Genomic DNA, 56000 nt, shown 5'->3' with positions numbered 1-56000 from the left:
GGTCGAGGCCTTCTCCTGGCGCGACAGCCCGGTCCACTCGAAGCCGATGCCGGGCGGCAGCTTGGCCACCGCCGCCTCGACGATCGCCAACGCCTCACCGCTCGATGCCGCGCCCGGCATCGCCATGCCCAGGATTTCCATGGAGGGCAAGCCGTTGTAGCGCTCCAGCCGCGGCGAACCCGATGCCCAGCTGGCCTTGGCGAACGAGGTGAAGGGCACCATCGTGCCGGCGCTGTTGCGCACATACCAGCGGTCGATGTCCTCGGGCAGCATGCGAAACGGCGCGTCGGCCTGCAGCATCACCTTCTTCACGCGCCCCTTGTCGATGAAATCGTTGACATAGCTGCTGCCCCAGGCGGCCGAGAACGTGTTGTTGATGTCGGCCATCGACAGCCCCAGCGCCCCGGCCTTGTGCGGATCGATCTCCAGGCGGAACTCCGGCGTGTCCTCCAGCCCGTTGGGGCGCACCGCCACCAGGCGCGGGTCCTTGGACAGATCGCCCAGCAGCTGGTTGCGCGCCTGCATCAGCGCGGCATGGCCCAGGTTGGCGCGGTCCTGCAGCATCAGGTCGAACCCGGTGGCGTTGCCCAGTTCGGACACGGCAGGCGGCGCGAAGGCGAACACCTGCGCATCGCGGATCGTCGCGAAGAACGCGCCGGCCTTTTGCGAAACGCCCGACACGCTCAGCGCCTCGCCCTTGCGCTCGTCCCAGGGCTTGAGCTTGACGAAGGCGAACCCCGTGTTCTGGCCGCTGCCGGCGAAGCTGAAGCCGGACACCGAGAACACGCCCGCCACCGCATCCTTCTGGTCCTCCAGGAAATGCTTCTCCACCTGGTGGATGACCTCTTCGGTGCGCGCGTTGGCGGCACCGGGCGGCAGTTGCACCAGCACGAACATCGTGCCCTGGTCCTCGTCGGGCAGGAAGCCCACGGGCAGCTTCATGAAGCCGAACACCACCGCCGCCAGCAACACCGCATACAGCGCCATGTAGCGCCAGCCCTTGCCCAGCATGTGCCGCACGATGCCCTGGTAGCCGCGGTTGCCGCGATCGAAGGCGCGGTTGAATGCGCCGAAGAAGCCGGTCGTCGCCATGGCGTGGCCCTTGGGCACCGGCTTGAGCAGCGTGGCGCACAGGGCGGGCGTCAGCACCATCGCCACCAGCACCGAGAGCGTCATCGCCGAGACGATGGTGATGGAAAACTGGCGGTAGATGACCCCGGTCGAACCGCTGAAGAACGCCATGGGCACGAACACCGCGGCCAGCACCAGGGCCACGCCGACGAGCGCTCCGGTGATCTGGCCCATCGACTTGCGCGTGGCCTCTTTGGGCGACAGTCCCTCCTCGGTCATCACCCGCTCGACGTTCTCCACCACCACGATGGCATCGTCCACCAGCAGCCCGATGGCCAGCACCATCGCGAACATGGTCAGCGTGTTGATCGTGAAGCCGAACGCCGCGAGCACGCCGAAGGTGCCCAGCAGCACCACGGGCACCGCAATGGTGGGGATCAGCGTGGCGCGGAAGTTCTGCAGGAACAGGTACATCACCAGGAACACCAGCACCACGGCCTCGACCAGGGTCCGCACCACCTCCTCAATGGAGATGCGCACGAACGGCGTGGTGTCGTAGGGCTTTTGCACCTTCATGCCGGGAGGAAAGAACTTCTGCAGTTCGTCCACCCGCGCGTCAATCGCGCGGACCGTGTCGAGGGCATTGGCGCCGGTGGCCAGCTTGATCGCCAGGCCCGCGGCCGGCTTGCCGTTGTAGCGGCCGACGGTGCTGTAGTTTTCGCTGCCCAGCTCGATGCGCGCCACATCGCGCAGCCGCACCTGCGAGCCGTTGGTCAGGGTGCGCAGCAGGATCTCCTCGAACTCCGGCGCCGTCTTCATGCGCGTCTGCGCGGTGATGGTGGCGTTGATCTGCTGGTTGCCGGCCGCAGGCAGCGCGCCCAGCTGGCCGGCCGAGACCTGCGCGTTCTGCGCCTGGATGGCCGTCTTCACATCGAGCGGCGTGAGGCCGAAGTTGGCCAGCTTGTCCGGATCGAGCCAGACCCGCATGGCGTACTGCGAACCGAACAGGGTCGTGTCGCCCACGCCTTCCACGCGGCTGATCGCGTCCTGCACGTTGGCGGCCACGTAGTCCGACAGGTCGGAGCCGTTCATGCTGCCGTCTTCGGAGGTGAAGGCCAGCACGTTCAGGAAGTTGGTGGCCGACTTGGTGACCGTGACGCCCTGCTGCTGCACCTCTTGCGGCAGCAGCGGTGTGGCCAGCGACAGCTTGTTCTGCACCTGCACCTGGGCGGTATCGGGGTCGGTGCCATTGTCGAACGTGAGCGTGATCGTGACCTGGCCGGACGACTCGCTGGTCGAGGCCATGTAGCTGAGCCGGTCCAGCCCCTTCATCTTCTGCTCGATGACCTGGGTGACGCTGTCCTCCAGCGTTTTGGCGGAGGCTCCGGGGTAGTTGGCCGTGATCGCCACGGCGGGCGGCGCGATGCTGGGGTACTGCGCAATCGGCAGGGTGAAGATCGAGAGGGCACCGGCCAGCATCACGATGATGGCCAGGACCCACGCGAAGATGGGGCGGTCGATGAAAAAGCGTGCCATGGGGTTCTTTCGCGCGCGTCAGTTCGCGGGGTTGGCGGCACCCTCGGGGGCGGTGGCCTGCGCCACGGGCGCGGCCGGGGCCTTGGGTGTCCAGGGCTGCGCCTTCACCAGGGCGCCGGGCGCGGCCCGCTGCTGTCCGTCCACCACGAGCCGGTCGCCGGCCTGCAGCCCGGTGCGCACCAGCCACTGGTCACCCACCGTGCGCTCGGTCTCCAGGGCCCGCCGCTGCAACTTGTTGTCGGCGCCGACCACATAGGCCATCGGCTTGCCGGTGCTGTCGCGCGTGACGGCCTGCTGCGGCACGAGCAGGCCCTGCTCCTTCACCCCTTCCTGCAGCACGGCGCGCACGTACATGCCGGGCAGCAGATCGGCCCGCGGGTTGGGGAACACGGCGCGCAGCGTGATCGCGCCGGTGCTCTGGTCCACGGTGACGTCCGAGAACTCCAGCCTGCCTTCCAGCGGGTAGGCGCTGCCGTCTTCCAGCATCAGCCGCACCTTGGCGGCATTGGCACCCGCCTTTTGCAGATCGCCGCGGGCCAGGGCCTGCTTGAGGCGCAGCAGCGCGGCGCTGGGCTGCGTCACGTCCACGTAGATCGGGTCCAGTTGCTGGATGGTCGCCAGCGCCGTGGCCTGACTGGCGGTGACCAGCGCGCCCGGCGTGACGCTGGACTTGCCGATGCGGCCCGAGATGGGCGCATCGACCCGCGCATAGGCCAGGTTGATGCGGCTCGTTTCCACGTTCGCCCGGGCCGATGCCACGTCGGCCTCGCCCTGGCCCAGCGATGCGGCCGCGTCGTCGTAATCCTGCTGGCTCACGGCCTGGATGGCCACCAGTTCCTTGTAGCGGTCGGCCTTGAGCCGGGTGGTCTTGAGGCTGGCCTGGGCCTTGGCCAGGGCGGCCACGTTGCTGTCGTAGGTGGCCTGGTAGGTGGCGGGGTCGATCTGGTAGAGCGCCTCGCCGGCCTTCACATCGCTGCCCTCGCGGAACTTGCGTGCCTTCACGATGCCGCCCACCTGGGGCCGCACGTCGGCAACCTGGTAGGGCACGGTGCGGCCGGGCAATTCGGTGCTCAACGCCACGGCCTGCGGCTGCACGGTCATCACGCCCACGATGGGCGTGCCTTGCGGTGGCGGCGGGCCGCCCGGGGGCTTGCCGCAGGCGGCGAGCAGACAGGCCATGGCAGCTGCGGCCGACAGCGTGAGCAAGGGGCGGTGAACGGGTCGCATGGGCAATCTCCAAAGAACAATGCGCCGATGATATACAAACCGTACTGTACGGTAAAGTAAATTTGACTTCGATTCTTCGCCCATCAATACTCGGACGCATGAATACAGAAAACGGAAGTCGGTAGATGCGCGTCAAGACGGAAGCCAAGCGGGGCGCGATCGTGGAAATTGCCTCCCAGGTTTTTTCGGAGTCGGGGTTCGAGGGGGCGTCGATGGCGGAGATCGCCGCCCGGGTCGGGGGCTCCAAATCCACGCTGTACGGGTATTTCAGTTCCAAGGAAGAGCTGTTCCTGGAAGTCGCCATCGGCGCGGCCAAGCAGCACATCGAATTGTTCTTTCTCGCGCTCGAGCAGGACGAGAGCGAGCTGGAAACCGCGCTGAAGACCTTCGCCGAAAAGATGCTGGCCGTGATCTGCAGCGAGCCGGCCATCCAGGCCAAGCGCGCCTTCGTCGCCGAATCGGGCCGCAGCGACATCGGCAAGCGTTTCTTCGAACTGGGCCCCCACAAGGGCATTCAGGCCCTGGGTTCGTTCCTGGAAGCCCAGATGCGCAAAGGCCTGCTGCGGCAAGCCGATCCGCTGACCGCGGCGCGCCACTTCATGGCCCTGATGGAGTCGGAGACGGCCACGCCGCGCCTCTTCGGCCTGGAGGACAACCTGTCCAAGGTGAAGATGCGCCAGGCCATCGGCCGGGCCATCGACGTGTTCTTGCGCGGCTACGCGGTGGACCCGGCCGACAGCGCCTGAAGCGCCCGGCACCACCGATCGCGGAAGCGTCCCGGCGCCCGCCGCCCCCCACCGGGCCCGGCTGGCATAAGCACATGCGCAGATGCCATAAGGCCGCGGGGCCGGTTTGCCCGACAATGTGCGGGTTTGCCCGCATGGCAGGGGGCAGCCCAGGTCGCGCAATGCGCCCATCCGCCACCGGCCCTGCCCCTGAAGGCTTCTTTCGTCTCACACCCAATCTGCACCATTTCCATGAGCGCATTCAACGAAGAACGAGTCCTTTCCGTCCACCACTGGACCGACCGCCTGTTTTCCTTCACCACCACGCGCGACCCGGCGCTGCGGTTCTCCAACGGCCACTTCACCATGATCGGCCTCAAGGTGAACGACAAGCCGCTGCTGCGGGCCTACAGCATCGCCAGCGCCAACTACGAGGAGCACCTGGAGTTCCTGTCGATCAAGGTGCCGGACGGCCCGCTGACCTCGCGCCTGCAGAACATCCAGGTGGGCGACTCCATCGTGGTGGGCAGAAAGCCCACGGGCACGCTGCTCATCGACTATCTGCTGCCCGCCAAGCGCCTGTATTTGATCTCCACGGGCACGGGCCTCGCGCCCTTCCTGTCGGTGATCCGCGACCCGGACACCTATGAGAAGTTCGAGGAAGTGGTGCTGGTGCACGGCGTGCGCCAGGTCAAGGAGCTGGCCTACCACGACTTCATCACCGAAACGCTGCCGCAGCACGAGTTCCTGGGCGAGACGGTGTCCAAGCAGCTCAAGTACTACCCCACGGTGACCCGCGAGCCGTTCCGCAACCAGGGCCGCATCAACGACCTGATCGAAAGCGGCAAGCTCTTCACCGACCTGGGCGTGCCCCCGCTGGACCCGCTGGTGGACCGCGTCATGCTGTGCGGCAGCCCCGAGATGCTGGCATCGCTCAAGGCCATCCTGGAGCACCGCGACTTCGAGGAAGGCAACACCACGAAGCCCGGCGACTTCGTGATCGAACGCGCGTTCGTCGAGAAATGAAGTGACGCGCCGGGCGCGGGCGGGCCCGGGATGGCAGAGGCCGACCCTACCCGCGAGGCACCGGCCTCACGCAGTGCCGGCCCGTGGACAAAACCACCCCTTCAATTGCTATTAAATCAATAGCACAATGCCCTAGTACTGATTGTGCCGGAGGCACAAAACACGAGATACCGCCCCGGTGGCCGGCGGCCCCGGAACTGCCGCCCCCAATGGCAACGGGCGGCCAAGGCCGCCCGTGGGACAGTGAATGAGGGCAAGGGGCCTGCGCAGGCCCCGCCGATCAGTAGCCGTTGTTGGCCACGCGCATCGACTGCGCGCCCTGCGTGTAACCGGCCTGGCCCTGCGGCCGGTTGTCCACGCGGAAGCTGCGGCCCTCCACGCGCACCGGCGTGCCCTCGGCCACCGGCTGCGAGCGCGTGAAGGTGCGCACCGAGCCGTCATCCATGCGCACGCGCATCTGGTAGGCCGTGGTGGTGCGGGTGCGCTGCTCCACCGTGTGGCCCAGGTAGCCGCCGCCCACCGCGCCCAGCACGGTGGCCGCCGCGCGGCCCGAGCCCTTGCCCACCTGGTTGCCCACGACGGCCCCCAGCACCCCACCCGCCACGGCACCCACGCCGGACGCGGGAGCGGCCTGCTGCACCGTCTGCACCGACTCGATGCGGCCGCAGGTGCTGCACACCGGCGCCTGGGCCGGCATGGCCACCGGCCGGCCGGCGTCCGCGGAGGCGTCGTACCCACCGCCCGACCCGCTGCCGTACTGCGGCGAGGCCGGGGCCCGGTTCACGATGTTCTGGGCCAGGGGCTGCGGCTGCCGTGCGGGCTGGGCGCCCGCCCGTTCATTGATGACTTCGGCCTCGGGCGTGCGCGTGGCACCGGGGGCCAGTTGCGCGACCTGCGCGGCGGATTCGGCGGGGGCGCTGCCGCCGCGCTGCTGCATGACCAGGGTGGCGCCCAATGCCAGCACGCTCACGCCCAGCGCACCCACGGCCGCCCACAGCCATTTGACGGATGCGCCCCCGGCGGGGGCTGCGGAGGCGCCGAGCGCCGGCGCGAGGGAGGGATTGTTTCGGACGATGAGACCCATGGTGTTCTCCTTTTTCAGGTGTTTCGAAGGCAGGGTACACGCGGGTCCGCTTCACACAGCAGGGCGTTCTGTAAACGAAGTAAGTAGCTGTTTGCCTAAAGGGTCTGTGCGAATGCGCCTACCACCAGGCGCGCCGACAGGATGTGGCGGGAATGTCGGCCACACACCACACTGGCGCCACGCATGCCACCCGGCGTGCGTGAAGGGAGGAGGCACGCAGATGGCTGCACAGATCCGCATCGGGGTGTCCGGCTGGCGCTATGCGCCCTGGCGGGGCGCGTTCTATCCAGAAGATCTGGTCCAGGCGAAGGAACTGGCTTTCGCATCGCACCAGTTTCCCGCGATCGAGTTGAACGGCTCGTTCTACGCGCTGCAGCGCCCGTCCAGCTACGCCCGGTGGGCGGCGGACACGCCCGAGGGCTTCGTGTTCACCGTCAAGGCGCCGCGCTACATCACCCACATCCTGCGGCTGCGCGAGGCGCGGGCGGCGGTGGCCAACTTCATGGCGTCGGGGTTGTTCGCGCTGGGCGCCAAGCTCGGCCCCATCCTGTGGCAATTGCCACCGAGCCTGCCATTCGATGCGGCGCTGCTGGAGGACTTTCTCGCCCTGCTGCCGCACGATACCGACGCTGCCGCCACGCTCGCGCAGGCGCGGGAGGACCGCATGCACGGCCGCGAGCTGCTTCAGCCGTCCCGCCCCTGGCGCCTGCGCCATGCCCTGGAAGTGCGGCACGCCAGCTACCGCACGCCGGAGTGCATCGACCTGCTGCGGCGCCACCGCGTGGCCCTGGTGGTGGCCGATACCGGCGGGCGATGGCCCGAACTGGGCGATGTGACGGCGGACTTCCTCTATCTGCGTCTGCATGGCGCGCAGCAGCTCTATGCCAGCGGCTACAGCGATGCGCAGATCGCGCAGTGGGGCGAACGCATCCGCGCCTGGGCCCACGGCCAGGCACCGAAGGGGCTGGAGACGGCCGCGCCACCGGACACCGCACCGCGTCGGACCGAACGCGACGTGTTCTGCTTCTTCGACAACACCATGAAGATCCACGCGCCCGAGAACGCCCTGCGGCTCGCACGCTATCTGCAACTGGGCACGCACCTGCAGGCCGCCCCGCCCCGGGCCTGACACGGCGGCCCTGGTTTGCGAGTGCCCCTCGGCCGCCTCAGCGATGCCGGGCCGGCGGCCCTTCCAGGTTTTCCTCCCGCACCTCCTGGAAGGCCCGCGCGCAACTGGCCGAAAACAGCAGCACGGCCGACGAAAAGTAGATCCACATCAGCACCACCACCAGCGAGCCGGCAGCGCCATACGCCGATACCACCGCCGCGGTGGCCAGGTACAGCGCCAGCAGCTGCTTGCCCACGGTGAAGAGGATGGCGCCCACCACCGCCCCGAACACCAGGCAGATGAGCGGCGGTTTCTGGCCGCCGCCGATGCGCATCAGCCCCACGAACAGCAGCACGGCAATGCCGAAGGCGACCAATTCGTTCGCCAGCTGCAGCAGAGGGCCCGTGGCCATGGGCAGCCGCGCGCTGGCCCAGGTGGCCACCACGTGGATCACGGTGGACACCACCAGCGAGATCAGCAGCAGGAAACCGATGGCCAGCACATAGGCCAGCCCCCGCACCCGCAGCGAAGCCATGCGCCACCACGCCTTCTGCTCCGGCACCGGGACCGAATCGCGTGCCCACAGCCGCTCCAGCGCCGACTGCAGCTCCACGAACACGCCCGTGGCGCCGGACAGCAGCAGCACGAAGCCAACGATGGAAGCGATCCGCCCTTCCGACGGCGCCCGCGCGCTGGACAGCGCCAGCTGCACCACTTCGGCCACGCGGTCGCCCATGACGCCGCGCACCTGGCTGACCATGGTGCTTTCCAGGTAGGACTTGTCGATCCACCAGCCCAGCACGCCCACCAGCAGGAGCAACACCGGCGCCAGGCTCAGCAGGCCGTAGAACGACATCGCCGCGCTCATGCGCAGGCCGTCCGCATCCAGCCAGAGATTGGCTGCCCGCACCAGCGGCATGATCGGGCTGGCGAGCGCTTTCGCGCGCTCGATCCATGGCGTGAGGAACGATGGGGACATGGCGCCCATTGCACACCAAGGCCGCGCGGCCAGGTGTCGGAACAGTTCGCCAGTGCGCCTGCAACCTCAGCCAGGGTGGCCCATGGCAGGGTCGGACACCGAGTCCTTGCCGGTCTCGATGCGGCCGGCGAAGCGGCGCTGGAACGTGGGCGCCGCACTGCAGCGCACCACGAAGTCATACCAGTTGCCGCTGTCGCCCAGGGGCCAGGCGAGCTCCTCCACGCCGCCGGGCGCCACGCTGCGCGTCCAGGGACCGTCGCCACGATAGGCCCGTGCCTCGGCGGAGAACGTCATTGCGCTGCTGCTGCGGTTGTAGAGCTTGACCCGCACCTGCGGCGGCTCGCACAGCTCGTAGCAGACCTGCACCTCGGGGCCACCGGTGGCACCCTGCTGCTGCAGGTCGCCGATGAACTCGCGGTGGTAGCCGTTGGGACCGAGCACCCACAGGTCGTACCGCCCGCCATCGGCCGCGGCGTTCCAGACGCCGCTCAGGGCCTTGCCGGCCTCCACGACGTAGCGCCGCGGAATCCGGTCGAGGTGGTTCTTGTCGTACACGTGGAACACCGCCGCCGCGGTGCCCGTTTTACCGGTGTGGGCGAACAGCAAAGTGACCGTGCCGGCACCGGCGCTGGCCTGGGCCGTGGTGTGCTGCTCATAGGGCAGCGCCCGCGAGGGCCGCACGCCTTCGGCCTGCACCGGCAGGGCGGCATCGGCCGTGGCCGTGGGCTGGGGCAGCTTGGCAGCCAGGGCCTGCGCTGCCACCCGCGCGTCCACCGCGACCTTGTTGGTGCGGCCCGTGAGGGTCGGCAAGGTTTCGTTGTTGGGGTTGACGAAGTTGAAGCAGCTCGTCAGGTCGCCGCAGACCGCGCGGCGGTAGGGACTGACCTGCGGCTCGGCCACGCCGAAGCGCTTTTCCAGGAACAGCAGGGTGGAGGTGTGGTCGAACACCTGCGAATTGACCCAGCCGCCCCGGCTCCAGGGCGACACCACCCACATCGGCACGCGCGGGCCCGGGCCGTAGGGCTTGCCGTCGGCCGCCGGCTGGCTCGGCGTGGCGGGCTGGAAGTCGTGGTACTCCACCGCCACGTCGGCAGCGGGCAGCGTGCAGGCACCAGCCAGGCTGCCATCGGGATTGCGCGACGGTGCGGCGGGCGAAGGCAGGTGGTCGAAGAAGCCGTCGTTCTCGTCGTAGTTGATCAGCAGCACGGTCTTGCTCCAGACCTCGGGGTTGGCCGTGAGCGCGTCCAGCACCTCCTGCACGTACCAGCCGCCCTGCGCGGGACTCGATGGCCCGGGGTGCTCGCTGTAGACCGAAGGCGGAATGATCCACGACACCGCAGGCAGCGTGCCCTGGCGGATGTCCTCGCGGAACGTCTCCAGAAAGCCCTGCGGCATGGTGTTGCCGAAGCCCTTGGCCAATGGGCTCAGCGGATCATCGATCCTGGCGTTGTAGAACGGTCCGGCCAGATCGACCGGCTGCGTGATGTCGGTCTTGGCGACGTAGATCGGCTTGCGGTCCGCGGGCATCTTCTCGATCTCGGCGCGCCAGTGGCGAAAGCCCATCATCTCGTTGCAGCCGAAGTTGTCGATCAGGCTTTGGTAGACCTTCCATTTCACGCCCGCTTTTTCCAGGCGGTCGGCGTAGGTGGTCCAGGTCCAGCCATCGGTGGAGGCACCGATGTCGTTGCCGCCGTTGAACTGGTTGTTCAGGCCCGCGACACGGACCTTGGAGCCGTCGATGGGGCTGACACCGTTCGGGCCGTTGGTGCCGGTCCAGTAGAAAAGCCGGTTGGCGATGGTGCCGGTGTGCATGCCGCAGTGGTAGTGGTCGCACAGCGTGAAGGCGTCGGCCAGCGCGCGCTGGAACGGCACCTCCGCCGTTTCGTAATAGCCCATCGACAGAGGCAGCTTCGCGTCGGGCCATTGGGACATGCGCCCGTGGTCCCAGGCCGCCTGCGAGTCCACCCAGGTGTGGGGCGTGCTGCCGGCGCGCTGCGCGTTGCCCTTGGCTTCGTCCAGGCGATAGGGCACATAGGTGCTGGGCGGCGACGTCTTGGTGTAGGTCTGGTAGAAAACGTTGCGGCCGTTGGGCGTCGGGATCGGGAAGCGGTCACCGAAGCCGCGCACGCCCTTGAAGGTGCCGAAGTACCCATCGAACGAGCGGTTCTCCATCATCAGCAGGACGACGTGCTGCACGTCCTGGATGGTGCCGGTGGCGTTGTGGGCTTCGATGGCCAGGGCACGCCGGATGGCTGGAGGGAAGGCGGTCAGCGTGGCCGAAGCCGCGCCCACGCCGAGCGCGGTCGTGAGGAAATTGCGTTTGGAGGAATCGACGGTCATTTGGAGGAGTCTTTCTTGTCCGTGGGCGGGGTTCCGGGGGGCTGCCCCGTTCAGGGCTTGGGCGCGCAGTGCGTGTCCGGACTGGCGCACGTGGCCGCCACGGCGGGAACGGTGGCATCCGAGCCACCGCTGCCGCCGCAGCCCGCCAGCATCAGGGCAAGAAAGAGCGCGCTGGCGCCCGGCAACGGGCGGCCGATCAGAGGCAGCGGCGAGCGCTGCAGAGAGATGGTCATGGCGTGGGAAGAAGAGAAGGAATGAAGTCCTTCATTCTTCCCACCGACTGTGGCGCCAGAGTGACGTCAGCGTGACGCGGCGGGGGCACCGCCGTGACGCTGCCGCCCGTCAGAGGTTGGGTGCGAGCAGGCGCTGCAGGATGCCTTCGTCCATGCCACGCCGCGTGGCCAGGTCGTGCACCTGGTCTTCGCCGATCTTGCCGACGTTGAAGTACTGGCTCTCGGGATGGCCGATGTAGAAGCCGCTCACGCTGGCGGCGGGCGTCATGGCCAGGCTTTCGGTGAGGCCCATGCCGATCTCGCCGCACTGCAGCACGCGGAACAGTTCGCTCTTGGCGCTGTGGTCCGGGCAGGCCGGGTAGCCGGGCGCGGGGCGGATGCCCTGGTACTTCTCGGCGATCATGTCGTCGTTGCTCAACTGCTCGCCGGCCGCATAGCCCCACAGGTCGGTGCGCACGCGGTGGTGCAGGCATTCGGCAAAGGCTTCGGCCAGGCGGTCGGCCAGGCTCTTGAGCATGATGGCCGAATAGTCGTCCAGCGCATCGACGAAGGCCTGCTCCTTCTTCTCCACGCCCAGGCCCGCCGTGACGGCAAAGAGGCCCGCGTAGTCGGCCACACCGCTTTCCTTGGGCGCCACGAAGTCGGCCAGGCATCGGCTGGGGCGCGGCACGCCGTCGATCACGTGCTTTTCGGTCTGCTGGCGCAGGCCGTACCAGGTCATGGCGACCTCGGTGCGCGATTCGTCGGTGTAGAACTCGATGTCGTCGCCCACGCTGTTGGCCGGGTACAGCGCCAGCACGCCGCTGGCACTCAGCCAGCGGCCCTCCACCAGCCGGCGCAGCATGGCCTTGCCGTCGGCGAAGACGCGCGTGGCCTGCTCGCCCACCACCTCGTCGGTCAGGATGGCAGGGTACGGGCCGGCCAGGTCCCAGGTCTGGAAGAACGGGCCCCAGTCGATGTACCTGGCCAGCTCGTTGAGGTCGAAGTTCTTGAACATGCGCCGCCCCAGCAGGCGCGGCGTGGCCGGGCGATAGGCCGACCAGTCGATGGGCGTGCGGTTGGCGCGGGCCTTCGCCAGCGGCCACAGGGGCGTCTGCTTCTTGTTGGCGTGCTGGGTGCGCACCTTGTCGTAGTCGGCGTTCAGCTCATCGACATAGCTTTGCACGCCGTCGCCCAGCAGGCTCTGCGCCACGCTCACGCTGCGGGACGCATCGGGCACGTAGACCACGGGGCCTTCGTAATGCGGCGCGATCTTGACGGCGGTGTGCACGCGGCTGGTGGTGGCCCCGCCGATGAGCAGTGGGATCTTCTTGATGCGAAAGTGCTCGTCCTTTTGCATCTCGCCGGCCACGTATTGCATCTCTTCCAGGCTGGGCGTGATCAGGCCCGACAGGCCCACGATGTCCGCGCCCTCGACCTTGGCGCGCGCCAGGATCTCGTGGCACGGCACCATCACGCCCATGTTCACCACCTCGAAGTTGTTGCACTGCAGGACCACGGTGACGATGTTCTTGCCGATGTCGTGCACGTCGCCCTTCACGGTGGCGATGATGATCTTGCCCTTGCTGCGCACGTCGCGGCCGGCCAGCTCGTCCTGGCGCTTCTCTTCCTCGATGTAGGGGATCAGGTGGGCCACGGCGGACTTCATCACGCGGGCGCTCTTGACCACCTGCGGCAGGAACATCTTGCCCGCACCGAACAGGTCGCCCACCACGTTCATGCCGTCCATGAGCGGGCCTTCGATCACGTGCAGCGGCCGCCCGCCCTTGGCGACGATGGCCTGGTAGGCCTCTTCGGTGTCTTCGACGATGAAGTCGGTGATGCCGTGCACCAGCGCGTGCGACAGGCGTTCGCCCACGGTCTTCGGGTGCTCGGGGGTGCCGCGCCATTCGAGCCGCTTGCTTTCGTCCTTGGCACCGCTGCGGGCCGTCTCGGCCACCTCGACCAGGCGTTCGCCGGCATCGGGGCGGCGGTTGAGCACCACGTCTTCCACGCGATCGCGCAAGGTGGGTTCCAGGTCGTCGTACACGCCGACCATGCCCGCGTTGACGATGCCCATGTCCATGCCGGCCTGGATGGCGTGGTACAGGAACACGGTGTGGATGGCCTCGCGCACCGGGTCGTTGCCGCGGAAGCTGAAGCTCACGTTCGACACGCCGCCCGAGACCTTGGCGCCCGGCAGGTTCTGCTTGATCCAGCGCACGGCCTCGATGAAATCGACCGCGTAGTTGTTGTGCTCTTCGATGCCGGTGGCCACCGCGAAGATGTTGGGGTCGAAGATGATGTCCTCGGGCGGAAAGCCCACCTCATCGACCAGCACGCGGTAGGCCCGCTCGCAGATCTCGATCTTGCGCTCGTAGGTGTCGGCCTGACCCACCTCGTCGAAGGCCATCACCACGGCGGCGGCACCGTAACGCTTCACGAGGCGCGCCTCGTGCTTGAACTTCTCCACGCCCTCTTTCATGGAGATGGAGTTGACGATGCCCTTGCCCTGGATGCAACGCAGGCCGGCCTCGATCACATCCCACTTGGAGGAGTCCACCATGATCGGCACGCGCGCGATGTCGGGCTCGGAGGCGATCAGCTGCAGGAAGCGCACCATGGCCGCCTTGCTGTCGAGCATGGCCTCGTCCATGTTGATGTCGATGACCTGTGCGCCGTTCTCCACCTGCTGGCGTGCAACGGCCAGGGCCTCTTCGTACTGGCCGTTCAGGATCATGCGGGCGAAGGCCTTGGAGCCGGTGACGTTGGTGCGCTCGCCGATGTTGACGAACAGCGTGCCCTCGCCGATGGAAACCGGTTCGAGGCCCGAGAGCTTCATGGGAGGCGGGATAAGGGGGGCGGACATCAGGCTCACCTGCGCAATCGGTAGTTGGGAACAGGCGAGCGTCGTTGGACAGTGGGGCCATCGCCGCCCGAGCCTGACGCCTGGTTGAGCCGGTTGATCGGCAGGCGCTGCAACGCTCCTCGGGGGCGGCCGGATTTTACGCGCCCTGCGCCCGGGCCATCACCGCGCCCCGCCTCCTGAGCGGGTTCTCCGGACAGCGGCATGGAAAGTGCTTGGCCGCTTCCCAGGAAGGAGCCCTCCCATGCAATCGCCCTTCGATGGTGCAACGCCCAGCCTATGGGCCAGTGAGATTCTGCAACGACGCCGCCTGGTGTGCGGCTCCATTCTGGCCCTGGGCCTGTCGGGCCCGCTGGCGGCCGCCGAACATCGCGATCAGCTGGAACGCATCCGATCCGCCCGGGTCCTTCGCGTGGCGGTCCCGCAGGACTTCCCACCGTTCGGCTTTCCGCAGGGCAACGAGCTGGCGGGCTTCGACATTTCCATCGCCAAGATGCTTTCGATGCACCTGGGCGTGTCGCCGCAGATGGTACCGGTGCCCAGCGGGGACCGGCTGGCGGCACTGCTGGAAGATCGCGTCGACATCATCATCTCCAGCCTGGGCAAGACGCCCGAGCGCGAGAAAAGCATCGACTTCTCCAGTGTCTACGCCCCGACCTACCTCGGTGTCTTCAGCCAGCAGAAATTGAGCCGCGACGAATTGCTGAAACTTCCAGCCCCGGTCGTCGGAGCGGCGGAAAACAGCCTGGAGGAATCCCTGGTCCGGGCATTCCTGCCGACCGCAAAAATCCAGGGATTCAAAGGCAGCGCCGCGTTGCTGGACGCCTATGCCGCAGGCCATTTCGAATTCTTCGCGGGTGGCAACGTGCTGGTGGAATCCATCAAGGATGTCGGTCTGCGCACCCGTGTGCACCAGGTGGCGCTCCTCAAAGAGAGCCCATGCTATATCGGCCTTCGGCAAAACGAGGCACGGCTGAAGGACGAGATCAACCGCTTTCTGGCAAACATCCGTTCGTCAGGCGCCCTCATGGTCAACGCCATGAAATGGTTCCGCCAGAGCTTCTCGGCCGACATGTTCAAGTAAGCAGCACCGGAAAAAGCGCCCACCGCCACCCTCCGATTCAGCGCACCGGCAAGAACTGCAGGAAAGAACCGCCCACCAGCCCCTGCACATAGGTGATGGCGGCGCGACGGTACTTTTCGGTGGCCACCGCCGACAGCAGGTCGAGCCGGCCGATGATCTTGCCGAACTCGCGCTCGAAGCTCAGATTGCGCCCCTGCGGACCGATCTCGTCGGCCAGCAGCAGCGGCTGGCCCGCCGCGGTGCGGCGCTGAGACAGCATCCACACGGCGATCTCCACGTTGCGCGCCGCGTTGTACAGGTGCTGGGCATCCAGGCTGTCGAGCAGGAAGAACTCGATCTTTCCGTCGTGCGCGGTGATCAGCATGTCGGCCGTGGCGTAGATGAACGCCGCCACGCGGTCGCCCGCGAATTCGGGCGCCAGGGCCGCGGCCATCGCCGCGATGTCGCGCCGCCCCTGCAAGGGCGCCCAGACCCCGCCCTTCTCGATGGTGGTGCGGACCTGCTCCATGGCCTGCTCTCGGCCCACGGCGCTGGTCTTGCGCCATTCGGCAGGGTTGCGGCGGTAAAGCTTGTCCATCAGCCGGTAGAGACTGTCCAGGTTCTCGCGCATGGCCAGGGTCGCCATGCGGTTCACGTCGGACTGCCCCAACTCGCTGCCATTCGCAGACGCGCCTTTGACCTCGCCATGGGGCGCAGGCGGGCTGCTGCAGCCGGACAGGGTCGCCATCGCGCAACAGGACAGGAGGAGCGGAACGAAAGTCGATCGCATGGCGCCGCATTATCGACAAGGCTGGAAAGCACCCAGGGGGTTCCTGAAACTGCCGAGGCGTTCCTTGCTTATCTGCACCGACCTCGCGGTATCGCCTGGGCAGGGGCACCGACTGTTGGCAGTTGCCGCCCACGGGGCTGGATGTCCACGGTCACTGCGGTTTTGGATAGTCATCGGACAATGAGGCGCAAATAGAGCCAAACGAGGCCGCATTCCGCCAAGGCAGGATATTTTCACGCCGAGTTGTCGTACAACTTGTGCAAAATTCACCTTTTTGGGGCACCACCCCGTCTGGAAAGAAGCCATGTCGCCCCCCATCTCCCCCTTAGCGCAACGCAGGAACGTCTTCCTGCTGGCGTTGTTTTGCTGCCTGCTCTGGGGCAGTTCGTACCCGGCGATCAAGAATGGCTACGCCCTGTTCGGCATCGACAGCAGCGACACCCCGTCCAAACTCGTGTTCGCCGGCTGGCGCTTCGCCCTGGCGGGCCTGGCGCTGCTGGCGTGGGTGGCCGCCAGCGGCCGGCAGATCGGCGGCTGGCCGGCCCGGGCCTGGGGCCAATTGGCGCTGCTGGGCCTGTTGCAGACCACGCTGCAGTACATCTTCTTCTACATCGGCGTGGCGAACACGACGGGGGTGAAGGCCTCGATCATGAACGCCACCGGCACCTTCTTCAGCGTGCTGCTGGCGCATTTCCTGTACCACAACGACCGCATCAGCCATGCAAAGGCCTGGGGCTGCATCGTGGGCTTCGCCGGGGTCATGGCGGTCAACCTCGGCGCCGGGCTGGCCGGGACGCTGAGCGACTTCGAGTTCGCCCTGCTGGGCGAGGGTTTCGTGGTGATCGCCGCCCTGGTGCTGGCGCTGGGCGGCGTCTACGGCAAGCGCATTTCCCAGGGGATGGATCCCATCGTGATGACCGCCTACCAGTTGACCATCGGCGGCCTGGTGCTGCTGGCGCTCGGCTATGCCACGGGCGGCGCGCTGGGCGAGGTGACCTGGGCCTCGTCATCGCTGCTGGCCTATCTGGTGGTGCTGTCGTCCCTGGCGATCTCGATCTGGAGCCTGCTGCTCAAGCACAACCGGGTGAGCCTCATCACGGCGTTCAACTTCATGGTGCCCGTGTTCGGCACCTTGCTGTCGGCCTGGTTCCTGGAAGAAAGCCTGCTCGAATGGCGCAACGCGGTGGCCCTGGTGCTGGTGTGCGGCGGCATCTGGCTGGTCACCCGGGCATCGGCACAGCGCGCGTGAGCCTGCAGCAGCGCGTCGAGCGGGCACCCCTTTCATGCCCATGATCGGGCGCGTGGGCACCTGCCCCGAACGGCGCTGAGGGGCATCTGTGCCGACTGCCTTCAGAAAGCGCGAAAATCACCGGCTGATCTGTCACCCCTTCCCAAGGAACGCAAGCGAATGAGCACGACGCAACCGACCATCATCTACACGCTGACCGACGAAGCACCCGCCCTGGCGACCGCCGCCTTTCTGCCGATCGTGCGGACCTTCGCGGCCCCAGCGGGCATCCACGTGGAGACCAGCGACATCTCGGTCGCCGGCCGCATCCTGGGCCAGTTTCCCGAGCGCCTGACCGAGGCACAGCGCGTGCCCGACAACCTGGCCGCCCTGGGCAAGCTGACGCTCTCGCCCGACGCCAACATCATCAAGCTGCCCAACATCAGCGCATCGGTCTCACAGCTGGTGGCCGCCATCAAGGAGCTGCAGGGCAAAGGCTATGCGATTCCCGACTACCCCGAAAATCCGACGACCGACGAAGAAAAGGACATTCGCGCCCGTTACAACAAGTGCATCGGCAGCGCGGTGAACCCGGTCCTGCGCGAAGGCAACTCCGACCGCCGCGCACCCAAGGCCGTCAAGGAATACGCCCGCAAGAACCCGCACAGCATGGCCGAATGGAGCCAGGCATCGCGCTCGCACGTCTCGCACATGCACCATGGCGACTTCTACCATGGCGAAAAGTCGATCACGCTCGACAAAGCGCGCGACGTGAAGATGGAACTGGTCGGCAAGAGCGGCAAGACCACGGTGCTCAAGCCCAAGGTGTCGCTGAAGGACGGCGAAATCATCGACAGCATGTTCATGAGCAAGACGGCCCTGCTCGAGTTCTATGAAAAAGAGATCGAAGACGCGCACAAGACCGGCGTGATGTTCTCGCTGCACGTCAAGGCGACGATGATGAAGGTGTCGCACCCGATCGTCTTCGGCCACGCCGTGCGCATCTTCTACAAGGAAGCCTTCGCCAAGCATGCGCAGCTGTTCGAAGAGCTGGGCGTGAACGTGAACAACGGCATGGTCGATCTGTACAACAAGATCGCCACGCTGCCGCAGAGCAAGCAGGACGAGATCAAGCGCGACCTGCACGCCTGCCACGAAAACCGCCCCGAGCTGGCGATGGTCGATTCGGCCAAGGGCATTACCAACTTCCACTCGCCCAACGACGTGATCGTCGATGCCTCGATGCCCGCCATGATCCGCAACGGCGGCAAGATGTGGGGCGCCGACGGCCGACTGAAGGACACCAAGGCGGTGATCCCCGAGAGCACCTTCGCCCGCATCTACCAGGAGATCATCAACTTCTGCAAATGGCATGGCGCCTTCGACCCCAAGACCATGGGCACCGTGCCCAACGTGGGCCTGATGGCCCAGCAGGCCGAAGAGTACGGTTCGCACGACAAGACGTTCGAAGTGCCTGAAGCCGGCGTGGCCAACATCGTCGATCTGGCCACGGGCGAAGTGCTGCTGAGCCAGAACGTGGAAGAAGGCGACATCTGGCGCATGTGCCAGGTGAAGGACGCGCCGATCCGCGACTGGGTGAAGCTGGCCGTGACCCGCGCCCGCAACTCCGGCATGCCCGCCGTGTTCTGGCTGGACCCGTACCGCCCGCACGAGAACGAAGTCATCAAGAAGGTGAAGACCTACCTGAAGGACCACGACACGACCGGCCTGGACATCCAGATCATGAGCCAGGTTCGCGCCATGCGCTACACGCTGGAGCGCGTGATCCGCGGCCTGGACACGATCAGCGTCACCGGCAACATCCTGCGCGACTACCTGACCGACCTGTTCCCCATCATGGAACTGGGCACCAGCGCCAAGATGCTGTCCGTCGTGCCCCTGATGGCCGGCGGCGGCATGTACGAGACGGGTGCCGGCGGCTCGGCACCGAAGCACGTGCAGCAACTGGTGGAAGAAAACCACCTGCGCTGGGATTCGCTGGGCGAGTTCCTGGCCCTGGCCGTCAGCCTGGAAGACCTGGGCCTGAAGACCGGCAACCAGCAAGCCACCCTGCTGGCCAAGACGCTGGACACCGCCACCGGCAAGCTGCTGGACAACAACAAGAACCCCAGCCCCAAGACCGGCCAGTTGGACAACCGCGGCAGCCAGTTCTACCTGTCCCTGTACTGGGCCCAGGAACTGGCCGCGCAGACCGAGGACACGGCCCTGGCCGCCAAGTTCGCCGGGCTGGCCAAGACGCTGGCCGACAACGAGCAGAAGATCGTCGGTGAACTGGCGGACGTGCAGGGCAAGCCGGCAGACATCGGCGGGTACTACCTGCCCGACCCGAAGAAGACCGAGGCCGTGATGCGCCCCAGCGCCACGCTGAATGCGGCGCTGGCTGCCGTGACCGCCTGATCCAGCGCGAAAACGCCGGCCCTTGCGCACGGGCCGGCCACCTGCCCCTGAAGCGCCTGCCCACTGCGATGCGGGCAGGCGCTTTTTTTATCCTGGCCGCCGGATCGGACCGCCTCTACCGGGGGACGAACAGCAGCTGTCCCTCGGGCGTCGGACGATAGCTGAAGCGCCCGTCGAGCACGACCTTGCCACCGATGCGCGCCACCCAGGTGTAGTCGCCCACGCGGGTGCCCGCGTTGCCGAAATCGCTGGGATAGTGCACGGTGCCAGCCCGCTCGCCGCCCCCTTGGGGCTCGGCGGTCGCGGTGGTCGTCTTCCCGTCCGGCATGGTCACGGTGAACTCCACACGCGGTTGGCGGGTCGCCATCTTGTCGCTCACGCTCAGCCCGATGGCCGGGCGCGCGGTGTACAGCACGCTCTGGGCGAAAGCCGGGGCCGCTGCGGCCATGACCGCCATGCATGCAGCGCTGCGAAAAGAAAATGCCATCTGTGCTCCTTTGTCTTGCGGGGGATCAATCACCACACCGCACCGCCCGAAGTGGCGCAACGGAGGCCGGTTCCCAGGGCGCGCGGCCGATCTGCGTGCCACCACCCCAACCGTACTCGAAGGGTTCGCCCTGCGGCGACGTGCCGAACGCGCTGATGCGCCCTTTGCCCACGTCGAAACCCCAGGCCTGTTCCAGACGCGCGATCTCCAGCGGCGTCCCCGGCGGCAGCGTGCGGACCCGCTGCAGGCCGTGAAAGCGGTCGTTCGCCGTATCGCGCGGATGCGGTGAGAGCACGAACGTCGGCGCATCACGCACCTGGTAGAGGCCGGATTCCTGCAGCAGCACCACACGGGCCGGCGCACGCAGCGGCAGGCATCCGCTGGAAGCCAGATCATGGCGGCCTTCACAGCCGACCAGTGCCGCGAGAAGCGGCAGCCACGCCAGTCCAGCCCGGCGGCCGCAAACCGCCAGGCGCCAGGGCTCAACCCACCTTGCAACACGATTTGCCATGGGCGAAATGTGTCGCAACAGGCACCGCCCAGGGGTAAGACAACATCGCAGCCGTGCTTCTAGGGGGCGCCATGGCCCCGTTGCTCAGGCCATGCGTTGCCGCAGGGCGGTGCCCCACGGCCCGCCGAAATCCCGATCGCCTAGTGGCTGATCATACAGGGCCGCTTGGACGGAAACGCCTTTGCTCCGTTCGCCGCCGTCACCGTGGCGCTGCGCTTGCCAGAGCCGCAGCAGCCGCACCCCGCCGGATGGCGCATCCGGCCGTAACTGCCTTCGTCACCGTTGTGGGAGGAGCGCGGCGCATGCTGCGCCCGCTCGTTGGTGTCGAACGCACGGCGCTGCTCCGGGCTCACGCAGGCCAGCCGGGGAGCGCTGGCGAAGACGCGGGGGGATGCAGCGCTGCACCGGGGGCAGGCAGCGGGCTCGTTGCGCAGCGCCAGGCTGCGCAAGGCATCGAAACCGCCACACGTGGCGCACTGGTAGTCGTAGGTGGGCATGGCGCGGTGTCCTGTCGTGGCGGGGGATCAGACGAGGTCGGGCGACAGCGGCATGTCGATGCTGCCGTCCAGCATCTTCACCGGGCCGCTGGCGTTCGGGTTGATGTCGAACTCGAAGATCTGCGTCGGCAGCCACAGCGTGGCGCAGGCGTTGGGCACATCGACCACGCCGCTGATGTGGCCCTGCACCGGGGCCGTTCCCAGGATCGAATACGCCTGCGCGCCGCTGTATCCGAACTTCTTCAGGTACTCGATCGCGTTCAGGCAGGCCTGGCGGTAGGCCACGTTCACGTCCAGGTAGTACTGCTTGCCCGCCTCGTCGACCGAGATGCCTTCGAAGATCAAATAATCGTTGTAGGTCGGCACGATGGGGCTGGGTTTGAAGATGGGGTTCTTGATGCCGTACTTGGCCATGCCGCCCTTGATCAGGGTGACCTTCATGTGCACCCAGCCGGCCATTTCGATCGCGCCGCAGAACGTGATTTCGCCGTCGCCCTGGCTGAAATGCAGGTCGCCCACCGAGAGGCCCGCGCCGTCGACATAGACCGGGAAGAACACCTTCGATCCGCGCGACAGGTCCTTGATGTCGCAGTTGCCGCCGTGCTCGCGCGGCGGCACGGTGCGTGCGCCTTCGGCCGCGGCCTTGGCCTTGGCTTCGCCGGTCAGGCGGCCCATGTGGGCGGTGCCGGCCGAGGGGGGGTTGGCCAGGCCAGCGGTGGGATCGGTGTCGATGAGCTTTTGCTCGCGCTCGTTCCAGAGGTCGAGCATTTTCTTGTCGGGCAGGCAGCCGATCAGGCCGGGGTGGATCAGGCCGGCGAAGTTGACGCCCGGAATGTGGCGCGAACTGGTGAACATGCCCTTGAAGTCCCAGATCGATTTCTGTGCCTCGGGGAAATGCTCGGTCAGGAAGCCACCGCCGTTCTTCTTGGAGAAGAAGCCGTTGAAACCCCAAAGGCTGTCCTGCTTGGCGCCGATGTCGAGCAGGTCCACCACCAGCAGGTCGCCCGGCTCCGCGCCCTTGACGCCCACCGGGCCCGAGAGGTAGTGCACCGTGGTCAGGTCGATGTCGCGCACGTCGTCGGCGCTGTCGTTGTTCTTGATGAAGCCGCCGGTCCAGTCGAAGGTTTCCAGAATGAAATCGTCGCCCGGATTCACCCAGCAGGCCATTGGAATGTCGGGATGCCAGCGGTTGTGGATGTTCTCGTTCTGGGTCGGCGATTGGCTCAGATCGACGTGGATGAGGGTTTCAGCCATGGCGTGCTCCTGGAAAGTGAAGGGAAGAGAAGGCGAGAGGGAAGGAACGGAAATCCGTCGCGGGCAGTGACCGTTCACACGGACAGGTAGGCCTTGATGCGCTGCTGGTCGGTGTCCACGCGGGCGGTTTCATGCACCAGTCGGCCGCCTTCGATCACGAACAGGCGGTCGGCCACATCCATGGCGAACGAAAGCACCTGCTCGCTCACCACGATGGTGATCTGGCGCAGCTTGCGGATCTCGTTGAGGGCGCGGGCGATGTCCTTGATGATCGAAGGCTGGATGCCCTCGGTGGGCTCGTCCAGCAGCAGCACCTTGGGATCGGTCACCAGCGCACGGGCGATGGCCAGCTGCTGCTGCTGCCCGCCCGAAAGATTGCCGCCCTTGCGCCGGCGCATGTCCCACAGCACGGGGAACAGCGCATAGATCTCTTCGGGGATCTGGCGGGTCTTCGAGTTCTCCAGGCCGGTCTGGATGTTCTCCTCCACCGTCAGCGTGGGAAAGATCATGCGGCCCTGCGGCACGTAGGCGATGCCTTTGTCCACGCGCCGAAAGCTCTCGTCCCGCGTCACCTCCTGGCCGGCCACGGTGATGCAGCCGCTCTTGACCGGCATCACGCCCATCAGGCTCTTGAACAGCGTGGTCTTGCCCATGCCGTTGCGGCCCATGATGGCCACGGTTTCGTTGGCACGGCCCTCGAACGAGATGCCGTGCAGCGCTTCGCTCTGCCCATAGGCGACGTGCAGGTCTGTGACTTTCAGCATGGGGGGCTCCAGAAAACTCAGGGCGTGGGCAAAGGACAGCGGCGCGTCTCAGTGGCCGAGGTACACGTCGATCACCTTGGGGTCGTTCTGGACCTTGTCCATCGACCCTTCGGCCAGGATCTTTCCCTGGTGCATCACGGTGACTTTGTGCGCGATGCGCTTGACGAACTCCATGTCGTGCTCGATCACGATCACCGCGCGGTTCCTGCAGATGCGCTGCAGCAACTCGGCCGTGAGTTCACGCTCGCGCGCGCTCATGCCGGCGATGGGCTCGTCCAGCATCAGCAGCTCGGGCTCCTGCATCAGCAGCATGCCGATCTCCAGCCATTGCTTCTGGCCGTGCGAGAGCAGGCCGGCCTCGGTGGCGAGCAGCCCGCCCAGGCCGATGTCGTCGGCCACGTCCTGCACCCGCTCCTTCACCGCGCTGGTGCAGCGAAAGGCCAGCGCGCCGAACACGGTGCGCCCGGTGGGATAGGACACCTCCAGGTTCTGGAAGACCGACAGGTTCTCGTAGATGGACGGCGTCTGGAACTTGCGGCCGATGCCCAGCCGCACGCGCTTGTGCTCGGCCATGCGCGTCAGCTCCTCGTTCTTGAACTTGATGCTGCCGCTGGTGGCGCGCGTCTTGCCGCAGATCAGGTCCAGCAGCGTGGTCTTGCCCGCGCCGTTGGGACCGATGATCACGCGCAGCTCGTTCCTGTCCACGTACAGCGTGAGGGTGTCGATGGCCTTGAAGCCGTCGAACGAGACGGTCAGGTCTTCCACGGCCAGGGCGAAGTCGGTGTTGCTCATGGGAGGTGCTCCGGTTGCGTGCGCTCAGGCGCTCTGGCGGCGGGTGCCTTCGGGCAGGCCGGGCTCGCGCGCCGCCGGCTCGGTATCCGCCGCGGTGCTGCGTGCCGCGGCGGCGTGCGGAGCGGGCACCGCCGCCTGGCGCAGGGCCTCGCGGCGGCCCTTCCACCAGGGCACGATGCGGCTTTCCCACAGGCCGGCCAGCCCCAGCGGGAAGGCCATGGTCACGCCGATGAACAGCCCCGCCATGAGGAACAGCCACAAGTCGGGAAAGCTCTCCGAGAAGTACGTCTTGCCCGCATTCACCAGCAGCGTGCCGTACACCGCGCCCACCAGGCTCATGCGCCCACCCACGGCGGCGTAGATCACCATCTCGATGGACGGCACGATGCCCACGAAGCTCGGCGACATGAAGCCCACCTGCAGCGTGAACAGCGCACCGCCGATGCCTGAGAGCGCCGCCGCCAGGCAGAAAGTGAAGACCTTGAAATTGGCCACGTCGTAGCCCGAGAAGCGCACGCGGTCTTCCTTGTCGCGCATGGCCAGCAGCAGCGTGCCCAGCTTGCTGGTCTGGATGAAGCGGCACAGCACGATGGACAGCACCAAAAGTGCCACGCACACGTAGTACAGGATGTACTTGGCGCTGTCGGTGCGCGTGTCCCATCCCCAAAGGGTTTTCAGGTCGGTCATGCCATTCACGCCGCCCGTGTAGCCCTGCTGACCGATGATGAGCACCGTGCAGATCAGCGCCACCGCCTGCGTGATGATGGCGAAGTAGACCCCGCCCACGCGGCGCTTGAACATGGCGAAGCTCACGATCCAGGCCAGCAGCGTGGGCACCACGATCACGGCCGCCAGCGCGAACGGCAGGCTCTTGAAAGGCACCCAGAAGGCGGGCAGCTCGGTGATCTGGTTCCAGTCCATGAAGTCGGGGATGCCGGGCGTGGACTGGATCCTGGTGCTCACGGGGTCGGAGGCCTCGAGCTTGAGGAACATCGCCATGGCATAGCCGCCCAGACCGAAGAACACGCCCTGCCCCAGGCTGAGCACGCCGCCATAGCCCCACACCATCACCAGGCCGATGGCCACGAAGGCATACGTGAGGTACTTGCCCACGAGGTTCAGCCGGAAGATGTCCAGGGCGAGCGGCAGCACCACGGCCAGCAGCACCGTGAGCAGCACCAGGCTGGCCAACTGGTAGCGCAGGATCCAGGCTTTGAGGGCATTCATGGGACGACTCCGGTGGGTGCAGGGTGAGGGCAAAGCAGTGGGCGCGCGCTCAGCGGCGCACCTTCGAGGCGAACAGGCCCTGCGGCCGCACCATCAGGATCAGCACGATCAGCGACAGCGTGATCACCTTGGCCATGGAGCCGGCCAGGAAGAACTCGGTGATCGACTGCGTCTGCGCGATGCCGAAGGCCGACACCACCGTGCCCAGCAGGCTCGCCGCGCCGCCGAAGGTGACGACGAGGAACGCATCGACGATGTAGAGCGAGCCCGAGGTGGGCCCCGTGGAGCCGATGGTGGTGAACGCGGCGCCCGCCACCCCCGCGATACCGCAGCCGATGGCGAAGGTGAGTCGGTCGGTCTTCTTGGTATCGATGCCGATGGCGTTGGCCATCACCCGGTTGCTGACCGTGGCGCGGACCCGCAGGCCCCAGCGGCTCCTGTGCAGCGCAAGCAGCACGCCCGCCGTCACCACCAGCGTGAGCGCCAGCACGAACAGGCCGTTGATGGGAATGTCCAGCCCCTCCGCGGGCGCCCACGATCCGAGCAGCCAGTCGGGCAGGGTCGGGCTCACTTCCTTGGGGCCGATGAAGGTGCGAAAGCACTGCTGCAGCCCCAGGCTGATGCCCCAGGTGGCCAGCAGGGTGTCGAGCGGGCGCTTGTACAGGTGGCGGATCAGGCCCCACTCCACCAGCCAGCCCGCGATGAACGCGAAGCCGAAGGCCGCGGCGATGGCCAGCGGGAAATAGAACGGCATCCACTGCGGCGCGTGCGTGGACGCGAGCGTGGAGCCCAGGTAGATCGTGTAGGCGCCGATGGTCATGAACTCGCCGTGCGCCATGTTGATGACACCCATCTGACCGAAGATGATCGCCAGCCCCAGGCCCATGAGCAGCAGCACGGCGAACAGGCTCAGGCCGGCGAAGCCCTGCATCAGGCCGATGTTCATCATTTCGGAAAAGGTCATGGTGCAGCTCCTACGTGCAAGCCAGTCGGGAAAGAAAGCAGTCAGTGCGGGGATCCGGCACCCGCAGCGATTCGCCCGGGGCGAGGCGCCGAAGACCAGCGTGGCCTCATGCCGGGACACCGAGGAAGGGCCACCCCGCACCGAGGGTGTCGCCCCCCTCCCGCGCAGCGAGAGAGGGGGAAGGCGCGCAGCGCCTCAGGGGGTGGTCACTGGTATCCCTTGGGGAACGGATCGGGCTTGATGAGTTCGGGCGATTCGGCCACCACCTTGAACGTGGCGTCCGGCAGTCCCTGCGCGATGCGAGACTTGCTCCACAGGTGGTGGTTGGCGTCCACCTTCACGTAGCCCTCGGGCGCGGTCTTGAGCTCGATGCCCGGCGATGCCGCCACCACCTTGTCCACGTCGAAGCTCTTGGCCTTCTCGACGGCGGCCTTCCACAGCCAGGGGCCCAGGTAGCCGGCCTGCGTAACGTCGCCGATCACCGCGCTGGGGCCGTACTTGGCCTTGAAGGCGGCCACGAATTTCTTGTTGTTCTCGTTGTCCAGCGACTGGAAGTACTTCATCGACGAATAGAAGCCCGCGAAGTTCTCGCCGCCCACGCCGGTCATCTCGTCCTCGGTGACCGACAGCGTCACCAGCAGCTGCTTGTCGCCCGTGATGCCCGCCGCCTTGAGCGCCTTGTAGAACGCCACGTTGGAGCCGCCCACCACGGCGACGAACAGGCAGTCGGGCTTTTGCACCTTGATCTTGTTCATGAGCGAGCCGAAGTTGGTGCTGCCCAGCGGGTAGTACTCCTCGCCCACGACCTTGCCCTTCTGGAAGTTCTCCACGTGCTTGCGTGCGATCTTCATCGAGGTGCGCGGCCAGATGTAGTCCGAGCCGATCAGGAAGAAGGTCTTGGCCTTCTTCTCGGTCTTGGCCCACTCCAGGCTGTACAGGATCTGCTGCGTGGCCTCCTGGCCGGTGTAGATCACGTTCTTGGACTGCTCCAGGCCCTCGTAGAACGTGGGGTAGTACAGCAGGCCGTTCTCTTTTTCGAACACGGGCAGCACGGCCTTGCGCGATGCGCTGGTCCAGCAGCCGAACACGGCTGCGCAGTGGTCGTTGATGAGCAGCTTCTTGGACTTTTCGGCGAAGGTGGGCCAGTCGGAGGCGCCGTCTTCCTTGATGACCTTGATCTTGCGGCCCAGCACGCCGCCCATGGCGTTGATCTGGTCGATGGCGAGCTGCTCGGCCTGGATCGATCCCGTCTCCGAGATGGCCATGGTGCCGGTCGCCGAATGCAGCTGGCCCACGGTGACCTCGGTGTCCGTCACCGCCAGCTTGGTGGTGTTGACCTGCGCCGTGGGCTGCGCGAAGGACCACGCGGGCAGGCCCGCCACCGAGGCGGCCCCCATGGCCTGCAGCAGCCGGCGGCGGCCCGCATCCGCGGCCAGGAGGGGGGAGACATTCGGATCGAGGGGGTGCTTCATGGGAGCGCTCCTTGCAACAGGCAATACGGGGTGGGTGGACGGCGTCGGTGGTTCCGCGCTGGGGCCAAGATTAGGGACAACCCTGCTGCGCGCCCATACGTCAATTGACGTAGCCGCCCGCCCGGCCCCGGCGCACGGCGCGGACAAGAACGTTTCTTGCATGCAGGCCCGGCATGGCCTCGATCGCACCGCCCACCCCCCAGACCGCGCCGCAGACCATTTTTCGGTTCCGCCGCGAATACAACGCCTGGGTGGCCGACGAGACGATGGAGGACTACGCGCTGCGCTACACGCCCAAGGGCTTTCGGCGCTGGAGCGAATGGCGCGTGGCCAACACGGCGTTCGGCTCGCTGTCGTTCCTGGCGCTCGAAGCCATCGGCGGCGCCATCGCACTCAACTACGGCTTCGCCAATGCGATGTGGGCCATCCTGGCGGTGGGCGTGCTGATCTTTCTCACCGGCCTGCCGATCGCCTACTGCGCGGCGCGCTACGGGCTGGACATGGACCTGCTCACGCGCGGCGCGGGCTTCGGCTACCTGGGCTCCACCATCACCTCGCTGATCTACGCGGTGTTCACCTTCATCTTCTTCGCGCTGGAGGCCGCCATCATGGCGCTGGCACTGCAGATGGTGGTGGACTGGCCGCTGCAGTGGTGCTATGTGCTGTCGTCCCTCGTGATCCTGCCGCTGGCCATGCGCGGCATCACGCTCATCTCCCGGCTGCAGGCGTGGACGCAGCCGCTGTGGCTCTTCCTGCTGCTGCTGCCCTTCGTGTGGATCGCGCTCGCGCAGCCGCAGCTGTACCGCGACTTCGCGGGGCTGTCGGGCCTCAAGAGCGGCAGCAGCCAGTTCGATCCGCTCATGTTCGGTGCCGCGGCGGCGGTGATCTTCTCCCTGGTGGTGCAGATCGGCGAGCAGGTGGACATCCTGCGCTTTCTGCCCGAGCGCACCGCCGCCAACCGCTGGCGCTGGTGGGGCGCGGTGCTGGTGGCCGGCCCGGGCTGGATCGTGATGGGCATGCTCAAGATAGCGGGCGGCGCGTTCCTCGCCTTCGCCGCGCTGCAGTTCGAGGTCGGAACGCACCGCGCGGCCGAGCCCACGCAGATGTTCCTGGCCGGCTTTCAGCAGGTCATGCAGGCGCTGGGGCTGCCGGGCCTGGCCGTGGCGGTCACGGTGGTGTTCGTGGTGGTCTCGCAGGTGAAGATCAACGTGACCAATGCGTATGCGGGCTCGCTCGCCTGGTCCAATTTCTTCGCCCGCATCACGCGCAGCCACCCGGGACGCGTGGTGTGGCTGGTGTTCAACGTGGGCATCGCCACGCTCCTGATGACGCTGGGCGTGTTCGGCGCGCTGGAGAAGGTGCTGGCCGTGTACAGCAACGTGGCCATCGCCTGGGTGGGCGCGCTGGTGGCCGATCTCGTCATCAACAAGCCGCTGGGCCTGTCGCCCCGGGGCATCGAGTTCCGGCGGGCGCACCTGTACGACTTCAACCCCGTGGGCCTGGGGGCCATGGTGCTGGCGGCCGCCGTGGCCTGCTGCGCCTATGCCGGCCTGCTGGGCGACCATGCGGCCGCGTTCTCGCCCTTCATCGCGCTGGCGCTGTCGATGGCGCTGTCGCCGCTGCTGGCCTGGGCCACCGGCGGGCGCTACTACCTGGCCCGCATGCCGGACACGCTGTGGAAGCCCGGCGAGTCCGTGCGCTGCGCCGTGTGCGAGAACCCGTTCGAGTCCGAAGACATGGCCCGCTGCCCAGCCTACGGCGCGCCCATCTGCTCGCTGTGCTGCTCGCTCGAATCGCGCTGCCACGACCGCTGCAAGACCGGCTCGCGCGCGGCCGACCAGTTGCGCGCGGTGGCCGCGCTGCTGCTGCCGCGCACCTGGGCGGCCCGCGTGAACTTCCGCCTCGGCCAGTACCTGATGGTGCTGGTGTCGCTGTGCGCGGTGATGGCGTTCCTGGTGGGCGTGGTCTATGTGCAGGAGGGGCTCGAGACACCGGCCCAGTTCCTGCGCACCCCGTTCCTGAAGGTGTTCGCCCTGCTGTCCCTGCTGGCGGCCGTGTGCGCCTGGTGGGTGGTGCTCAGCACCGACAGCCGGCGCATGGCGCAGGACGAGTCCGAGCGGCAGACGCAGCTGCTGCTGCAGGAGATCGAAGCCCACAAGCGCACCGATGCCGAGTTGCAGGCCGCCAAGGACCGGGCCGAATCCGCCAGCATGGCCAAGACACGCTACGTGGCCGGCATGACGCACGAGCTGCGCTCGCCGCTCAACAGCATCCTCGGCTACACGCAGATCCTGCTCAAGAACCCAGAGACTGACGGCTGGATGCGCGAGACGCTGTCCACCATGCAGCACAGCGGCCAGCACATGCACGCGCTGATCGACGGCTCGCTCGAGCTGGCCCGCATTGAGGCGGGCCGGCTGCGGCTGGACCTGGCGCCGCTGCCGCTGGCCGAGCTGATCCGCAACGTCGAAGGCATGCTGCGCCCGCAGGCCGAGGCCCGGGGCCTGGCCTTCGTGGTGGAGACGCTGGGCACCGTGCCCGACTGGATCCGGGCCGATGGGAAGCGGCTGCGCCAGATCCTCATCAACCTGCTGTCCAACGCCGTGCGCTTCACCCAGCAGGGCGAGGTGCGGCTGCGCCTGGACTTTCGCCCGCACGTCTCGCGCATCGAGGTGATCGACACCGGCATCGGCATCGAGCCGCAGGACCTGGAGCGCATCTTCCTGCCGTTCGAGCGCGGCAGCGCCGGGCGCCGCGCGAGCGAGGCGGGCACGGGCCTGGGGCTGACCATCACGCACCTGCTCACCGAACTCATGGGGGGCCAGCTCACCGTGTCCAGCCGGCACGGGCAGGGCAGCACCTTCACCGTGCGGCTGTACCTGCCCGGCATCTCCCCCGACCCGGCCTGGCGCCCCACGCACGCCGTGGCCCTGCGGCCCGTCATCGGCCACATCGCGCCGCGCCGCACGCTGCTGGTGGTGGACGACCAGCCGCTGCAGCGCCAGCTGCTGGCCGGGCTGCTGGTGCCGCTGGGGTTCACCGTGCGCGAGGCAGCCAGCGGCCGCGAATGCCTGGAGATCGTGCGGCAGGCGCCCCCCGACCTCGTGCTGCTGGACATCACCATGGACGACCTCGACGGCTGGCAGACGGCCGCCCTGCTGCGGGCGCTGCGCCCGGCGGCAGCGCTGCCGATCGTCTTCGTCTCGGCCAACCAGTTCGACAACGAGCCCGCGCGGCTGGCCGCCGCCCAGTGCCAGGGTTTCGTGGGCAAGCCCATCATCGAATCGGAGTTGCTGCAGGCCCTGCAGGCCGCCCTGCAGCTGGAATGGGTGCACGACAACACGCCGGCCAAGGCCCCTGCCACGCCGGGATCGCCACCCGCCAGCCCCGCGCCGCCGCCCCACACCCTGCCTGCCGACCTGCGCGAAGACCTGAACCGCCTGGCGCGGCAGGGCCAGGCCGCCGCCGTGCGCGAGCGGCTGCGCGGCGCACGCGACGGCCTGCCCGGCCATGCCGCCGCGCTGGCGCAGCTACAGGCCTGCGCGGACCGCTTCGACTTCGATGCCCTGGCCCACCTTCTGCGAGAACCCGAACATGACGAACTCCCCTGACAGCGTGCAGGCCGCCGCCCCGCGCCGCGTCATCCTGGTGGTGGACGATGCACTGGACACCCTGCGCATGCTGTGCGATGCGCTGGCAGGCGAAGGCTATGCCGTGCTGGCCGCGCGCGATGCCGATGAGGCCATCGAGCGCTTCGAGATGACCGTACCCGACGGCGTGCTGCTCGATGCGGTGATGCCCGGCACCGACGGCTTCGCGCTATGCCGCCGCATCAAGGCCACGCCGACGTGGGCGCACGTGCCCATCGTCTTCATGACCGGGCTGTCGGAGACCGAGCAGATCCTGCGCGGCTTTGCCAGCGGCGGCGTGGACTATGTGGTCAAGCCCCTGCGCATTCCCGAGGTGATGGCCCGCCTGGCCACCCACGTGGCCAACGCGCAGGCCGCCCGGCTGGCGCGCGAGGCCGTGGACGTGGCGGGCCTGGGCGTGGTCGTGCTCGACGGCCAGGACCGCATCGCCTGGCGCTCGCCGCAGGCCACGCGCTGGCTGGAGGCCGCCTTCGGCGGGCACGGCGACGCCCCCGCGGGCGACCCCGCGCGGTGGCTGGCGCAGGCCCAGCGGCAGGGCGAAGCCAGCACGCCCCTGCCCGGCGGCCTCCAGCTGCAGGCCCGCCACCTGGGCGCGAGCGGCCTGGCCGAGTCGATGCTGCTGCTCAGCCAGGGCCCGGCCGCAGGCACCGCCGCGACGCGGTTGCCGCCCGTGGCACTGACCCCGCGCGAGACCGAGGTGCTGTCGTGGCTCGCCAAGGGCAAGACCAACCGCGACATCGCTGATATTTTGGGCATGAGCCCGCGCACGGTGAACAAGCACCTGGAGCACATCTTCGAAAAGCTCGGCGTGGAAACGCGCACCGCCGCGGCGGCGCTGGCGGGGCAGCTGCTGCAGGACTAGGGCCGGGCCACGGCGCCCTTCGACAGCGCGCGCCTCGCTCCCTGCGCTGCCGAGGCCAGTTCCTTGCCGGAGAGCACGTAAGCAGGGCAATCGAGCAGGCGAGCGATCGCAAGGTCCAGGAACGCCCGCACCCGCCTGGGCTGGGCGGTGCGGTTTCCGTAGTAGATGTGCAGGCCGATGTGGGTGCTGAGGTGAGCCACCAGCACGGGCACCAGCCGCCCCGCCCGGATATGCGAGGCCGCGGAGAAATTCGCGAGCTGCCCGATCACCTGCCCCGACAGCACGGCCTGCAATTCCAGTTCGGAATCGTTGGTCGCGAACGCTGGCGACATCTGCCGGTGCTCGACCTTTCCATCGACGGTCAGATACCAGGCGGAGACCTTCCCCGTGGCCGGATGGCGGTACACGCTGCATCGGTGTGTGGCCAGATCCTCCAGCGTGTGGGGCATGCCGTGCGCAGCCAGATAGGCCGGGGCGGCGCACACGATCATCTGGATCGGAAACAACTGGCGGCCGATCACCCCCTCCTGGGGCGACGCACCGATTCTGAAACCGATATCGACCCGGTCCTGCACCCAGTTGCCAATGCCGTCGTCCAGGTGAACGTCCGGTTGAATGCCGGGATGGGCCTGGCAGAACTCGTCCAGCACCGGCATCAGGATTTCCGCAAAGGAGGTCCTGGGTCCGACGATGCGCAGGGGGCCGGCAATGCCCTCCTTGCTCTGGCGGGCCGAGGCCAGGGCCCGGTCCAGCGCCGCCAAGGCCGGTTGCATGCTCTCCAGCAGGTTCTGTCCCTCCTCGGTGAGCGCGAGATGGCGGGTCGTGCGGTGAAGCAGCCGCACACCGAGGTGCTGCTCCAGTTGGGCGATGGCCTGACTCGCCGCCTGCGGAGAGACCCCTTGCGCCAGGGCCGCCTGTCGAATGCTCCCCAGTTCGACGGCCTTGGCGAAGGTGGAGATCGCCTTGAATTCATTGATTGGCATGGTGGGTGTAACCGGATGAGAACACGCTGTCGCGCGCGCCCCAGTATCAACCTTTACTTGCCACTGGTGCAAGCTGAAGCGGCCTAGTGGCTTGCAGCCCCACTGCCTAAAGTCCGAGGCGAGGGTGGCTGCGCAGTCGCGATGACAACGATCCGTTGCCAGTCGCAGCGTGCGCAGCCACCCGGATTCCACAACCCTTTCTGGACAGGAGCCTCGCCCATGATTCCCAACCCATTGAAAACCACGCTTCTTGCGGCGATGGTCGGCATCGCCGGCGCAGAGGCCGTCGCGGCGGACCATCAGAAGAACCCCTTCACCCTGGTCTACGAAGGTGCGATCACCAGGAACGAGCCCGGCAAGGTTCAGATCCACCCCGTCAGGTACGTGCTCAATGGCCTGGACATTTCCGCGAACGTCTACACGCCGGCCCATTTCGATCCTGCCAAGGCCTATCCCGCCGTCGTGGTCGCGCATCCGAACGGCGGGGTCAAGGAGCAGGTGGCGGGCCTGTACGCGCAACGACTGGCCGAGCAGGGCTACATCACGATCGCGGCGGATGCGGCCTACCAGGGTGCCAGCGGCGGGCTGCCTCGCAGCGTGGACAAGCCCGCGAACCGCATCGAGGACATCCACGGCATGGCGGATTTCCTGGCGCGGTATGCCGGGGTGGACCCCCAGCGCATGGCGCTGCTGGGCCTGTGCGGCGGCGGTGGGTATTCGCTGGCTGCGGCCCAGACGGACAAGCGGTTCAAGTCGGTCGCGACAGTCAGCATGTTCAATTCGGGACGGGTGCGCCGCAATGGCTATGCGGATTCCCAACTCCACACCGTGCCGCAACGGCTGCAGCAGGCTTCGGCCGCCCGGGCGCAGGAGGCCACGGGCGGAGAAGTCCTTTACGCAGGCGATGCCAACCTCACCGACGAGCAGATCGCAAAGCTGCCCTTCGACCTGTACCGCCAGGGCTACGCGTACTACTGGAAGACGCACGCACACCCGAACTCGACCTTCAAGTACACGATGAGCAGCCTGGTGGACCTGATGCGCTGGGATGCGACCGACCATATCGACCTGATCGAGCAGCCCTTGCTGATGATCGCCGGCAGCCAGGCCGACAGCCTGTACATGAGCGAGGACGCCTTCGCCAAGGCCACGGGCGCCAAGGACAAGGAACTGTTCAAGATCGAAGGGGCCACCCACATCGAGACCTATTGGGTCCCGCGCTACGTAGATGCGGCCATGGCCAAGCTGACCGCGTTCTACGCAAAAACTTTGTGAGGTGAACCGCATGGAAAAACGTCAACTGGGCCAATCCGGCCTGCAGGTGTCCGCACTGGGCCTGGGCTGCATGGGCCTGAGCCATGGCTATGGGCCGGCGACCGACCGGCAGCAGGCGGTCTCTCTCATCCGGGCCGCGGTGGAGCGCGGCGTGACCTTCTTCGACACCGCAGAGGTGTACGGCCCCTATCTCAACGAGGAGGTGGTCGGCGAAGCCTTGGCACCGATGCGTGATCAGGTGGTGATCGCCACCAAGTTCGGCTTCACGTTCGGGGACGACGGCAAGCAGCAGATTCTCAACAGCCGGCCCGAGCACATCCGCCGGGCGGTGGAGGGTTCGCTCAAGCGCCTGCGCACGGACGTGATCGACCTGCTCTACCAGCACCGGGTGGACCCCGATGTGCCGATCGAGGATGTCGCCGGCACCGTGAAGGCGCTGATCGCCGAAGGCAAGGTGCGCCACTTCGGCCTGTCGGAGGCCGGGGCGCAGACCATTCGCCGTGCCCACGCGGTGCAGCCGGTGACCGCCTTGCAGAGTGAATACTCCCTGTGGTGGCGCGAACCGGAGCAGGCGATCCTGCCAACCCTGGAAGAGCTGGGGATCGGCTTCGTACCGTTCAGCCCCCTGGGCAAGGGGTTTCTCACCGGGGCCATCGACCCGACCACGCCCTTCGGCCAGGACGACTTCCGCAGCATCGTGCCCCGCTTCAGTCCGCAGGCGCGCCAGGCCAACCAGGCGCTGGTCGAGTCCTTGGGCGCCATTGCGCAAGCCAAGGGCGTGACGCCCGCACAGGTGGCCCTGGCGTGGCTGCTGGCGCAAAAACCGTGGATCGTGCCCATTCCCGGAACAACGAAACGGCACCGTCTGGACGAGAACCTGGGCGCGGCATCCCTGGCGCTTTCCGCCGACGATCTCCGCAGTATCGCGCGCGTGCTGGCCGAAGTGCCGATCGAAGGCGACCGCTATCCCGCAGCGCTGCGGGCGCGCGTGGGACGTTGATGCACAGGCGCTCGCATGGCATTCCCACCAGCACCTGACCGGCGTGCGCTGATGGCCTCGCTGGCGGGGCTGTCGCTCGGCGGCCCGGCAGGTGCCAGCACCCGATCGGAGGGGCCGCGCCCAGGCCCATCGCCGACCACGCTGGTGGCCTGCTTCTCGCGCACCGGCAACACGCGCGTCGTGGCCGGCCTGATCCAGCGCGCCCACGGTGCCGATTTCTTCGAGATCCAGACGGCCGTGCCCTATCCCGCGGAATACCTCGCGGTGGTCGAGCAAGCCCGGAAAGAGCGCGACAGCGGCCTTGAACCCGCGCTGCATGCGCAGGTGCCGGGCATCGGCCGCTACGACACGATCTTCCTGGGCTTTCCGATCTGGGGCGAGACGGCACCTCCTGCCATCCGCTCGTTCCTCTCCTCACACGATCTTGCAGGCAAGACCTTGATCCCCTTCGTCACCCACGGGGGCTACGGATTGGGCAACAGCCCGTCCGTGCTCGCGGCCCATGCGCCGAAGGCGCGGCTGCACCGCGGCTTCGCCATGGAGGCGGACCAGGAGCGGCGCACCATGACCCAGGTGACGCAATGGCTGCAAGCCCATCTCCCGTCCACCACACGCCAAGGAGGCACACCATGAAACCCATCGCAGCCGCTGCGCTTGCGCTCTCGATGCTGAACACCGCCGGCGCCGCAGAACCGGAAATCCGGATCTCCCGCGCGGCCTCGCGCCCGGTGCAGTCGGCACCGGCTCAGAACTTCACCGGCACGGTCCAGGTCGAGATGCTCTTCACCCCCGACGGCGGCGCCCGCACCTCGGCGGGCAAAGTCCGCTTCGCCCCCGGCGCCCGCACCGCGTGGCACACCCATCCGCTGGGCCAGACGCTGGTCGTGACGGAAGGGGTCGGCCGCGTGCAGCGCTGGGGTGGACCCGTCGAGGAAATCCGTCCGGGCGATGTCGTGCGCATCCCGCCCCATGCGCGCCACTGGCACGGCGCCGCGCCGGACAGCGCCATGGCGCACATCGCCATCCAGGAAGCGCAGGACGGCAAGACCGTGGACTGGCTGGAGCAGGTCAGCGAACAGGACTACCAGGCAAAGCCGCGCACGGACACGTCCCCGACCCCCTCCGCTTCTGCGGCCCAGCCCTCCCGTGCCCAGCAGTTGCTCGGCGACGTCGCGCCGAAGCTGGCCCAGCTCACCGACGACGTGCTGTTCGGCGATGTCTGGGCCCGGCCGGGCCTGTCGCCGCGTGACCGGAGCCTGGTCACCGTCAGCGCACTGATTGCGATGAACCGCCCCGACCAGCTGCGCTCGCACATGGCGCTGGCGCGGCAAAACGGCGTCACCGAGTCGGAACTGGTCGAGGCGCTGACACACCTGGCGTTCTATGCGGGCTGGCCGAACGCCGTGACGGCTGCCGGCGTGGCGCGGGACGTCTTCAAGGCCCCTGTCCAATGAGAAAGCGCAAAGCCCCGACCCCGTGGAGGAACACCATGCAACGCCATCTCTGCAAGACCCTGACCGCGCTGCTCGGCGGCACAGTCGCTCTTCACGCCCATGCCGCGCCGCAGGAGACTGCGGCTTCTGCACCCATCGCCGTCCAGGCGCAGGGCAGTTTCGCGGTAGGCGGCACCGTTGTGCAAAGCCCTGGCACCTACGTCCTCGGACAGCCGGGGCCGGCCGGGCAGACCTTGCATGGCGACCATGCCCGCGTGACCTACCAGATCCCGGTGAACGCGCGCCAGCTGCCCCTGGTGATGTGGCACGGCTTCGGCGTGTTCTCCAAAACCTGGGAGACCACGCCCGATGGCCGCGAAGGGTTCCAGACGATCTTTCTGCGCCGCCGATTTTCGGTCTACCTCGTCGATCAGCCGCGCAGAGGGGGTGCCGGCCGCAGCACCGTGGCGGGCCAGATCACGGCGGAGCCCGACGAGCAGCGCTGGTTCAACGTTTTCCGCCTGGGTGTCTGGCCGAATTTCTATCCGCAGGTGCAGTTTCCCGGCGACCCGGAGTCCTTGAACCAGTTCTTTCGGCAAATGGCGCCCGACACCGGCCCCCTGGACAACCCCGTGGCCGTCGATGCCATGTCCGCGCTGTTCCGGCGCATCGGGCCCGGCGTGCTGGTGACGCACTCCTACAGCGGCGGGCTCGGCTGGAAGGCCGTCATGGACAACCCCACCATCCGCGCCGTCGTCTCCTACGAGCCCGGAAGCGGCTTTGTGTTTCCCGAAGGCGAAGTGCCCCCCACCCTGCCCAGCCTGACCGGCCCGCTGAACGGGGTCGCGGTGCCGATGGCGCAGTTCAAGGCGCTCACGCGGATTCCCATCGTCCTCTACTACGGCGACAACATCCCTGCAGCGCCGAGCACGGACCCCGGACAGGACAACTGGCGCGTGCGGCTGGCGATGGCACGGCTGTGGGTCGAGGCCGTCAACCGGCATGGCGGCGACGCGAAGCTGGTGCTTCTTCCCGAGATCGGAATACGCGGCAACACGCATTTCCCGTTCTCCGACCTGAACAACGTGCAGGTGGCCGATCAGATGCAGCAGTTTCTGTCCAGCAAGCGGCTGGATCGATAGGGTGATTCGACGGACGGACAGAGCGCCTGTTTGCAGGGAAAGCTTTCGGACACGGGTTTGCGTGGCATAGACAACAGCCTCTCCACCGGCTTCATATCTCGCCCAAAAACCGCCTCAGCCAACCCGTGACGGCATTGGGGCACTCCAGGGACGGCAGATGCGCCACGCCGTGCAACGCGATCCCCTGTGCATTCGGCATCTGGTCTGCGGCCATCTGGGCGCGCTGCTGAACGTGGGGAAAATCCAGGTCACCCCAGACCACTTGGGCAGGCAACCGGATCTCCGCGAGCCTGCCGTACACCGGCACGTTGTCTGTCTCTCCGCCCCGGAGCCTGTTCGCGATGGCGATCGCATTCATCGCCAGGAACAGCTTTCGCGCGTCGCCCCCCACCCGGAGTTCGGGCGACAGGGGGCCGTCCAGCCAGAGGCGTGCCTTGATGTGGTTCAGTGCCTCCCAGTCCCGCGCCTGCTCCGCGAGTTGCTGCGCTCGCAGCAGGCTTTCGATCTCGGGGGGATACGCCGGCGCCGGGGCGCCGCTGAGCGAGGGGGCGATCAGAAAGAGGCGCCGCACCCTGGAGGGATGGCTCAACGCCATCTCCAGCGCGATGCGGCCGCCCTGGGAACAGGCCACCACGACGGCCGGCTCCGTCACGCCCAGGCCCTCCAGAACGGCCAGCCCATCCGCCATTGATGACGAATCGGCCGTGCGCAGGGGCGAGTCACCGAATCCGGGGCGGTCATAGGCCATCACCCGGCAGGTGCCGGCCAGTGCGCCCATCTGGGCCGCCCACATGCGCCTGTCGCACACCGCAGCGTGGAGGAACACGACGGGCAGGCCTTGCCCCATGGCCTGCACCGACAGCAGCGATCCCTGCGACGGGAGGGTCCTCATTTCTGTCATCGCGCTCTCCAGGGGATCGCATGGCGTTGGAATGGGCTGCCTTGGGTGGTGGGATCTCCGGCGGCGGCTGTGCGCATTGTCATCGGTGCGCGAGCGTCAGGACGGCAATGGCGCCCCACCCAGGCGCTCGGCCAGGAAGTCGATGAAGCTGCGCAGCTTGAGCGGCATCTGCCGCCGGCTGGCATAGACGGCATACAGCGTGCCCACGAACTCCGTATCGCCCGGCAACTGCACCAGCCGCCCGCTGGCCAGGTCGTCGTCCACCAGCCATGCGGGCAGGAAGGCCGCGCCCATGCCGGCCACCACGGCGTGGTAGCTCAGGGTGCTGTCGCTGGACTTCATCACGGCGTCGATGTGCCGGTGCATGCCTTCCTGCAGGGCATTCTTGAGGCGCTCGAGCTGCACGTAGTTGGGCATGACCATCGGGATGGGCCGGGGCGCACCGCCCGAATCAACGCCCTCGTCGGGGCCGGGCTGGAAGCCGGGCGCCGCGACCAGATGGAACGCCATCTGGCACAGGGGCCGCGCGATCAGCTGGGGCGCGGGCTCGGCGGTCATGCGCAGCGCCACGTCGAACCCCTCCGAGACGAGGTCCACCATGCGGTTGTCCAGGTGCAGGTCCAGCCGCACCTCGGGGCATGCCCGGCGATAGTCGGCCAGCAGCCGGGCAAAGCGCGGGGTGGCACACCACACGGGTGCGCTGATGCGCAACTCGCCCCGCGGCCGGTTCTGCCCATGGCCCACCGAGGCCGCGGCTGCGTCGAGCAGTTCCAGCGCCTGCCGTCCCTGCTCGTAGAACGCCGTGCCGGCCTCCGTCAGGCTCATGCTGCGGCTCGTGCGGTGCAGCAGGCGCGCGCCCAGCGTGCGTTCCAGCCGGGCGATGTGCTTGCTCACCATCGGCGGCGCCATGCCCAGGCGGTCCGCGGCGGCACTGAAGCTGCCGGCTTCGACGATCGCCTGGAACACGCGCAGGCCGGTCAGTTCCAGGTCTGCAGGGTTCATGTTTGCCAAAGAAGGAAAGGATGCCATCACTCTAACGCCATCGATTTCCTTTGGGGGAAATCTTAAATTGCTTCCAGTCCCATCCCTTTTCATCGCCACGCGCTGTGGCCCCTTTGGAGAACCACCATGCCCGCCACCCCGTATTTGCCCACTGCCGCCACCCCGTCCGCGGGCCGGGCGCTGCGCATCGGCCTCTGGATCGCCCAGGTGCTGGTCGCCGCGGTGTTCTGCGCCTCGGGCGTCGTGAAGCTGACCACGCCCATTCCCGAAATGAGCGCGATGATGCCGTGGACGGGGCAGTATCCCGTCGCCTTCGTGCGGGCCATCGGGCTGATCGACATCGCGGGCGGCCTGGGCATCCTGCTGCCCGCGCTGACGCGCATCCTGCCCCGGCTGACCGTGCTGGCGGCCCTGTGTTGCGTGGTGCTGCAGGGGCTCGCCATCGCCTTTCACCTGAGCCGTGGCGAGGCGATGGTGGTGCCGCTCAACCTCGTGCTGCTGGCGCTGTGCACCTTTGTGCTGTGGGGCCGCGCCCGGCGCGCGCCGATCCGCCCGCGCGGTGCCTGACACCCTCGCCGGCACCTTTCGCCCTCTACCACCCCCCCATCCCCACGGACCGCCATGAACCCGCCCTCCTCCCCCCTGCCCACCTATTTCCTGTCGCACGGCGGCGGCCCCTGGCCGTACGTGCCGGAGATGCGCCGCACCATGCACACGCTGGAGCAGTCGCTGCAGGACATCCCGCGCCAGATCGCCACCCGCCCGCAGGCCGTGCTGGTGGTGTCCGGCCACTGGGAGGACGAGGCCTTCGCCGTGATGGCCAGCCCCCGGCCGCCGATGGTGTACGACTACTACGGCTTTCCGCCCCACACCTACGAGGTGCGCTACCCGGCGCCGGGCGCACCCGCTCTGGCGCAGCGGATCGCAGCCCTCATCGGTGCCGCCGGCCTGCCCAGCCGGCTCGATGCGGAGCGGGGCTTCGACCACGGCACCTTCGCGCCGCTGCAGGTGATGTACCCGGCCGCCGACGTGCCGGTGATCCAGGTGTCGCTGCAGCGCGATCTGGACCCGGCCCAGCACCTGGCGCTCGGCCGCGCACTGGCGCCGCTGCGCCATGAAGGCGTGCTGATCGTCGGCAGCGGGCTGAGCTACCACAACCTGCGCCGCTTCGGCGAGGCCGGGCGGGCGCCTTCGGTGGCGTTCGACCAATGGCTGCAGGATGCGCTGGTGCATGCGGATCCGGCCGACCGGCCCGCGCGGCTGATGGGCTGGGAAAGCGCGCCGGCGGCCCGCATCGCCCACCCGCGCGAGGACCACCTGATTCCGCTCATGGTCGCGGCCGGCGCGGCCGAGGCCGAACGGGCCGACTGCGTGTACCACGAGGAAGGCGTGTACGGCGGCGTGACGGCGTCGAGCTTTCGCTTCGGCGCTGGCGCGGCGCACTGAAACGCCCGGCAACGCCTGGCCCGGGCGCTTCGGGCATCATGGGCAGCCTCTTTCACTGCACGCCGCCGCGCCACGCCATGAAGCCCCTTCCCGCCCCCGCACGCCTGTCCCCGCTCTTCGTGGCGGCCACCCTGATCCTGGGCGCCGGCGCGGCCATGGCCCAGACGGCCCCGGCCGCAGCGCCCACGGCGGCATCCCCCGCCGCCGCACCCGCCCAGACCGTGCGCCTGCGCGGCACCATCGAAGCCGCCACGCCCACTTCGCTCACCGTCAAGGAACGCGGCGGGCAGACGGTCACGCTGGCGCTTTCGCCCACGCTGGTGGTGCAGGAGGTCTATCCGATCGCGCTGGCGGACATCCAGCCGGGCAGCTTCATCGGCACGGCCGCGCTGCCCCAGGCGGACGGCACCCAGCGCGCCATCGCCGTCACGGTGTTCCCCGAATCCGCGCGCGGGGCCGGCGAGGGCCACCGCCCGTTCGACCTGCAGCCCCAGAGCACCATGACCAACGCCACCGTGGCCGACGTGGCAGGCGTGTCCGATGCCGCCGGCGGGGCCGCCAAGGGGCGCACGCTGAAGCTCACCTACCAGGGTGGCGAGAAGACCGTCATCGTGCCGCCCGGCGCGCCCGTGGTGACTTTCCGCGGCGGCGACCGCAGCCTGCTGGTGCCGGGCGCCAGCGTGTCGCTCACCGCGCAGGAGGTGAACGGCACCCCCACGGCCACGCGCATCAACGCCGGGCGCAACGGCTTCGCGCTGCCTTACTGAGCCACGGTCTGGGGGGTGGCCTTCGTGGTGGCCTGAACGCCGGACGGTTCCGCCTGGGCCGATGCCGGCAGGCCGAAAATGCGGTCGAAGCCCCAGTTGAAGACGAAGGTGTAGCAAAGAAAGAAGGCGATCAGCCCCAGGTCCATCACGAAGGCCTGCCACAGGCTGACCTTGAACCACCAGGCGAACAGCGGCACCAGGGTGAAGACCAGGCCGCCCTCGAACCCGATGGCATGGGCGATGCGGCGCGCCGTGCTGCGCCCGCGCACCGGCTGGCGCGCCTCCCAGCGCTCGAACGCCCAGTTGAACACGAGGTTCCACACCACCGCGATGGCCGAGGCGGCCACCGCGACCACGCCCGAATGCCCCGGCCCCTGCCCCGTGAGCCACGCCAGCGCCGCGGTGGCGGCCACGATGGCGATCAGCTCGTACAGGGTGACGTACAGGACGCGGCGCGGCAGGCCTTGCAGGCCTTGCAGGCCGGTGGGGCGGTGGGTAGCGGGGGCGGTTTGCGTGGACATGGGGCCACTGTATGTGTGCCAGGCTGATACATAAAGTCAGCTTGTTTCAGTTTTATTGATAGATACTCCGGCCCCATGGCGTTCTCTTCCGACAGCGTGCAGGTGTTTCTGGCCGTGCTGGACCAGGGCTCGTTCTCGGCCGCGGCGCGGGCGCTGTCACGCGTGCCCTCGGCCGTGAGCATGACCATCGCCCACCTCGAAGCCGAGCTGGCCGTGCCGCTGTTCGACCGCACCGGCCGCGAGCCCCGCCCCACCGCCGCGGCCCGCGCGCTGGAGCCCCAGGCGCGGCTGCTGGCGGCCCAGCTCAAGCAACTGAACGCGCAGGCGCTCGCCCTTACCCAGGGGCTGGAGGAGCGCCTGACCCTGGCCATCGCGCCCGAGCTGCTGGCCGCCCACTGGCGCAGCCCGCTGGCGGCCCTGGCGCAGGAGCACCCGCTGCTGCAGGTCGAGGTGCTGGCCGCGCCGCAGGCCGATGCGCTGGCGCTGCTGCACGCCGGGCGCGCGCAGCTGGCGCTGGTGTTCGAGCGGCCCAGCATGGACGGGCGCGAGGGCTTCCAGGAGGTGGGCAGCGAAACCCTGGTCGCCGTGATGGCGCCGGGCCACCCCGTGCTGGCCGCCGCGCAGGCCGCGGCCGCGGAGCGCGGCGAGCCCCCCGCCGCCGCCCTGCTGCGCGAGGAGCACCTGACCACCACGCGCCAGATCGTCGTGGCCAGCCGCGACCTGGCGCAGACCGATCCGCGCTTCGTGTTCGCGCGCCACCACTGGCGCACCGACAACCACCTGGCTGCGCTGGGCCTGATCGAGGCGGGCCTGGGCTGGGGCTGGCAGCCGCGCGCGCTGGTGCAGCCGCGCATCGCGGCGGGTTCGCTGGTGGAGATGCCGTTCGAGAACCTGAGCAACGGCGTCGCGCTGTGGGTGGACGTGGTGTGGTCCAAGGAGCGCCCGCTGGGCCTGGGCGCACGGCGCTTCGTGGAGCTGATCGACGGGCAGGCCGCGCGACCTTTGAGCCAAAACAGGCCTTAGCGCATATTCCACTAGGGCGTATTGCTATTTATTTAATAGCACAACACTCCGAGGTACCGGCTACAGCTGCACGCTCGCGGTGCCGATGCCGTCGAACGCCACCTCCACCGCATCGCCCAGGCGGGCGTTCAGCCGCCCGGCCCAGTTGCCGGTGGTGACCACCGTGCCGGCCGGCAAGGTGCCGAAGTGCTGCGTGGCATGGCGCAGCCACGCGGCCAGCAGCCAGGCGGGATCGCCCAGCGAATGCGTGCCTTGGCGCTCCACCGCGTCCTGGCCCGTGATGCGCACCGTGCAGCGCTGCTGCACCCAGTCGGGCGGCGCACCGGCGTCGAACGGCCCCCATTCGCCCAGCACCAGCGCGCCGTGCGACTGCTGGTCGGCCAGCGTGAGCAGGCCGGCCACCGCGCCGTCCTGGGCCCAGCGCGTTTCCACGATCTCGATCGACACGGCCATCGCGTCGACCAGGTGCGCGCCCTCGCCGTCGGCCAGCCGGGCCGCAGCGGCGGCATCCACCGCCTGGCCCAGCCGCAGGGCGATCTCGGCCTCGATGCCGCGCAGCGCGAACGGCCAGGCCTGCGCCTGGGCCGGATGGGTCCACACGCCCGCCTCGGGCAGCGGGGCGTGGGTCAGCACGGTCGCCCGGTCCGCGCCGCCGGACTTCCAGTACCGGGGCACCCCGGTGGACCACCAGCCCAGCGCCTGCGCCACGGCGCCCTGCACGGCATAGGCCGCATCGGCGTCCCGCAGGGCCGCCGACAGCGGCTGCGCGTCGGCGGGCACGGCGGTGGCGCGGGCCTGCAGCAGGGCCTGGGCGACCGCGGCAACCCCGGCAACCGGAGGGGAGGAATCGGCGGAATTCACGGCGGGATCGACAGACATGGAAGGGCTTTCTCGTTCAGGGCTCGAGCGATGATTGTGCGGCCCGCGCGACACTATGGACTTTCCCACCCCACCAGGACCCGCCATGGCCGCCAAAGCCCCCGCCCCCGCTCCCCTGCCCACCGACGAGATCGCCCGGCGCCTGGCGCCATGGCAGCCCGCGCCGGCCCACGCGGAGCCGGCCGGCAAGGCCGCGAAGGCCGAGGCCAAGGCAGCGGCGAAAGACGGCCCCCTGCCCGCCCTGGACCTGGCCCGCTTCGACCCCTCGGCCAAGCCCTTCTCGCAGGGCGACAAGGCCAGCGACAAGGCGCGCGTCGAAGCCCTGGCCCTCGAACTGGACACCCTGCAGGACCTGCTGTACGCCGACAAGCGCTACAAGCTCCTGGTGATCCTGCAGGGCACCGACACCTCCGGCAAGGACGGCACGGTGCGCGGGGTGTTCGGCCGCATGAGCGCGCTGGGCGTGCACGCCGTGGGCTGGAAGGCGCCCACCGACACCGAGCGCGCCCACGACTACCTCTGGCGCATCCACCAGCAGGTGCCCGGCGCGGGCGAGCTGACCGTGTTCAACCGCAGCCACTATGAAGACGTGCTGGTGCCCGTGGTGAACGGCTGGATCACACCCGAGCAGCACCGCCAGCGGCTGGCGCACATCAACGACTTCGAACGCCTGCTGACCGAAACCGGCACCGTGGTGGTGAAGTTCATGCTGCACATCAGCCGGGACGAGCAGCGCAAGCGCCTGCAGGAGCGCCTGGACGACCCGGCCAAGCACTGGAAATTCGACCTGGGCGACATCGCCGCGCGCAAGCAGTGGGACGACTACCAGCGCGCCTACGCCACCCTGCTGGCCGCCACGCACACGCCGTGGGCCCCCTGGACCATCGTGCCCGCCGACTCCAAGACCCACCGCAACCTCATGATCGCCACCGTGCTGCGCGAGGTGCTGGCCCGGCTCGGCCTGCGCTACCCCGAAGGCGATCCCGCGCTGGCGGGCATCCAGGTGGAATGAGCCGCGCGACCGCCCGTCGGCCGGCCCTTGAAAAACGGCGCTGCGACCCGTTGCCCAGGTTATGCATTCGGCGCATAAACCTGTAACACTACGGCCTTGGACAGTTGCCGGGGGCAGGCATAAGCTCCGTCGTCTGAACTGATCCCTCCTTCAAGGAAACCCCCTCATGTCGAACACCAACGGCACCCGCACCCAGCACGAACTGCCCTCCTACCTCCAGGCCGACGACCTCGGCCCGTGGGGCAACTACCTGCAGCAGGTGGACCGCGTCACGCCCTACCTGGGCAACCTGGCGCGCTGGGTGGAAACGCTCAAGCGCCCCAAGCGCATCCTGATCGTGGACGTGCCGATCGAGCTGGACAACGGCACCATCGCCCACTTCGAGGGCTACCGCGTGCAGCACAACCTGAGCCGCGGTCCCGGCAAGGGCGGCGTGCGCTTCCACCAGGACGTCACGCTGTCCGAAGTGATGGCCCTGTCGGCCTGGATGTCGGTCAAGAACGCGGCCGTGAACGTGCCCTACGGCGGTGCCAAGGGCGGCATCCGCGTCGATCCCAAGAAGCTGTCGCGCGGCGAGCTGGAGCGCCTGACGCGCCGCTACACCAGCGAGATCGGCCTGCTCATCGGCCCCTCCAAGGACATCCCCGCCCCCGACGTGAACACCAACGGCCAGGTCATGGCCTGGATGATGGACACGTACTCCATGAACACCGGCGCCACCGCCACGGGCGTGGTCACCGGCAAGCCGGTGGACCTGGGCGGCTCGCTCGGCCGCGTCGAGGCCACCGGCCGCGGCGTGTTCACCGTGGGCGTGGAAGCCGCCAAGCTGACGGGCCTGCCGCTGGAAGGCGCGCGCATCGCGGTGCAGGGCTTCGGCAACGTGGGCGGCATCGCCGGCAAGCTGTTCGCCGAAGCGGGCGCCAAGGTCGTGGCCGTGCAGGACCACACCGGCACCATCTTCCACCAGGGCGGCCTGGACGTGCCCGCCCTGCTGGAGCACGTCAAGAAGACGGGCGGCGTGGGCGGCTTCGGCGGCGCCGAAGCGATGGCCAAGGAAGACTTCTGGGGCGTGGACTGCGAGATCCTCATCCCCGCCGCGCTGGAAGGCCAGATCACCAAGCACAACGCCGGCCAGATCAAGGCCAAGCTCGTGATCGAGGGCGCCAACGGCCCCACGACCACCGAGGCCGACGACATCCTGCACGACAAGGGCGTGCTGGTGCTGCCCGACGTGATCGCCAACGCCGGCGGCGTGACGGTGAGCTACTTCGAATGGGTGCAGGATTTCTCCAGCTTCTTCTGGAGCGAGGACGAGATCAACGCCCGCCTCGTGCGCATCATGCAGGAGGCCTTCGCCGGCATCTGGCACGTGGCGCAGGAACACAAGGTGAGCCTGCGCACAGCCACCTTCATCGTGGCGTGCCAGCGCATCCTGCACGCCCGCGAAATGCGCGGTCTGTACCCCTGATCCGCCCTTGCCCGAGGAGGGTCCGCCCGGCCTACCCGGCCGGCGCCCTTCCCTGGAATGGACCGCCAGCGCCCCACCGGGCCTGGCGGTTTTTTTATGCCCGTACGCCGGTCAGGGCGGCGGGCCGGAGCCCTGCGGCGCATCGCCCGCCGGCCGCGCCGCACCGGCCTCGAACACCCGAAACGCCACGCAAAACGGCTGCACGCAGGGCGCCCGGCCCGCATAGGGGCAGCCCGCCGTGTCGCACGCCTCGCCCTGCCCGCTGCGCCCGGCCTCGTCGTCCTCGGGGCGCCAGCCGCTGGCCTGCAGCGCGGCCATCTGCAGCCAGGGATCGGAGCGCTGCAGGGCCAGCATGTCCCGCCCGTACACCACGGCCGCCGCCTGGGCGTGCGGCGCCAGGTCCAGGGCCAGCAGGGCACTGGTGCGGCTGGCCGCCGCGCCCTCGCCCGACTGCAGCACCAGCGCGAACAGCCCCGACTGCAGCGCCTGCGGGCGGCCCGCGAACACGAGCGGCGGCGAGGCTTCGCCGGGCACCGCCGGGCCGGCCCCCGCCGACGCGGGCGACCCGCCTGCCGCGCCCACCGACGGCTGCTGCTGCAGCCACACCGCCGGCACCCGCAGCGTGAGGGCATAGCCGCGCGGGCCATCGGCCGTCTCCACCACGCCCTGGCGCGCCAGCCAGGTCTGCAGGGGCGGCAGATCGTCCGCCGCGCCCTGCGCCAGGGCCGCGGGCCACGGCTGCGCCACAGCGACCTGCTGGGGCCGCCCCGTGGGCGCCGTGAGTTGCTGCAGCAGCGCTCCGAGCATCTGGCGCAACGGGGCGCCGACGCCGCTGGTGGGCCAGGGCAGGCCCTGCACGGCGGCCGCGCCCGGTGCCGGTGCGGCACCGGCAAGCCCAGCGGCCGGTGCTGCCGTGGCGGGAGCGCCCGGCCCCGGGATGGCCACACGGGCGGCGGATGCCGCGCCCACCGGCCCGGTCGCCGCACCCTCCAGGCTCTGGCGGGCCTGCGGAGAAATGCTGACGCGGTCGGCCGGCGCGGGCAGGGGCGGGCGCTGCGCCGTGGGGGGCAGGGGCAACGCGCCGGGCACCGGGGTGCCGCCATCGGCACCGCCCGCCGCGGGCACCCCCGAGGCATCGACGCCGAGCAGCGTGTTCTGCCGCTGCAGCGCCGCTTCGGCCAGCACGCGCGCCACCGGGGCGAGTGGAGCGCGGGGCGGATCGATGGAGGCGGACATGGCGTGGAGCGGGGCGAGGGGTGGGGGTTCAGCCGGCGGTGGGGCGGTGCGTTCGCGGAACTGTGCACCGATTCTGGCGGTTCGCCAACCCGCCTTCGCCGTGCAGGTTGGTATAACGGAACGCATCCCCGCACCGGATCGTTCGCCCGCCCCCGGAAGCCGTCGCGACGGCCCGGCCCCCCGGCCCTTCTCGGCTGCCCCGCTTGACCCATGCCCTCCATGCCCCCCGACCTCGACGACCTGCAGTTGCGCCCCCTCACCCCCGGCGACGCCGCGCCGTTCGCCGCCCTGCGGCTGCGCGGGCTGCGCGAATGCCCACAGGCGTTCTCGTCCAGCTACGAGGAAGAGGCCGCCACGCCCCTGGCCGACTTCGAGCGCCGCCTGCAGGCCCAGCCCGGCCGGGCCGTGCTGGGCGCGTTCGACGGCGGCACGCTCGTCGCCACCGTGGGCATCAAGCGCGAGGACATGCGCCAGCTCTCGCACAAGGCGTTCCTCTGGGGCATGTACGTGGCGCCCGAAGCGCGGCGCCGGTCCGTGGGGCGGCGCCTGCTGCGCCATGCCCTGGACTACGCCGTCGAGCCGCTGGGCGTGCGCCAGGTCAACCTGGGGGTGACCGCGTCGAACACGGCGGCGGTGGCGCTGTACCGGGCGCTGGGCTTCGTGGCGTACGGCGTCGAGCGGGAGTACCTCTGCGTCGATGGCCAGTACCACGACGAAATCCTGATGGCGTGCCGGCTGCGCCGCGGCTGACACGGGCGCTGCGCCGAGGGGCAGGCCCCGCCTGGCGCATCACCCCGAGCGGGTCGGCGCCCGGGCCGCAGCGGCTTTGTGGCTTTTCTTCAGCGCCTTCGCGTGCGCCGCGCTGGCCCTCGCCAGCTCCTGCGGGCTCAAACCCAGGGCGGGGTTGTCCGCCAGCATGTCCACCGCCAGGTCGATGAAGGCGCGCACCCGCGCCGGCTGGGCCGCACGGCTGCCGTAGTAGACGTACAGGCCCAGGTGGTGCGCGACCACATCGGTCAGCACCGGCACCAGCCGGCCGCTGCGCACCAGCGGCGCGGCGGTGGTGCCCACCAGCTGTCCGATCACGTGGCCGCCCAGCACGGCGCGCGCCTCCAGCTCGATGTCGTTGACGCAGAACGCCGGCGCGATGGCGTGGGCCACGATCTCTTCGCCCACGCGGAACTCCCACGGCATGGGCTTGCCCGTGGCGGGGTGGCGAAAACCGCTGCAGCGGTGCCCGGCCAGGTCTTCGATGCGCAACGGCACGCCATGGCGCGCCAGGTACTCCGGCGTGGCGCACACCACCAACTGCAGCGCCATCAGGCGCCGCGCGACGACCCCGCCCTCGGGCGGGTAGCCGGAGCGAAAGCCCACGTCCACCCGGTCCTCCACCCAGTTGCCGATGCGGTCGTCCAGCTGCACATCGGGCTCCACCTGCGGATAGCGGCGGCAGAACGCGTCCACCACGGGCCAGATGACCTCCAGCATCATCGACCGCGGCGCGGTGATGCGCAGCGGCCCGGCAATCTCCTCACGCCCGCGCCGCGCGCCGTGCACCGCCCGCTGCAGGGTGGCCAGCCCGGGCTGCGCGGCATCGAGAAACCGGCGGCCCTCCTCGGTCAGGCTGAGGCTGCGCGTGGTGCGGTGGAACAGCCGCACGCCCAGGTGCGCCTCCAGCTGCGCCAACGCCAGGCTGGCCGCCTGCGGCGTGATGCCCTGTGCCGAGGCCGCCTGGCGCAGGCTGCCGAGTTCGGCGGCTTTCGCGAAGGTGGCGATGGCCCGCAGTTCGTTGATGGCCATGGCATTCCCCCTTGATTGACCGTCGATTGACAAGTATTGCTTGCGTATGAATCGAGGGATTATGGGCTAGTGCGATGGCAATGGTGTGCCTAAAGTCCCACCCATGGCAGCCGGATCGACCGGCCTGCCGGACCGAGCAGACCGCCAATAGAAACCCGAGGACCTTTCCATGACCGCCACCGCATCCATTGCCACCTCCGCTTCGTCGTCTTCCCATCCCCGCGTCTGGCTGATCACCGGCGCCTCGCGCGGCATCGGTGCCCGCATCGCAGAGGCCGCGCTGGCCCGGGGCGATGCGGTGGTGGCCACCTCGCGCAGCGCGCAATCCGTCACCCAGCGGCTGGGCACCCACGACGCACTGCTGGCCGTGTCCCTGGACGTGACCGACGAGGCGCAGGCACGCCAGGCGGTGGGCGCCGCGCTGGAGCGCTTCGGCCGCATCGACGTGCTGGTCAACAACGCGGGCTACGGCCTGCTGGGCGCGGTGGAAGCGGCCACCGCCGACGAGGTGCGCAGCCTCTACGACACCAACGTGTTCGGCCTGCTGAACGTGACCCGTGCCGTGCTGCCGACCCTGCGCGCGCAACGCGCCGGCCACGTGATCAACATCTCGTCGCTGGGCGGGGTGCAATCGAGTGCGGGTTTCGGCGTGTATTGCTCGACCAAGTTCGCGGTCGAGGGCCTGACCGAAGCCCTGCACGCCGAGCTGGCACCGCTGGGCATCCACGCCACGGTGGTGGAGCCGGGCTACTTTCGCACCGAATTCCTCGACACGGCGTCGCTGGCGATCTCGCCCCGGGTCGTGCAGGACTACGCCGCCAGCGCCGGCGCCGTGCGCGAGGCGGCGCGCCGCATCCACCTGAACCAGCCCGGCGACCCCGAGCGCCTGGCCCAGGCCATCCTGCAACTGGTGGACAGCCCCGCGCCGCCCCTGCGCCTGCCGCTGGGCACCGACACGCTGCAGGCCATTGCCGACAAGCACGCGTTCGTGCAGGCGGAAACCGCCCAGTGGCGCGCGCTGGCCGCGTCCACGGACTTCCCGGCGAACGCAGCCGCATGACCCCGGCGGCGCGGCACCCCTCGCGGAAGCCGCGCCACCGTCGCGCCGCGCTCTGTTTCGATGCGCAGGCATGCAAGATCGATTCAGTCGAATGCTACAAATTAAATAGCAAAATGCCCTAGTGGAATATGCGCTAGAGGCCGATTGGAGACCAAACTCTCTGCCACTCACCGTCCGGCTACAGGTGCGGCACCACGGCTTCCGCCATCGTAGGCCCTGTTTATCGACGCACTATCATTTTTTATTAGCCCACTGGATTGGGGGAAGCAATTCATAAAAAATGCAAATAATTATATTAAATAAAATTTATATAGAAAATTATTTCTTCGCAGATAAGTTATTTTTATTTTGTTGATGTTTCTCATATTACCTTTCCAGACACCTATTTGGTGGCAATATTGTTCTGTCGCAATTTCGCGGCGTTTTAAATCTTAAGGATCATCATATGAAGAAAATTCAAATTGAATCGCCATTGAAATGCCAATCCAATGACGCATATCGAGACCACGCGATCAGAAAATAATTAACTCAGCAATGGGTGAACTTGTGTTCACCCATTTCAATAAATTCTCCAATTACAGTTATGAAGTGGCTGCAGCCTTCTCACTTTCTAAAAATAGATGCGGGAAAATTGATTTTTTGGGACTATGAAAAACATCAACAATTCGAAATAACACCCAATCATCTTAATCGCCTGCTTGAATTTTCAACGGGGGCCTTTGTCAAAAAAACGCAGGTTGACGAAGATATTTCCAATGCAGAGGTATTAGTTGATGCCTTTCGGGAGCAAAAATGGTCTTGGGATTGGCTGTCTCATATTTTTCATTATGGCACCCAGCACCCCCTAGCGCCAGAATCAATGCAGTCGCCCACAAGTTCACACGAATATGCAGCTTCGTACTTGGATTTCTGCGCCTCTATTCGTGATGCCATGCCGCCGGTCGAAATCATCAAAGGAGGCACCCGATTTGCCCTACCGGATTTCGAATTAAAAAAACTGAATAGTGCAAATCTGTGGGAATCTTTGCTCAGCAGGCGGACCTGCAGGGATTTCGATAGCAAGCCCGTGTCTCTCAGAAAGATTTCAACGTTACTCTACTGCGCCTTTGGTGATATCAAGGCAGACGAAAATATGGAAAATCTATCTGTCTATGGATACAAGCGGACTTCGCCAGCTGCAGGGGGATTGCAATGCACCGAACCCTATCTATGGGCAACCAATATCGAAGGCTTGCCTAGTGGCATATACCACTACCTGTCGAAAAGACACGAATTAGAGTTCATCAAGGCACTTCCAGAGGAACCGATAGGGAACCTCTCAAAACTTCCGAATTTGCAAGGCTTGAACGCCGTAACTCGTGATTTGTAAGCGCGCCAAGTGGCTGAGACAGGGGTTTTGAGAGGTTCCCGATAGGCACTTACTTATGCCATCAAGATTGGGCTAACGACATGGCTTTCGCCATTGTGATGACCTCACGATTCGACAAGATGTGGTGGAAATATCCGCACTCCCGAGCCTACCGCCCGATGTTGATGGAAGTGGGCCACCTCTCCCAAACCCTGAATCTATTGATCACAGCCATGGAATTGAAGCCTTGGCTTACCGGTTATTTTCACGACCGGGAGCTTGCGGAAATTCTGGAGTGTTCTGCGGATATCGAACATCCAATTTTGGTCGTGGGCGGAGGCACAGGCAGTGGAAACAGTGTGGATAGAATAACCCGCAAGATAACAGGGGGAGTTTAGTTGATGACATCCATTAAGGATTTATGTATATTAGGCATAAAACCCGGTCATGACGGCACAGCCGCTCTGATTGAAAATGGCGAGCTAATCTATTCCCTAGAATCGGAAAAAGACAATGGCCGCCGATACAGCGATTTTTCCGGAGACACGCTGTTGAAATTGATGCTCACTGGAGAAAAACAGCCCAATGTGCTGGCTTATGGCGGTTGGAGCAAAGGCTCAGACCCTGAAGGTTTTTCGATTGAAGCTGGGTATTCGAACACCGATGGTGTCATATCAAAAGCGGTAACGATCTGGGGCCAACCCGCGACTTATTTCAGCTCTAGTCACGCCCGCTCCCATTTGATGTGCGGCTATGGGCTTTCGCCATGGGAACAGGGGCGGGCATGTTATGTTCTTCTTTGGGAAGGTTATCTCGGCGCGTGGTACTTCATCGACGAGAACGTGCAAATCAAGAAAATCGGCGATGTCATGACTTATCCGGGGATACGTTACGCGTTCCTTTTCGGGCTCGCAGACGCTGAATTCAAATTGAAGCCTGGACTCGTCAGACTCAGCGATGCGGGCAAGCTGATGGCCATCGCAGCTTATGCCCAGCCCAGCGGGGTAGACCTTGAGGGTCAGGAACTCATCAGTCGAATTCTTTCCACTGGCGATATTAGAAACACGCTAGATAAAGAAAAACTCAAAAATAGCAAATATTATAATTGCGGCGTTACGAGTCAAAAATTTTCCAATGTGGCCCGATTATTATCCGATACCATCTATTCGAAGTTTGAAGAGGCGGCGCGATCTGCAATAAAACTGCATGGAAAACATCCACTCATCATTTCAGGAGGATGCGGCCTCAACTGTGAATGGAATTCAAAATGGGTAGACAGCCAGTTATTCGAGGATTTTTTCATTCCGCCGTGCGTGAATGACAGTGGCTCGGCCATCGGAACGGCGATCGATGCGCAACATTTCCTCAGTGGCCATGCAAAAGTCAAGTGGAACGTTTACGCCGGAGAATCTCCCTACGATGACAATCCCGATCTCAGCGGTTGGGACATCTTCGATTACGCTGCGCCTGCATTTGCCAAGTTGCTCGCAAATGGGGCTGTTCTAGGATGGATGCGCGGTCGCTATGAAATGGGACCTCGCGCACTGGGGGCGCGATCCATACTGGCATCCCCTTCAACCAAAAACATGCTGGCAAAGCTCAACAAAATCAAAAAGCGGGAAGCCTACCGTCCAATTGCACCAATATGCCTAGCCAACGACATGCAGGAGTATTTCGGCTCCTCCGTCCCCAGCCCGTACATGCTGCATTTCAGGAATGTCAATTCCGACAAAATTCCAGCCGTCACCCATGTAGACAATTCGGCCAGACCTCAGTCGATCACGCCAGAAAATAATGCCGATATATTTGAATTATTAGTGGAATTCAAAAAATACACTGGCCTGGGAGTGCTATGCAACACCTCACTGAATTTTAACGGAGGAGGTTTTTTAAACCGACTTAGTGATCTGATTCATTTCGCAAAAGAACATGGCCTAGACGGCTTTGTTTTTGAGAACAGAATTTTTACTCCAAAACCCAAAAATATTCCCTAACATGCAAAAAAAACACCAATCCAAGTATTGGTTTTTGCTGTGCATTCAGACATTGGCAGGCTTTGCTTCCTGGATAGATATTTTTTTAATCTTTTCAGTGGCCTCTTTTATTTGGAAGTCGTCCCCTTCTGAAGTTGCATTGGTCGCGGCCCTCTATGGCTTACCTAGTTTAATCATTGGCCCTATCTTTGGCGCATTTCTTGACCGAAGCGACCCCCGAAAGTTGATGCTCTTGGGCACGATTTTCCGCACCTTTTTCACTGTTCTCATTGCCGTTGCCCCGTCATTTTGGATCTTTGCTATTTTGGTGCTGGCAAAAGGTTTGGCCAATCTGGCTTATTGGCCATCTAGCGCCGTTATCACGAACCAAGTTATCCACCAAAATGTTCGCACCCGCTATTTTTCAAGCTTGAGCGCCTTGGATCAATTGACCAAAATCGCCACCCCGGCATTGGCAGGTTTGCTCATTCTGGCAGTGCCAGCCCAACGGGTCTTTTTCGTATCTGCAGCTTCGACTGGTATCTGCGTGTTGGTACTACCGCGCTTGTTCAAGGGCATCGACTTTCCAATCAAGGAAAATATCCGTGGCGTCAGAAATCTCGCGATGAATCTCATCGACGGCTTCAAATCATTCAGCAGCCTCCCTCCCGCTTTATTGATTAGTATGTGCTTGACAATCGGGGCTTCACTGGCCTTGGCAATCTACGACCCCCATTTGGCTTCTTTTGTCAGATCAAAGGGATTCGACACCACCGTTTTTTCCCTCATCGTTTCGAGCACTGCGGCAGGGGCAATCACTGCGGCATTCTTGGTACGGTTTCTTTTGAAGAACAAGGAGGCAGGATTTCTTATCCGCCATGGCATTGTTATTTTTTCGCTCGCCATCGTTTCTTCGGCAGTTATTATTAAAGTGGCGCCACACCATTTGAATAATCTATCCTTCGCGGCGCTTTGGTTTACCAACGGTTTCGGTTATGAATTATTCACCATCGGCGCGAGTGTCAATATTCAGAACCTGTGCCCCCAGCATTTGCTGGGGCGGGTAAGCACCTCCTTGAGGAGTGTGTCTACCTTCGCGATCGTGTCGGCCCCGTCTCTTGGTGCTTTGCTTATTGCACATGGAGGGACTGAAATACCGTTCATCGCAGCCGCTGCCATCTCGGTGATGCTGTTGGCACTGGTGTTCATGTCAAACCGCTGGAATCGCCCTTTTTTTCGCTACTAATTTAATAGCAAAATGCCCTAGTGGAATATGTGCTGAAGGCCGATTGGAGACCTAACCCTCCACAGCCCACCAAGCCGGCAGCAGCCGCTGCACCTCGGCCCGAGCGAAGCGGTCGTCGATGAGGTGCACCACGCCCTCGTCGCTGGGCGAGCGGATCACACGGCCGGCCGCCTGCACCACCTTCTGCAGGCCTGGGTAGAGGTAGGGGAACCTCTCAAAACCCATCCGGTCCCTTGTTGATCGAGAACGCGTGCTCCATCCTTTGCCATGATCACTCCCCGTAGCGCCCTGAAGTTCGACCTGTTCGCTGAGGCCTCGCGCCAACACAAGAG

The 56000-nt window shown here is 66.7% G+C and carries 49 protein-coding genes, 1 pseudogene and 1 riboswitch (1 of these 51 running past the window's edge); of the genes and pseudogenes, 25 read left to right on the top strand and 25 right to left on the bottom strand.

What is annotated here, in order from left to right; genetic code table 11:
* On the bottom strand, positions 1–2607 hold the 5' portion of the coding sequence (locus AVMA1855_RS19760) for an efflux RND transporter permease subunit (RefSeq protein ID WP_284426996.1). It extends 561 nt beyond the left edge of the window; 2607 of the gene's 3168 nt are visible here — the first part of the coding sequence; it begins with the start codon at positions 2605–2607; the stop codon falls past the left edge of the window.
* An 18-nt stretch (positions 2608–2625) separates the two neighbouring features.
* Positions 2626–3834 carry an efflux RND transporter periplasmic adaptor subunit gene (locus tag AVMA1855_RS19755; protein WP_284426995.1) on the bottom strand — a complete coding sequence of 403 codons (1209 nt, stop codon included), beginning with the start codon at positions 3832–3834 and terminating at the stop codon, positions 2626–2628.
* Positions 3835–3959: 125 nt separating this feature from the next.
* On the opposite strand from AVMA1855_RS19755, the gene AVMA1855_RS19750 reads away from it, so the two are divergent.
* Together AVMA1855_RS19750 and AVMA1855_RS19745 are read left to right on the top strand one after the other, a co-directional pair.
* Positions 3960–4580, top strand: a complete 621-nt coding sequence (locus tag AVMA1855_RS19750) for a TetR/AcrR family transcriptional regulator (RefSeq protein WP_284426994.1) — start codon at positions 3960–3962, stop codon at positions 4578–4580.
* A gap of 231 nt (positions 4581–4811) precedes the next feature.
* Positions 4812–5585: a ferredoxin--NADP reductase gene (locus AVMA1855_RS19745; RefSeq protein ID WP_272549805.1), complete on the top strand. Its 774-nt coding sequence runs from the start codon at positions 4812–4814 to the stop codon at positions 5583–5585.
* Positions 5586–5865: 280 nt separating this feature from the next.
* Here AVMA1855_RS19745 and AVMA1855_RS19740 read toward each other — a convergent pair whose 3' ends face one another.
* Positions 5866–6669: an outer membrane lipoprotein gene (locus AVMA1855_RS19740; protein ID WP_284394671.1), complete on the bottom strand. Its 804-nt coding sequence runs from the start codon at positions 6667–6669 to the stop codon at positions 5866–5868.
* 220 nt (positions 6670–6889) lie between these two features.
* On the opposite strand from AVMA1855_RS19740, the gene AVMA1855_RS19735 reads away from it, so the two are divergent.
* A complete protein-coding gene (locus tag AVMA1855_RS19735; RefSeq protein WP_284426993.1) occupies positions 6890–7798 on the top strand; it encodes a DUF72 domain-containing protein in 909 nt (302 codons plus the stop codon).
* A gap of 37 nt (positions 7799–7835) precedes the next feature.
* On the opposite strand, the gene AVMA1855_RS19730 is transcribed toward AVMA1855_RS19735, so the two are convergent.
* The 4 genes from AVMA1855_RS19730 to metH all read right to left on the bottom strand — a co-directional run bounded on the left by AVMA1855_RS19730 (position 7836) and on the right by metH (position 14195).
* Positions 7836–8756 (bottom strand): YihY/virulence factor BrkB family protein, encoded by a 921-nt coding sequence (locus AVMA1855_RS19730; RefSeq protein ID WP_502870353.1) that lies wholly within the window; start codon positions 8754–8756, stop codon positions 7836–7838.
* A 66-nt stretch (positions 8757–8822) separates the two neighbouring features.
* Positions 8823–11096, bottom strand: coding sequence for a phosphocholine-specific phospholipase C (locus AVMA1855_RS19725; RefSeq protein WP_284426992.1), 2274 nt, complete (start codon positions 11094–11096; stop codon positions 8823–8825).
* A 50-nt stretch (positions 11097–11146) separates the two neighbouring features.
* A complete protein-coding gene (locus AVMA1855_RS19720) occupies positions 11147–11329 on the bottom strand; it encodes a hypothetical protein (protein ID WP_284426991.1) in 183 nt (60 codons plus the stop codon).
* Between the two features lie 109 nt (positions 11330–11438).
* The gene (gene metH, locus AVMA1855_RS19715; protein ID WP_284405780.1) at positions 11439–14195 is read right to left on the bottom strand and encodes a methionine synthase; all 2757 of its coding nucleotides are present in this window, start codon (positions 14193–14195) and stop codon (positions 11439–11441) included.
* A gap of 11 nt (positions 14196–14206) precedes the next feature.
* Positions 14207–14304, bottom strand: a riboswitch (S-adenosyl-L-homocysteine riboswitch).
* 114 nt (positions 14305–14418) lie between these two features.
* On the opposite strand from metH, the gene AVMA1855_RS19710 reads away from it, so the two are divergent.
* A complete protein-coding gene (locus tag AVMA1855_RS19710) occupies positions 14419–15258 on the top strand; it encodes a transporter substrate-binding domain-containing protein (protein ID WP_284426990.1) in 840 nt (279 codons plus the stop codon).
* A gap of 37 nt (positions 15259–15295) precedes the next feature.
* On the opposite strand, the gene AVMA1855_RS19705 is transcribed toward AVMA1855_RS19710, so the two are convergent.
* Positions 15296–15985, bottom strand: coding sequence for a hypothetical protein (locus AVMA1855_RS19705; protein ID WP_284426989.1), 690 nt, complete (start codon positions 15983–15985; stop codon positions 15296–15298).
* A gap of 346 nt (positions 15986–16331) precedes the next feature.
* Here AVMA1855_RS19705 and AVMA1855_RS19700 point away from each other — a divergent pair, with 346 nt between their 5' ends.
* Positions 16332–17276, top strand: a complete 945-nt coding sequence (locus tag AVMA1855_RS19700) for a DMT family transporter (protein WP_284426988.1) — start codon at positions 16332–16334, stop codon at positions 17274–17276.
* Positions 17277–17435: 159 nt separating this feature from the next.
* A complete protein-coding gene (locus tag AVMA1855_RS19695; RefSeq protein WP_284426987.1) occupies positions 17436–19673 on the top strand; it encodes an NADP-dependent isocitrate dehydrogenase in 2238 nt (745 codons plus the stop codon).
* Between the two features lie 115 nt (positions 19674–19788).
* On the opposite strand, the gene AVMA1855_RS19690 is transcribed toward AVMA1855_RS19695, so the two are convergent.
* The 9 genes from AVMA1855_RS19690 to urtA form a co-directional block, all read right to left on the bottom strand.
* Complete coding sequence (locus AVMA1855_RS19690; protein WP_272566027.1) at positions 19789–20160, bottom strand: hypothetical protein; 372 nt, start codon at positions 20158–20160, stop codon at positions 19789–19791.
* A 25-nt stretch (positions 20161–20185) separates the two neighbouring features.
* A complete protein-coding gene (locus AVMA1855_RS19685) occupies positions 20186–20671 on the bottom strand; it encodes a hypothetical protein (RefSeq protein ID WP_284426986.1) in 486 nt (161 codons plus the stop codon).
* Positions 20672–20811: 140 nt separating this feature from the next.
* Positions 20812–21168, bottom strand: coding sequence for an FmdB family zinc ribbon protein (locus tag AVMA1855_RS19680; protein WP_284426985.1), 357 nt, complete (start codon positions 21166–21168; stop codon positions 20812–20814).
* Between the two features lie 27 nt (positions 21169–21195).
* Positions 21196–22422, bottom strand: a complete 1227-nt coding sequence (gene fmdA / locus AVMA1855_RS19675; protein WP_272566030.1) for a formamidase — start codon at positions 22420–22422, stop codon at positions 21196–21198.
* A gap of 74 nt (positions 22423–22496) precedes the next feature.
* Entirely contained in the window at positions 22497–23186 is a 690-nt protein-coding gene (gene urtE / locus AVMA1855_RS19670) for an urea ABC transporter ATP-binding subunit UrtE (protein WP_284426984.1), read from the bottom strand.
* A gap of 48 nt (positions 23187–23234) precedes the next feature.
* Positions 23235–23978, bottom strand: a complete 744-nt coding sequence (gene urtD / locus AVMA1855_RS19665) for an urea ABC transporter ATP-binding protein UrtD (RefSeq protein ID WP_284410467.1) — start codon at positions 23976–23978, stop codon at positions 23235–23237.
* A 24-nt stretch (positions 23979–24002) separates the two neighbouring features.
* The gene (urtC, locus tag AVMA1855_RS19660; protein WP_284394684.1) at positions 24003–25205 is read right to left on the bottom strand and encodes an urea ABC transporter permease subunit UrtC; all 1203 of its coding nucleotides are present in this window, start codon (positions 25203–25205) and stop codon (positions 24003–24005) included.
* 49 nt (positions 25206–25254) lie between these two features.
* The gene (gene urtB / locus AVMA1855_RS19655) at positions 25255–26169 is read right to left on the bottom strand and encodes an urea ABC transporter permease subunit UrtB (RefSeq protein ID WP_284394685.1); all 915 of its coding nucleotides are present in this window, start codon (positions 26167–26169) and stop codon (positions 25255–25257) included.
* Between the two features lie 206 nt (positions 26170–26375).
* A complete protein-coding gene (gene urtA, locus AVMA1855_RS19650; protein ID WP_284426983.1) occupies positions 26376–27641 on the bottom strand; it encodes an urea ABC transporter substrate-binding protein in 1266 nt (421 codons plus the stop codon).
* Between the two features lie 173 nt (positions 27642–27814).
* Between urtA and AVMA1855_RS19645 the strand changes: the two genes are divergently transcribed.
* Both AVMA1855_RS19645 and AVMA1855_RS19640 read left to right on the top strand, forming a co-directional pair.
* Positions 27815–31252: a hybrid sensor histidine kinase/response regulator gene (locus AVMA1855_RS19645; protein ID WP_284426982.1), complete on the top strand. Its 3438-nt coding sequence runs from the start codon at positions 27815–27817 to the stop codon at positions 31250–31252.
* On the top strand, positions 31236–32153 hold the full coding sequence (locus AVMA1855_RS19640) for a response regulator transcription factor (protein WP_284426981.1): 918 nt from the start codon (positions 31236–31238) through the stop codon (positions 32151–32153). Before AVMA1855_RS19645 ends, AVMA1855_RS19640 begins: the two co-directional genes overlap by 17 nt.
* On the opposite strand, the gene AVMA1855_RS19635 is transcribed toward AVMA1855_RS19640, so the two are convergent.
* Complete coding sequence (locus AVMA1855_RS19635; protein WP_284426980.1) at positions 32150–33136, bottom strand: LysR family transcriptional regulator; 987 nt, start codon at positions 33134–33136, stop codon at positions 32150–32152. The two genes, AVMA1855_RS19640 and AVMA1855_RS19635, sit on opposite strands and share 4 nt — an antisense overlap.
* 258 nt (positions 33137–33394) lie before the next feature.
* On the opposite strand from AVMA1855_RS19635, the gene AVMA1855_RS19630 reads away from it, so the two are divergent.
* From AVMA1855_RS19630 to AVMA1855_RS19610, 5 genes are read left to right on the top strand one after another with little or no spacing between them, the layout of a single operon-like run.
* On the top strand, positions 33395–34411 hold the full coding sequence (locus tag AVMA1855_RS19630) for an alpha/beta hydrolase (protein ID WP_284427019.1): 1017 nt from the start codon (positions 33395–33397) through the stop codon (positions 34409–34411).
* A gap of 10 nt (positions 34412–34421) precedes the next feature.
* A complete protein-coding gene (locus tag AVMA1855_RS19625) occupies positions 34422–35411 on the top strand; it encodes an aldo/keto reductase (protein WP_284426979.1) in 990 nt (329 codons plus the stop codon).
* A gap of 15 nt (positions 35412–35426) precedes the next feature.
* Positions 35427–36044 carry a flavodoxin gene (locus AVMA1855_RS19620; protein ID WP_284426978.1) on the top strand — a complete coding sequence of 206 codons (618 nt, stop codon included), beginning with the start codon at positions 35427–35429 and terminating at the stop codon, positions 36042–36044.
* A complete protein-coding gene (locus AVMA1855_RS19615) occupies positions 36041–36865 on the top strand; it encodes a (R)-mandelonitrile lyase (protein ID WP_284426977.1) in 825 nt (274 codons plus the stop codon). The genes AVMA1855_RS19620 and AVMA1855_RS19615 overlap by 4 nt, the downstream gene beginning before the upstream one ends.
* 35 nt (positions 36866–36900) lie before the next feature.
* Positions 36901–37986 carry an alpha/beta hydrolase gene (locus tag AVMA1855_RS19610; RefSeq protein WP_284426976.1) on the top strand — a complete coding sequence of 362 codons (1086 nt, stop codon included), beginning with the start codon at positions 36901–36903 and terminating at the stop codon, positions 37984–37986.
* Positions 37987–38077: 91 nt separating this feature from the next.
* On the opposite strand, the gene AVMA1855_RS19605 is transcribed toward AVMA1855_RS19610, so the two are convergent.
* Positions 38078–38887 carry an alpha/beta fold hydrolase gene (locus AVMA1855_RS19605; protein WP_284426975.1) on the bottom strand — a complete coding sequence of 270 codons (810 nt, stop codon included), beginning with the start codon at positions 38885–38887 and terminating at the stop codon, positions 38078–38080.
* A gap of 96 nt (positions 38888–38983) precedes the next feature.
* Positions 38984–39889, bottom strand: a complete 906-nt coding sequence (locus AVMA1855_RS19600; RefSeq protein WP_284426974.1) for a LysR family transcriptional regulator — start codon at positions 39887–39889, stop codon at positions 38984–38986.
* A 126-nt stretch (positions 39890–40015) separates the two neighbouring features.
* On the opposite strand from AVMA1855_RS19600, the gene AVMA1855_RS19595 reads away from it, so the two are divergent.
* The 3 genes from AVMA1855_RS19595 (at position 40016) to AVMA1855_RS19585 (ending at position 42102) form a co-directional block, all read left to right on the top strand.
* The gene (locus AVMA1855_RS19595) at positions 40016–40456 is read left to right on the top strand and encodes a DoxX family protein (RefSeq protein WP_284426973.1); all 441 of its coding nucleotides are present in this window, start codon (positions 40016–40018) and stop codon (positions 40454–40456) included.
* Between the two features lie 54 nt (positions 40457–40510).
* Complete coding sequence (locus AVMA1855_RS19590; RefSeq protein ID WP_284426972.1) at positions 40511–41335, top strand: DODA-type extradiol aromatic ring-opening family dioxygenase; 825 nt, start codon at positions 40511–40513, stop codon at positions 41333–41335.
* A 77-nt stretch (positions 41336–41412) separates the two neighbouring features.
* Positions 41413–42102 (top strand): hypothetical protein, encoded by a 690-nt coding sequence (locus AVMA1855_RS19585; RefSeq protein WP_284426971.1) that lies wholly within the window; start codon positions 41413–41415, stop codon positions 42100–42102.
* Here the strand turns inward: AVMA1855_RS19585 and AVMA1855_RS19580 are convergent.
* Positions 42096–42572 carry a PACE efflux transporter gene (locus tag AVMA1855_RS19580; RefSeq protein ID WP_284427018.1) on the bottom strand — a complete coding sequence of 159 codons (477 nt, stop codon included), beginning with the start codon at positions 42570–42572 and terminating at the stop codon, positions 42096–42098. The two genes, AVMA1855_RS19585 and AVMA1855_RS19580, sit on opposite strands and share 7 nt — an antisense overlap.
* 126 nt (positions 42573–42698) lie before the next feature.
* On the opposite strand from AVMA1855_RS19580, the gene AVMA1855_RS19575 reads away from it, so the two are divergent.
* Entirely contained in the window at positions 42699–43646 is a 948-nt protein-coding gene (locus AVMA1855_RS19575) for a LysR family transcriptional regulator (RefSeq protein WP_284426970.1), read from the top strand.
* Positions 43647–43706: 60 nt separating this feature from the next.
* On the opposite strand, the gene AVMA1855_RS19570 is transcribed toward AVMA1855_RS19575, so the two are convergent.
* Positions 43707–44525: a fumarylacetoacetate hydrolase family protein gene (locus AVMA1855_RS19570; protein WP_284426969.1), complete on the bottom strand. Its 819-nt coding sequence runs from the start codon at positions 44523–44525 to the stop codon at positions 43707–43709.
* An 85-nt stretch (positions 44526–44610) separates the two neighbouring features.
* Here AVMA1855_RS19570 and AVMA1855_RS19565 point away from each other — a divergent pair, with 85 nt between their 5' ends.
* On the top strand, positions 44611–45537 hold the full coding sequence (locus tag AVMA1855_RS19565) for a PPK2 family polyphosphate kinase (protein WP_284426968.1): 927 nt from the start codon (positions 44611–44613) through the stop codon (positions 45535–45537).
* Positions 45538–45703: 166 nt separating this feature from the next.
* Positions 45704–47005, top strand: coding sequence for a Glu/Leu/Phe/Val family dehydrogenase (locus tag AVMA1855_RS19560; protein WP_284426967.1), 1302 nt, complete (start codon positions 45704–45706; stop codon positions 47003–47005).
* 111 nt (positions 47006–47116) lie between these two features.
* On the opposite strand, the gene AVMA1855_RS19555 is transcribed toward AVMA1855_RS19560, so the two are convergent.
* Positions 47117–48241 carry a hypothetical protein gene (locus AVMA1855_RS19555; RefSeq protein ID WP_284426966.1) on the bottom strand — a complete coding sequence of 375 codons (1125 nt, stop codon included), beginning with the start codon at positions 48239–48241 and terminating at the stop codon, positions 47117–47119.
* A gap of 210 nt (positions 48242–48451) precedes the next feature.
* On the opposite strand from AVMA1855_RS19555, the gene AVMA1855_RS19550 reads away from it, so the two are divergent.
* Positions 48452–48991, top strand: a complete 540-nt coding sequence (locus tag AVMA1855_RS19550; RefSeq protein WP_284426965.1) for a GNAT family N-acetyltransferase — start codon at positions 48452–48454, stop codon at positions 48989–48991.
* A 39-nt stretch (positions 48992–49030) separates the two neighbouring features.
* Here the strand turns inward: AVMA1855_RS19550 and AVMA1855_RS19545 are convergent, their stop codons facing one another.
* Positions 49031–50041: a LysR family transcriptional regulator gene (locus tag AVMA1855_RS19545; RefSeq protein WP_284426964.1), complete on the bottom strand. Its 1011-nt coding sequence runs from the start codon at positions 50039–50041 to the stop codon at positions 49031–49033.
* Between the two features lie 169 nt (positions 50042–50210).
* Between AVMA1855_RS19545 and AVMA1855_RS19540 the strand changes: the two genes are divergently transcribed.
* The 5 genes from AVMA1855_RS19540 (at position 50211) to AVMA1855_RS19520 (ending at position 55668) form a co-directional block, all read left to right on the top strand.
* Complete coding sequence (locus AVMA1855_RS19540) at positions 50211–51101, top strand: oxidoreductase (RefSeq protein WP_284426963.1); 891 nt, start codon at positions 50211–50213, stop codon at positions 51099–51101.
* A gap of 583 nt (positions 51102–51684) precedes the next feature.
* A complete protein-coding gene (locus AVMA1855_RS19535) occupies positions 51685–52470 on the top strand; it encodes a nitroreductase family protein (protein ID WP_284426962.1) in 786 nt (261 codons plus the stop codon).
* Positions 52471–52511: 41 nt separating this feature from the next.
* Positions 52512–52847, top strand: a complete 336-nt coding sequence (locus AVMA1855_RS19530; RefSeq protein ID WP_284427017.1) for a nitroreductase family protein — start codon at positions 52512–52514, stop codon at positions 52845–52847.
* Positions 52848–52850: 3 nt separating this feature from the next.
* Positions 52851–54443: a carbamoyltransferase C-terminal domain-containing protein gene (locus AVMA1855_RS19525; RefSeq protein WP_284426961.1), complete on the top strand. Its 1593-nt coding sequence runs from the start codon at positions 52851–52853 to the stop codon at positions 54441–54443.
* Between the two features lies 1 nt (position 54444).
* On the top strand, positions 54445–55668 hold the full coding sequence (locus AVMA1855_RS19520; RefSeq protein WP_284426960.1) for an MFS transporter: 1224 nt from the start codon (positions 54445–54447) through the stop codon (positions 55666–55668).
* 51 nt (positions 55669–55719) lie between these two features.
* On the opposite strand, the pseudogene AVMA1855_RS19515 reads toward AVMA1855_RS19520, so the two are convergent.
* Positions 55720–55878: pseudogene (locus AVMA1855_RS19515) on the bottom strand (helicase C-terminal domain-containing protein); the annotation flags it as partial.
* Between the last annotated feature and the right edge of the window lie 122 nt (positions 55879–56000).

The sequence above is a fragment of the Acidovorax sp. SUPP1855 genome (assembly GCF_030158955.1).
Taxonomy (GTDB): Bacteria; Pseudomonadota; Gammaproteobacteria; order Burkholderiales; family Burkholderiaceae_C; genus Paracidovorax.
Note: the sequence above shows the minus strand (reverse complement) of the source record. Positions and strands in the feature narration are given on the sequence as shown.

Excerpts from the sequence above, each read along its gene's own strand:
- AVMA1855_RS19550 (WP_284426965.1), top strand. The coding sequence starts at position 48,452 with ATGCCCTCCATGCCCCCCGACCTCGACGACCTGCAGTTGCGCCCCCTC.
- AVMA1855_RS19730 (WP_502870353.1), bottom strand. The coding sequence starts at position 8,756 with ATGTCCCCATCGTTCCTCACGCCATGGATCGAGCGCGCGAAAGCGCTC.
- AVMA1855_RS19725 (WP_284426992.1), bottom strand. The coding sequence starts at position 11,096 with ATGACCGTCGATTCCTCCAAACGCAATTTCCTCACGACCGCGCTCGGC.
- AVMA1855_RS19615 (WP_284426977.1), top strand. The coding sequence starts at position 36,041 with ATGAAACCCATCGCAGCCGCTGCGCTTGCGCTCTCGATGCTGAACACC.
- AVMA1855_RS19540 (WP_284426963.1), top strand. The coding sequence starts at position 50,211 with ATGACCGCCACCGCATCCATTGCCACCTCCGCTTCGTCGTCTTCCCAT.
- AVMA1855_RS19555 (WP_284426966.1), bottom strand. The coding sequence starts at position 48,241 with ATGTCCGCCTCCATCGATCCGCCCCGCGCTCCACTCGCCCCGGTGGCG.
- AVMA1855_RS19520 (WP_284426960.1), top strand. The coding sequence starts at position 54,445 with ATGCAAAAAAAACACCAATCCAAGTATTGGTTTTTGCTGTGCATTCAG.
- urtC (WP_284394684.1), bottom strand. The coding sequence starts at position 25,205 with ATGAATGCCCTCAAAGCCTGGATCCTGCGCTACCAGTTGGCCAGCCTG.
- AVMA1855_RS19690 (WP_272566027.1), bottom strand. The coding sequence starts at position 20,160 with ATGGCATTTTCTTTTCGCAGCGCTGCATGCATGGCGGTCATGGCCGCA.
- AVMA1855_RS19710 (WP_284426990.1), top strand. The coding sequence starts at position 14,419 with ATGCAATCGCCCTTCGATGGTGCAACGCCCAGCCTATGGGCCAGTGAG.
- AVMA1855_RS19585 (WP_284426971.1), top strand. The coding sequence starts at position 41,413 with ATGAAGCCCCTTCCCGCCCCCGCACGCCTGTCCCCGCTCTTCGTGGCG.
- AVMA1855_RS19680 (WP_284426985.1), bottom strand. The coding sequence starts at position 21,168 with ATGCCCACCTACGACTACCAGTGCGCCACGTGTGGCGGTTTCGATGCC.
- AVMA1855_RS19605 (WP_284426975.1), bottom strand. The coding sequence starts at position 38,887 with ATGACAGAAATGAGGACCCTCCCGTCGCAGGGATCGCTGCTGTCGGTG.
- AVMA1855_RS19755 (WP_284426995.1), bottom strand. The coding sequence starts at position 3,834 with ATGCGACCCGTTCACCGCCCCTTGCTCACGCTGTCGGCCGCAGCTGCC.
- AVMA1855_RS19645 (WP_284426982.1), top strand. The coding sequence starts at position 27,815 with ATGGCCTCGATCGCACCGCCCACCCCCCAGACCGCGCCGCAGACCATT.
- AVMA1855_RS19720 (WP_284426991.1), bottom strand. The coding sequence starts at position 11,329 with ATGACCATCTCTCTGCAGCGCTCGCCGCTGCCTCTGATCGGCCGCCCG.
- AVMA1855_RS19745 (WP_272549805.1), top strand. The coding sequence starts at position 4,812 with ATGAGCGCATTCAACGAAGAACGAGTCCTTTCCGTCCACCACTGGACC.
- urtB (WP_284394685.1), bottom strand. The coding sequence starts at position 26,169 with ATGACCTTTTCCGAAATGATGAACATCGGCCTGATGCAGGGCTTCGCC.
- AVMA1855_RS19740 (WP_284394671.1), bottom strand. The coding sequence starts at position 6,669 with ATGGGTCTCATCGTCCGAAACAATCCCTCCCTCGCGCCGGCGCTCGGC.
- fmdA (WP_272566030.1), bottom strand. The coding sequence starts at position 22,422 with ATGGCTGAAACCCTCATCCACGTCGATCTGAGCCAATCGCCGACCCAG.
- AVMA1855_RS19565 (WP_284426968.1), top strand. The coding sequence starts at position 44,611 with ATGGCCGCCAAAGCCCCCGCCCCCGCTCCCCTGCCCACCGACGAGATC.
- AVMA1855_RS19560 (WP_284426967.1), top strand. The coding sequence starts at position 45,704 with ATGTCGAACACCAACGGCACCCGCACCCAGCACGAACTGCCCTCCTAC.
- urtD (WP_284410467.1), bottom strand. The coding sequence starts at position 23,978 with ATGAGCAACACCGACTTCGCCCTGGCCGTGGAAGACCTGACCGTCTCG.
- AVMA1855_RS19695 (WP_284426987.1), top strand. The coding sequence starts at position 17,436 with ATGAGCACGACGCAACCGACCATCATCTACACGCTGACCGACGAAGCA.
- AVMA1855_RS19610 (WP_284426976.1), top strand. The coding sequence starts at position 36,901 with ATGCAACGCCATCTCTGCAAGACCCTGACCGCGCTGCTCGGCGGCACA.
- AVMA1855_RS19620 (WP_284426978.1), top strand. The coding sequence starts at position 35,427 with ATGGCATTCCCACCAGCACCTGACCGGCGTGCGCTGATGGCCTCGCTG.
- AVMA1855_RS19545 (WP_284426964.1), bottom strand. The coding sequence starts at position 50,041 with ATGGCCATCAACGAACTGCGGGCCATCGCCACCTTCGCGAAAGCCGCC.
- AVMA1855_RS19625 (WP_284426979.1), top strand. The coding sequence starts at position 34,422 with ATGGAAAAACGTCAACTGGGCCAATCCGGCCTGCAGGTGTCCGCACTG.
- AVMA1855_RS19685 (WP_284426986.1), bottom strand. The coding sequence starts at position 20,671 with ATGGCAAATCGTGTTGCAAGGTGGGTTGAGCCCTGGCGCCTGGCGGTT.
- AVMA1855_RS19590 (WP_284426972.1), top strand. The coding sequence starts at position 40,511 with ATGAACCCGCCCTCCTCCCCCCTGCCCACCTATTTCCTGTCGCACGGC.
- AVMA1855_RS19630 (WP_284427019.1), top strand. The coding sequence starts at position 33,395 with ATGGTCGGCATCGCCGGCGCAGAGGCCGTCGCGGCGGACCATCAGAAG.
- AVMA1855_RS19600 (WP_284426974.1), bottom strand. The coding sequence starts at position 39,889 with ATGAACCCTGCAGACCTGGAACTGACCGGCCTGCGCGTGTTCCAGGCG.
- AVMA1855_RS19575 (WP_284426970.1), top strand. The coding sequence starts at position 42,699 with ATGGCGTTCTCTTCCGACAGCGTGCAGGTGTTTCTGGCCGTGCTGGAC.
- AVMA1855_RS19700 (WP_284426988.1), top strand. The coding sequence starts at position 16,332 with ATGTCGCCCCCCATCTCCCCCTTAGCGCAACGCAGGAACGTCTTCCTG.
- AVMA1855_RS19750 (WP_284426994.1), top strand. The coding sequence starts at position 3,960 with ATGCGCGTCAAGACGGAAGCCAAGCGGGGCGCGATCGTGGAAATTGCC.
- AVMA1855_RS19595 (WP_284426973.1), top strand. The coding sequence starts at position 40,016 with ATGCCCGCCACCCCGTATTTGCCCACTGCCGCCACCCCGTCCGCGGGC.
- AVMA1855_RS19535 (WP_284426962.1), top strand. The coding sequence starts at position 51,685 with ATGAAGTGGCTGCAGCCTTCTCACTTTCTAAAAATAGATGCGGGAAAA.
- AVMA1855_RS19570 (WP_284426969.1), bottom strand. The coding sequence starts at position 44,525 with ATGTCTGTCGATCCCGCCGTGAATTCCGCCGATTCCTCCCCTCCGGTT.
- AVMA1855_RS19525 (WP_284426961.1), top strand. The coding sequence starts at position 52,851 with ATGACATCCATTAAGGATTTATGTATATTAGGCATAAAACCCGGTCAT.
- AVMA1855_RS19635 (WP_284426980.1), bottom strand. The coding sequence starts at position 33,136 with ATGCCAATCAATGAATTCAAGGCGATCTCCACCTTCGCCAAGGCCGTC.
- AVMA1855_RS19640 (WP_284426981.1), top strand. The coding sequence starts at position 31,236 with ATGACGAACTCCCCTGACAGCGTGCAGGCCGCCGCCCCGCGCCGCGTC.
- AVMA1855_RS19705 (WP_284426989.1), bottom strand. The coding sequence starts at position 15,985 with ATGGCGACCCTGTCCGGCTGCAGCAGCCCGCCTGCGCCCCATGGCGAG.
- AVMA1855_RS19735 (WP_284426993.1), top strand. The coding sequence starts at position 6,890 with ATGGCTGCACAGATCCGCATCGGGGTGTCCGGCTGGCGCTATGCGCCC.
- urtA (WP_284426983.1), bottom strand. The coding sequence starts at position 27,641 with ATGAAGCACCCCCTCGATCCGAATGTCTCCCCCCTCCTGGCCGCGGAT.
- urtE (WP_284426984.1), bottom strand. The coding sequence starts at position 23,186 with ATGCTGAAAGTCACAGACCTGCACGTCGCCTATGGGCAGAGCGAAGCG.